Annotated in this window: 51 protein-coding genes and 2 pseudogenes (2 of these 53 cut by a window edge); 24 read left to right on the top strand and 29 right to left on the bottom strand. The window is 69.2% G+C overall.

Going from position 1 to position 56655, the window contains the following annotated elements:
* Nucleotides 1-498, bottom strand: the 5' portion of a protein-coding gene (locus F784_RS26275; protein WP_157465273.1) for a hypothetical protein. The gene continues 189 nt to the left of window position 1, outside the view; the window shows 498 of its 687 coding nt (coding positions 1-498); the start codon lies at nt 496-498; its stop codon lies off the left edge, out of view.
* A gap of 30 nt (nt 499-528) precedes the next feature.
* Here F784_RS26275 and F784_RS0114605 point away from each other — a divergent pair, with 30 nt between their 5' ends.
* From F784_RS0114605 to F784_RS23255, 4 genes are all read left to right on the top strand, one after another.
* On the top strand, nt 529-945 hold the full coding sequence (locus F784_RS0114605) for a hypothetical protein (protein ID WP_019587470.1): 417 nt from the start codon (nt 529-531) through the stop codon (nt 943-945).
* Between the two features lie 306 nt (nt 946-1251).
* Nucleotides 1252-1839, top strand: a complete 588-nt coding sequence (locus F784_RS27850; RefSeq protein ID WP_083939229.1) for a chemotaxis protein CheB — start codon at nt 1252-1254, stop codon at nt 1837-1839.
* Nucleotides 1730-1996, top strand: coding sequence for a hypothetical protein (locus tag F784_RS26640; RefSeq protein WP_169405692.1), 267 nt, complete (start codon nt 1730-1732; stop codon nt 1994-1996). The genes F784_RS27850 and F784_RS26640 overlap by 110 nt, the downstream gene beginning before the upstream one ends.
* Nucleotides 1953-2249 (top strand): recombinase family protein, encoded by a 297-nt coding sequence (locus F784_RS23255; protein ID WP_425387113.1) that lies wholly within the window; start codon nt 1953-1955, stop codon nt 2247-2249. Before F784_RS26640 ends, F784_RS23255 begins: the two co-directional genes overlap by 44 nt.
* A gap of 559 nt (nt 2250-2808) precedes the next feature.
* On the opposite strand, the gene F784_RS0114590 is transcribed toward F784_RS23255, so the two are convergent.
* The 3 genes and pseudogenes from F784_RS0114590 to F784_RS0114575 all read right to left on the bottom strand — a co-directional run bounded on the left by F784_RS0114590 (nt 2809) and on the right by F784_RS0114575 (nt 4690).
* Nucleotides 2809-3300, bottom strand: a complete 492-nt coding sequence (locus F784_RS0114590) for a hypothetical protein (RefSeq protein WP_019587467.1) — start codon at nt 3298-3300, stop codon at nt 2809-2811.
* Between the two features lie 24 nt (nt 3301-3324).
* Nucleotides 3325-4032, bottom strand: a pseudogene (locus F784_RS27180) (IS701 family transposase); the annotation flags it as partial.
* Nucleotides 4033-4483: 451 nt separating this feature from the next.
* A complete protein-coding gene (locus F784_RS0114575) occupies nt 4484-4690 on the bottom strand; it encodes a hypothetical protein (RefSeq protein WP_019587464.1) in 207 nt (68 codons plus the stop codon).
* A gap of 549 nt (nt 4691-5239) precedes the next feature.
* Between F784_RS0114575 and F784_RS27175 the strand changes: the two genes are divergently transcribed.
* The 3 genes and pseudogenes from F784_RS27175 (at nt 5240) to F784_RS26635 (ending at nt 10418) form a co-directional block, all read left to right on the top strand.
* The gene (locus tag F784_RS27175; RefSeq protein ID WP_245557878.1) at nt 5240-5644 is read left to right on the top strand and encodes a hypothetical protein; all 405 of its coding nucleotides are present in this window, start codon (nt 5240-5242) and stop codon (nt 5642-5644) included.
* 2 nt (nt 5645-5646) lie between these two features.
* A pseudogene (locus F784_RS27705) lies at nt 5647-8574 on the top strand (DUF5724 domain-containing protein); the annotation flags it as partial.
* Between the two features lie 50 nt (nt 8575-8624).
* A complete protein-coding gene (locus F784_RS26635; protein WP_083939227.1) occupies nt 8625-10418 on the top strand; it encodes a DUF5724 domain-containing protein in 1794 nt (597 codons plus the stop codon).
* A gap of 6 nt (nt 10419-10424) precedes the next feature.
* On the opposite strand, the gene F784_RS0114555 is transcribed toward F784_RS26635, so the two are convergent.
* Entirely contained in the window at nt 10425-11432 is a 1008-nt protein-coding gene (locus F784_RS0114555) for a phosphotransferase enzyme family protein (RefSeq protein WP_019587462.1), read from the bottom strand.
* A 193-nt stretch (nt 11433-11625) separates the two neighbouring features.
* Between F784_RS0114555 and rpoZ the strand changes: the two genes are divergently transcribed.
* Complete coding sequence (rpoZ, locus tag F784_RS0114550) at nt 11626-11925, top strand: DNA-directed RNA polymerase subunit omega (protein ID WP_026332496.1); 300 nt, start codon at nt 11626-11628, stop codon at nt 11923-11925.
* Between the two features lie 72 nt (nt 11926-11997).
* The gene (locus F784_RS0114545) at nt 11998-13245 is read left to right on the top strand and encodes a cation:proton antiporter (RefSeq protein ID WP_019587460.1); all 1248 of its coding nucleotides are present in this window, start codon (nt 11998-12000) and stop codon (nt 13243-13245) included.
* Between the two features lie 6 nt (nt 13246-13251).
* On the opposite strand, the gene F784_RS0114540 is transcribed toward F784_RS0114545, so the two are convergent.
* Complete coding sequence (locus F784_RS0114540; RefSeq protein WP_026332495.1) at nt 13252-15033, bottom strand: N-acetylmuramoyl-L-alanine amidase family protein; 1782 nt, start codon at nt 15031-15033, stop codon at nt 13252-13254.
* A gap of 204 nt (nt 15034-15237) precedes the next feature.
* Here F784_RS0114540 and dnaE point away from each other — a divergent pair, with 204 nt between their 5' ends.
* The 3 genes from dnaE to F784_RS27840 are packed head-to-tail and all read left to right on the top strand — an operon-like array spanning nt 15238 to nt 19768.
* Nucleotides 15238-19218, top strand: coding sequence for a DNA polymerase III subunit alpha (gene dnaE, locus F784_RS0114535; RefSeq protein WP_019587458.1), 3981 nt, complete (start codon nt 15238-15240; stop codon nt 19216-19218).
* A 50-nt stretch (nt 19219-19268) separates the two neighbouring features.
* Nucleotides 19269-19484, top strand: coding sequence for an AbrB/MazE/SpoVT family DNA-binding domain-containing protein (locus F784_RS27845; RefSeq protein ID WP_019587457.1), 216 nt, complete (start codon nt 19269-19271; stop codon nt 19482-19484).
* 26 nt (nt 19485-19510) lie between these two features.
* Nucleotides 19511-19768: a hypothetical protein gene (locus F784_RS27840; protein ID WP_425387116.1), complete on the top strand. Its 258-nt coding sequence runs from the start codon at nt 19511-19513 to the stop codon at nt 19766-19768.
* A 123-nt stretch (nt 19769-19891) separates the two neighbouring features.
* On the opposite strand, the gene F784_RS26265 is transcribed toward F784_RS27840, so the two are convergent.
* From F784_RS26265 to F784_RS0114490, 7 genes are all read right to left on the bottom strand, one after another.
* On the bottom strand, nt 19892-20077 hold the full coding sequence (locus tag F784_RS26265; RefSeq protein ID WP_157465272.1) for a hypothetical protein: 186 nt from the start codon (nt 20075-20077) through the stop codon (nt 19892-19894).
* 106 nt (nt 20078-20183) lie between these two features.
* The gene (locus F784_RS0114515) at nt 20184-21263 is read right to left on the bottom strand and encodes a PilT/PilU family type 4a pilus ATPase (protein WP_019587455.1); all 1080 of its coding nucleotides are present in this window, start codon (nt 21261-21263) and stop codon (nt 20184-20186) included.
* 103 nt (nt 21264-21366) lie between these two features.
* Nucleotides 21367-21825 carry a DUF488 domain-containing protein gene (locus tag F784_RS0114510; protein WP_019587454.1) on the bottom strand — a complete coding sequence of 153 codons (459 nt, stop codon included), beginning with the start codon at nt 21823-21825 and terminating at the stop codon, nt 21367-21369.
* Nucleotides 21826-21844: 19 nt separating this feature from the next.
* Nucleotides 21845-22429 (bottom strand): DinB family protein, encoded by a 585-nt coding sequence (locus F784_RS0114505; RefSeq protein ID WP_019587453.1) that lies wholly within the window; start codon nt 22427-22429, stop codon nt 21845-21847.
* Between the two features lie 75 nt (nt 22430-22504).
* Complete coding sequence (locus tag F784_RS0114500; RefSeq protein WP_040383266.1) at nt 22505-23389, bottom strand: acyltransferase; 885 nt, start codon at nt 23387-23389, stop codon at nt 22505-22507.
* A 146-nt stretch (nt 23390-23535) separates the two neighbouring features.
* Nucleotides 23536-23967, bottom strand: a complete 432-nt coding sequence (locus F784_RS0114495; protein WP_019587451.1) for an isochorismatase family protein — start codon at nt 23965-23967, stop codon at nt 23536-23538.
* A 23-nt stretch (nt 23968-23990) separates the two neighbouring features.
* The gene (locus tag F784_RS0114490) at nt 23991-24776 is read right to left on the bottom strand and encodes an enoyl-ACP reductase FabI (RefSeq protein WP_019587450.1); all 786 of its coding nucleotides are present in this window, start codon (nt 24774-24776) and stop codon (nt 23991-23993) included.
* Between the two features lie 103 nt (nt 24777-24879).
* On the opposite strand from F784_RS0114490, the gene pgeF reads away from it, so the two are divergent.
* The 4 genes from pgeF (at nt 24880) to F784_RS0114470 (ending at nt 30181) form a co-directional block, all read left to right on the top strand.
* Nucleotides 24880-25632, top strand: coding sequence for a peptidoglycan editing factor PgeF (gene pgeF, locus F784_RS0114485; RefSeq protein ID WP_019587449.1), 753 nt, complete (start codon nt 24880-24882; stop codon nt 25630-25632).
* Nucleotides 25629-26129, top strand: coding sequence for a YqeG family HAD IIIA-type phosphatase (locus F784_RS0114480; RefSeq protein WP_026332494.1), 501 nt, complete (start codon nt 25629-25631; stop codon nt 26127-26129). The genes pgeF and F784_RS0114480 overlap by 4 nt, the downstream gene beginning before the upstream one ends.
* Nucleotides 26130-26213: 84 nt before the next feature.
* Nucleotides 26214-28889, top strand: a complete 2676-nt coding sequence (locus tag F784_RS0114475) for a type II/IV secretion system protein (RefSeq protein ID WP_019587447.1) — start codon at nt 26214-26216, stop codon at nt 28887-28889.
* 68 nt (nt 28890-28957) lie between these two features.
* Nucleotides 28958-30181: a type IV pilus twitching motility protein PilT gene (locus F784_RS0114470; RefSeq protein ID WP_019587446.1), complete on the top strand. Its 1224-nt coding sequence runs from the start codon at nt 28958-28960 to the stop codon at nt 30179-30181.
* Between the two features lie 246 nt (nt 30182-30427).
* Here F784_RS0114470 and F784_RS0114465 read toward each other — a convergent pair whose 3' ends face one another.
* From F784_RS0114465 to F784_RS26630, 5 genes are read right to left on the bottom strand one after another with little or no spacing between them, the layout of a single operon-like run.
* Nucleotides 30428-31783, bottom strand: a complete 1356-nt coding sequence (locus F784_RS0114465; RefSeq protein WP_019587445.1) for a DUF4403 family protein — start codon at nt 31781-31783, stop codon at nt 30428-30430.
* A gap of 55 nt (nt 31784-31838) precedes the next feature.
* Nucleotides 31839-32048: a hypothetical protein gene (locus F784_RS0114460; protein WP_019587444.1), complete on the bottom strand. Its 210-nt coding sequence runs from the start codon at nt 32046-32048 to the stop codon at nt 31839-31841.
* Nucleotides 31988-32491: a hypothetical protein gene (locus F784_RS0114455; protein ID WP_157465271.1), complete on the bottom strand. Its 504-nt coding sequence runs from the start codon at nt 32489-32491 to the stop codon at nt 31988-31990. The genes F784_RS0114460 and F784_RS0114455 overlap by 61 nt, the downstream gene beginning before the upstream one ends.
* Nucleotides 32488-33336 carry an FAD:protein FMN transferase gene (locus F784_RS24655; protein WP_019587442.1) on the bottom strand — a complete coding sequence of 283 codons (849 nt, stop codon included), beginning with the start codon at nt 33334-33336 and terminating at the stop codon, nt 32488-32490. Before F784_RS24655 ends, F784_RS0114455 begins: the two co-directional genes overlap by 4 nt.
* A complete protein-coding gene (locus tag F784_RS26630) occupies nt 33336-33647 on the bottom strand; it encodes a hypothetical protein (RefSeq protein WP_019587441.1) in 312 nt (103 codons plus the stop codon). The genes F784_RS24655 and F784_RS26630 overlap by 1 nt, the downstream gene beginning before the upstream one ends.
* A 56-nt stretch (nt 33648-33703) precedes the next feature.
* Between F784_RS26630 and F784_RS0114440 the strand changes: the two genes are divergently transcribed.
* A complete protein-coding gene (locus F784_RS0114440) occupies nt 33704-34129 on the top strand; it encodes a secondary thiamine-phosphate synthase enzyme YjbQ (protein ID WP_019587440.1) in 426 nt (141 codons plus the stop codon).
* Nucleotides 34130-34559: 430 nt separating this feature from the next.
* On the opposite strand, the gene F784_RS0114435 is transcribed toward F784_RS0114440, so the two are convergent.
* The 4 genes from F784_RS0114435 to F784_RS23230 form a co-directional block, all read right to left on the bottom strand.
* Entirely contained in the window at nt 34560-36920 is a 2361-nt protein-coding gene (locus tag F784_RS0114435; RefSeq protein WP_019587439.1) for a penicillin acylase family protein, read from the bottom strand.
* Between the two features lie 74 nt (nt 36921-36994).
* A complete protein-coding gene (locus F784_RS0114430; protein WP_019587438.1) occupies nt 36995-38341 on the bottom strand; it encodes an MFS transporter in 1347 nt (448 codons plus the stop codon).
* A gap of 62 nt (nt 38342-38403) precedes the next feature.
* Complete coding sequence (locus tag F784_RS0114425) at nt 38404-39279, bottom strand: DMT family transporter (protein WP_019587437.1); 876 nt, start codon at nt 39277-39279, stop codon at nt 38404-38406.
* Nucleotides 39280-39334: 55 nt separating this feature from the next.
* A complete protein-coding gene (locus F784_RS23230) occupies nt 39335-39658 on the bottom strand; it encodes a VOC family protein (RefSeq protein WP_019587436.1) in 324 nt (107 codons plus the stop codon).
* A gap of 104 nt (nt 39659-39762) precedes the next feature.
* Between F784_RS23230 and F784_RS0114415 the strand changes: the two genes are divergently transcribed.
* On the top strand, nt 39763-42276 hold the full coding sequence (locus tag F784_RS0114415) for a primosomal protein N' family DNA-binding protein (protein WP_026332491.1): 2514 nt from the start codon (nt 39763-39765) through the stop codon (nt 42274-42276).
* 4 nt (nt 42277-42280) lie between these two features.
* On the opposite strand, the gene F784_RS0114410 is transcribed toward F784_RS0114415, so the two are convergent.
* On the bottom strand, nt 42281-43309 hold the full coding sequence (locus F784_RS0114410; protein WP_019587434.1) for an aminoglycoside phosphotransferase family protein: 1029 nt from the start codon (nt 43307-43309) through the stop codon (nt 42281-42283).
* Between the two features lie 97 nt (nt 43310-43406).
* Between F784_RS0114410 and F784_RS0114405 the strand changes: the two genes are divergently transcribed.
* Entirely contained in the window at nt 43407-44141 is a 735-nt protein-coding gene (locus tag F784_RS0114405) for a metallophosphoesterase family protein (protein ID WP_019587433.1), read from the top strand.
* Between the two features lie 58 nt (nt 44142-44199).
* Here the strand turns inward: F784_RS0114405 and F784_RS0114400 are convergent, their stop codons facing one another.
* The gene (locus tag F784_RS0114400; RefSeq protein ID WP_019587432.1) at nt 44200-45000 is read right to left on the bottom strand and encodes a VC0807 family protein; all 801 of its coding nucleotides are present in this window, start codon (nt 44998-45000) and stop codon (nt 44200-44202) included.
* Between the two features lie 62 nt (nt 45001-45062).
* A complete protein-coding gene (locus F784_RS0114395; RefSeq protein WP_281166718.1) occupies nt 45063-46577 on the bottom strand; it encodes a DR2241 family protein in 1515 nt (504 codons plus the stop codon).
* Nucleotides 46578-46661: 84 nt separating this feature from the next.
* Here F784_RS0114395 and F784_RS0114390 point away from each other — a divergent pair, with 84 nt between their 5' ends.
* The 3 genes from F784_RS0114390 to F784_RS0114380 all read left to right on the top strand — a co-directional run bounded on the left by F784_RS0114390 (nt 46662) and on the right by F784_RS0114380 (nt 49983).
* Complete coding sequence (locus F784_RS0114390; RefSeq protein ID WP_019587430.1) at nt 46662-47087, top strand: hypothetical protein; 426 nt, start codon at nt 46662-46664, stop codon at nt 47085-47087.
* Between the two features lie 118 nt (nt 47088-47205).
* Nucleotides 47206-48291, top strand: a complete 1086-nt coding sequence (locus tag F784_RS0114385; RefSeq protein ID WP_019587429.1) for a M20/M25/M40 family metallo-hydrolase — start codon at nt 47206-47208, stop codon at nt 48289-48291.
* A 342-nt stretch (nt 48292-48633) separates the two neighbouring features.
* The gene (locus tag F784_RS0114380; protein ID WP_019587428.1) at nt 48634-49983 is read left to right on the top strand and encodes a S41 family peptidase; all 1350 of its coding nucleotides are present in this window, start codon (nt 48634-48636) and stop codon (nt 49981-49983) included.
* Nucleotides 49984-50104: 121 nt separating this feature from the next.
* Here F784_RS0114380 and F784_RS0114375 read toward each other — a convergent pair whose 3' ends face one another.
* Nucleotides 50105-50497 (bottom strand): hypothetical protein, encoded by a 393-nt coding sequence (locus F784_RS0114375; RefSeq protein WP_019587427.1) that lies wholly within the window; start codon nt 50495-50497, stop codon nt 50105-50107.
* A 266-nt stretch (nt 50498-50763) separates the two neighbouring features.
* Between F784_RS0114375 and F784_RS0114370 the strand changes: the two genes are divergently transcribed.
* The gene (locus F784_RS0114370) at nt 50764-51312 is read left to right on the top strand and encodes a DUF4142 domain-containing protein (RefSeq protein ID WP_019587426.1); all 549 of its coding nucleotides are present in this window, start codon (nt 50764-50766) and stop codon (nt 51310-51312) included.
* Between the two features lie 71 nt (nt 51313-51383).
* Here the strand turns inward: F784_RS0114370 and F784_RS23225 are convergent, their stop codons facing one another.
* Nucleotides 51384-52598: an MFS transporter gene (locus F784_RS23225; protein ID WP_040383250.1), complete on the bottom strand. Its 1215-nt coding sequence runs from the start codon at nt 52596-52598 to the stop codon at nt 51384-51386.
* A 466-nt stretch (nt 52599-53064) separates the two neighbouring features.
* On the bottom strand, nt 53065-55263 hold the full coding sequence (locus F784_RS0114360) for an APC family permease (RefSeq protein WP_019587424.1): 2199 nt from the start codon (nt 55261-55263) through the stop codon (nt 53065-53067).
* 84 nt (nt 55264-55347) lie between these two features.
* On the opposite strand from F784_RS0114360, the gene F784_RS0114355 reads away from it, so the two are divergent.
* On the top strand, nt 55348-56250 hold the full coding sequence (locus F784_RS0114355; RefSeq protein ID WP_019587423.1) for an MBL fold metallo-hydrolase: 903 nt from the start codon (nt 55348-55350) through the stop codon (nt 56248-56250).
* Nucleotides 56251-56342: 92 nt separating this feature from the next.
* Here F784_RS0114355 and F784_RS23220 read toward each other — a convergent pair whose 3' ends face one another.
* Nucleotides 56343-56655, bottom strand: partial view of a DUF6328 family protein gene (locus F784_RS23220; protein ID WP_019587422.1) — the 3' portion only. It continues 146 nt past the right edge of the window; 313 of the gene's 459 nt are visible here — the last part of the coding sequence; the start codon falls outside the window, past its right edge; it ends in the stop codon at nt 56343-56345.

The raw sequence follows: 56655 nt of genomic DNA, 5'->3' as shown, positions 1-56655 counted from the left end.
CATCACCGGCGCCGCCTCCCCCAACTCCGCCCACCGCACCCCGTCCTCCCGCATGATCCGGAAGGACACATCCCCATTCGGTGCCCGCTCCGTCACAAACCCCCACCCCTGCTGGTCGAACGGCGCCCGAAGGAACGCCCGCCCGATCGCCGTCTCGAACAGGTCGAGGTGCCGCGCGCGGTTCTGCCGCCCGACCCTCTCGGGCGGCACGAGGGAGAACGGCACGAAGAAGGCGTCAGAGGCCGCGCGGTACAACCGCACGGCCCGGCCGGCACGCGGGCGGGTGTCCTGCACGGTGAGCAGCCCGGCGCGCTGCAGGCGACGCACCCGCTTGTACAGCCATTCGGTCGTCACGCCCAGCACGCGGGCAGCGTCGGCGATGCCGCGGGCCTCCGGGGTGAACACGTCGAGGAGGCGCAGCCACGCGCGGTCCATCAAGAGTTCGGCCTGGAGGCGGTTCTGAACGCGGTAGGGTCTACTTCCCGGTTGATCTTGCACGGCAAGTAGAGGGTACGACAAGGTGCCGCCATGCCCCAAGACGCTGCTGGACGCCTGCTCCTCACCGTGACCGCTGTTGTGCTGTTCGCGCTCGGCCTGCCCTTGCTGTTCGCCGCGGACGTCGTGGCCGCGTGGCTGGGGGTGCCGTCCGCGGGGGGTGAGGTGCTGGCGCAACTCGCCGCGGGCGGGTTGCTCGGGTTGGGCGTGATCAACTGGTGGGGGCGGGGCAACCCGATCGGGGGGATCTACGGGCGGCCAGTCGGGCTGGGCAACCTGCTGTGCTTCCTGTCAGCGGGGGCGTCGCTAGGTCGAGCGATGGTGGCGGGGGAACTTCCCGGGGTGATGTGGGGGGTGGTACTGGCGTTGACGGGGCTGACCCTGGCCTTCGCGTGGCGGTTGTTCCTGTGGAGGCCCAGCGGAGGACCCAGGCAGATTCCTGGCCTCTGAAGCCGTCAAGAAGGAAACCTCGTCAGACTGGGGTATACCCCCACTCCCAGAACGTGGCGACCTCCGTGGGGCACAGCGCGAGCGTGGCAGGCATGGCGCGCCGGTCCATCTTCCGGCGCGCTCACGCTGACAGAGCGAAGCAGCGGGGACAAGACGGATCCGGCGACTCGCCCACTCACGGCGAGGAGGTTGTGGGGTCACGCCAGCCGTCATGCGGCAATCGACGCTCAGCGCCCTCTCCTGGCAGGGGCAGTGGGTGAAGGCCACGCTTACCCCGCCGCCCTGCGCCACGCTTCACCATGAGCCATGCCGCCTCCCCTGATCGTGATCGGTGGCTCCGCTGGCGCCCTCCCCGCCCTGCTCAAGCTCGTCCCCGTCCTCCCGCCCGACTTCCCCGCCCCCCTCCTGCTCGTCGTCCACACCCTCGCTGACCAGCCCAGCTACCTGCCCCAGCTGCTCACCCACGCCGGACCCCTCCCCGCCCGCCACGCCCGGCATGGCGACCGCCTCCAGCCCGGGTCGATTGCCGTCGCTCCCCCCGATCATCACCTGCTGGTCGTGGACGACCACCTCCATCTGTCGCGCGGCCCGAAGGAGAATCTCGCCCGTCCCGCCATCGACGTCCTCTTCCGCTCGGCAGCGGAGGCGTACGGCGTACAGGTGATCGGCGTGCTGCTCTCCGGCATGCTCAACGACGGCACCTCCGGTCTGTGGACTGTTGGGCAACTCGGGGGCCGGACCCTCGTGCAGCACCCGGAACCCGGAGGAGGCCGAGTACTCCGAGATGCCTCTGAGTGCCCTGCGCCATGTGGTGGTGAATCAAATCCTGCGGACCCACGAGATCGGCCCCCGGCTGGTCGGCCTGCTTCAGCAGATGACCGTAGAGGGAGGTAGATCGAACATGAACGAGGAACAGCGGCGACGGTTGACGGCGGAGGTGCAGATCGGCGCGGGGAACAACACCTTCCACAACGGCGTCCTCAGTCAGGGGCCGCCCTCAACAGGGTGTGGCTGTGCAGTTCGTCAAAGAGGGCCTCACCTTCACGGGTGAAGACTCCCCCATGTCCAACCTGATGTTGAACGTGATGGGAGCCTTTGCGGAGTTCGAGCGCACCCTCATCCGGGAACGCCAGCGCGAGGGCATCGAGGTCGCCAAGAAGGCCGGGGTGTACAAGGGCCGCAAGAAGGCCCTCACCGACCCCCAGGTGGAGCAGCTGCGGCAGCGCATGCGGGCCGGGGAAGCGAAGGCCAAGGTGGCCCGCGACTTCGGAATCAGCCGGGAGACGTTGTACACGTACCTCTGATCCCCACCCCCTGCATACTGAAATGCGGACGAGATTCAGGTGAACCGAAAAGCCCGTCCAGGACGACGTGCAGTGGGGTAGCCCGAGCAGGAACAAGGGGGCAGTGTTGCATGGGCAGGGGATGCTCGGCGGGCGCTGGAACGGGGAACGTTTTTCGGCGGGGTTCGGACGGAAGGGAAAATCTCGTTCCGGACGTGCCAAGGTGCCGTTGAGTATGCGGACTTTCGTCCGCATTTCAGTCGCATAATTTGACTTTGCGTGCATAAGACGCTATTGTTTTCAACATCAAGGGCGACCACAGGCCGCCCTTCTTCTTCGCCCGCCCCTGGCGTACGTCGGTCGGCGGTGAACAAGTGAGAAGGACCCGCGCGTCGGTTGAGGCCCTGACCAAGCCGCCTCCCACGCCCGGTGGCTCAGCCACCCAGGTCTTTCCGGTGAAGGGAGGCGTCCACCTTGCTCAAAACGGACGCGCGAGCGGGCCGGTTGCAGGCCCCGGACGGGTTCGAGCCCCGTCACCCGCACCCCTCAGGCGACCCCAGCGGTCGCCTGTTTTTGTTGGCTACCGCTCCGCGAACCGCTCGGCGTACCTGCCGGTGAGGAAGATGGCCTGGTAGGTCGCGTTCTGGGTGTCCAGCGTCTGTCCTACATGCTCAAAGGCCCATTCCCCCGCCCAGTTCTGCCACCAGATGCCCAGCAGCACCGCATGGTCATTGAGTTTCATCGCCGAGGTGGCCTCCACGCCCGGAGCCCTCACCTCCAGCACCATGCCGTCGAGGAGCACCAGGGAGCGCGGGGAGCTGAAGATGGTCACGGCGTACAGGTGGCCGATCTGGTCCCCCTGCCGACGTTTCAGTTCCCCCAGGTCGACCCGGAACTCCCGCGTCTTGGAGAAGACATCCGACGACCCGGGAAGGTGGGTGATCTCGAAGGCGCTGCGGTTCGGGAAGTTGACGATGCCGCTGGGCGAGACATGCACCACTTGCAGCTCGGCCTGCACGGTGGGAAGAGCCGCGGAGTGGACGCTCACGCTGAGAGTCGGACGGTCGGTCATAGCCAGTCCTTTCACTCAGCAGTGGAGCGGAGCGTCCTTGGAATAGACCGTCTGCGAGCGGGTGATGCCCACCGACCACAGCAGTCCTCGCTCGGTCAACGCCTGCCGAAAGTGAGCGTTCACGCCGTACCCAGTATCCGCCAACACCAGGTCGAAGGTGACGTGTTCACGCACTCGGTCCAACTCCCTCAAGGCCAGTTCCCACTTGGTCTGTGGTGGCTGGTGTTCCAGCGGAACACCAGCCGCTCTGAGGCGAGCTGGATCGCTGGTCCATTCCTGTGGCAGGAAGAGCCGTCACGCGAGGGGAACGGGCAACTCGTGCTGAGCGAGGGTCAAGGAGACGAGACATTGGCAGGTGGTGATTTTCCCGACCTGTCCGGAGTACTGGCGGGCGACGCCCACCGACTTGCTGCCGAACTTCGTGAGGCAGGTATCGTCGATGGTCAACACGGCGTGTTGCCCACCCAGCATCTGCTGAGCCCGTTGGGCGAGCAGGGTCTCCAGGGGCCTGGTCAGCCACGGGCTATCGGTGATGAACTGCTGGATAGGGTCTGCTTTCCCAGGCGCCACCACCGCAGCCCGGGGTTGCATGCTTTTCCGGGACGTGGCGCTGCACAGTCCACGCACCTACAAAGGGGCCCAGGTTCGCTGTGCCCGGTGGCGGAACTGCACCAAGAAGGGCGCGAACCAGGTGGGGAAGTGTCGGGTCCAGGGAGGAAGTGGACGGCCCATAGCACAGGGGCCAGCATCACGGATGCTGGCCCCTACGTCATCTCGCCGAATTTCCCCGAAGTACAGCTAACCCTCCCCGACCTCCCTGCTGCGGCGGTGCAGATGGCGCCAGTCGATTACGGCTGGGACATTTGGAAAGACGACCAAGATTGGCCCACTCAGCACCACTGCCCTTCCACCGTTGGATCTAAATGATCTCCTCATCTCAACTGCTCACCATCTCCATAAGCAGCACCAGCACTTCGCTTACCCGTCCCCGATGCCGATGCGCTGGCGTCGCTTGGCCTCTCCTGCGTAAGGCAAGAACTATGCACGCCGCCCTTTCCTCACCTGGGCCCAAAAGTAAAAACTCCCTCACAGTGGAGTTTTCTTGGCGCGCCCGGAGAGATTCGAACTCCTGGCCTTCATATCCAGAGTCCGACGCACTCCTAAAAGCCGCAAACCTGCTACTTCAGCGGCCCGCTTCGTCCTGACTCAAGGTGATCAGGTACAGCGTATGCCCTCGCGCGTCCTCGACCTCCACGTAGCCAGCGGGGTGGATTTCCGTGGCGGTGTAGTCGTGCCCTTCGCTGGCAGCGGTCCGCGCCTCGGCGTAGGTGTCGAAGCGGCCAACCGTTTGCGCGCCCTGAGAGGTGGGTTGCAGGAGGCTGTAGGTCATGACTCACTGTACCCCGGGACTGCTACGCACTTGTCCCATCTGAGCCAGGAGCCAACACAATTCAAACTGAAAATACGCACTCCGTTTTTCTTCGTCCTGAACGAAGCAGAATAGCTCTTAGATTGTCACTACCGTGTCACTACCAGCCTGGGAAATGGTGGGAAAACGTGGGAAGAGTCAGGAAGCGTTGGAACAGTCACACCCCTTCAGAACGCCAAAAAGGGAAAAGCTATGCGGAGCTGGGATATGAGAAAAGAAATTCGTAATCAGTAGGTCGTCGGTTCAAATCCGACCCCTGGCTCCAGAACCCGGAAGACCCGCTCCAGAAGTGGGTCTTTCTTTTTGGCCGTGCGCCCCGACTGCTTCTGATGGTCTCAATGACCTACTGAAGGCTACAGCGTTCGACCGCCGGGTCAGCTGGCGAGGGCCTTTTAATGGAGCAGGAGCAGAAGACTCCCTGCTATTACGCTATTTACATAACCTTTTCCCTCCCGTACACTGAATGGTAAATCTATCCACCATTCCTATCCTAGTCCCCGAGGTTTCCGCATGATCGTCGAAACGAAAGTTGTAGGCCGCCGTACTCCCTTCGAGCGCCGCCCGGTTCCTCTTCCCGATGGGGCACACACCCTGCAGAGCCTGCTCGCGCATTTGGTGCGGCAGGAGGTCGCGGCGTACAACGAGCGGCAGGATCGCGTGGGCCTCCTGCGGGTGCTGACGGAGAAGGAGCTGAGCGACGGGGCGGCGACGGGAGTGATTCGGGTCGCGCCACAGGAGCGGACGGCGCCCGCTGATGCCGACGAAGCTACTCAAACCGCCCTGCGCGCCTTTGGGGACGGGCTCTATTACGTCTTCTTGGACGATGAGCAGATCGAAAGCCTGGATCAGCCCCTCGCCCTGCGCCCCGACAGCACGCTCCTGCTGCTGCGCCTGACGGCCCTGGCGGGAGGTTGAGCGTGGACGTGCAGGAACTGCTCAGAACGTATCAGCAGCCCTGGAAGAAAGCCTTTCTCGAACGGGCGCAGGCCCTTCCGGCCGAGTTGCGGGAGGCGCTGGAAAAGGTGGAGAAGCAGGAGCAGCACACGACGCCCGCTCAAGTCCTCGCCGAGCTGTTCCAGAAGGACGACGAGGCGACCCTCGGGGACATCGCCACCACCTTCTTCCCAGGATTCCCGGAGACGGCCCGCCGGACCATCCGGGCGCTCCTTACCCGCCACCCCTATCCCCAGGGCTATGCGCGCCGCGCCTTCCGGGCTCCGGGCCACCTGCTGCACGCCCGCAGCGCCGCGGACTGGGTCTGGGGCGTCTGGCACGTCACCCGTGACTACCCGCAGGACCTGGAGTGGTTCGCCGTCCACGCCGGGTTGCTGCCGGGCTGGCAGTCCTACCGCCTGGGCCTGCTGTTCGCGCAGGCGCTCGACGACGGGGACAAGGTGGTCTTCCAGATCCTGAAGGACACGGCGGCCACGCAGCACCCGGTCGCCCGCATGGGGAGGCATGTGCCCGGCGCGCTCCTCGCCAGTTCCCGCCCGGAAGCCTGGGCGCTGGCCGAGGGCCTGCTGCTCGCCGCCCAGCGGCAGGAGGGGCTGCGGCAGGTCATTCTGGAGAGCGTGGACGAGGCGCACCCGGACGCCTTCGCCCGCTTCCTGCGCCTGATCCTGCGTGAGGACCTGTTGCGCTTCGCCGCCTGCCTGCGTGCCGCCGACGTGTGGTTCGGCCTGGGCTACGACGTGACGGACGTGAAGACCGTCCGCCGCCTGCTGGAGGAGGCGCTGGAGTATCTCGAAGGCCCCGAACAGGCGCGGGAGGCCGTGCGGTCGGGAAGCGGTGTATCCGCCTACCTCGCCCTGTTCACCCTCGCCATGCGGGACGCGCGGGCGGCGGCGGGATTGGCGCGCACTTTGCTGGCGGATGCGGATCCCGAGCGGCGGATGGCCGGGACCCAGTTCCTGCTGAGTGCCGAGCTGCTGGACAGGGGCGACTTCGACCTCCTGATCGCCGACCCCGACGTTCGCCTCGGCGCCCTCGTGATTGGCCCGGCGAACCGGCAGCGGGGGCAAGAAGGCCTGCTGACCTTCGACGCCCTCGCCGCCTACGCCGCCCGGGTGCCCGAGGCCGCGGGGCACCGTCCCCTGCTCTTCCCCTGGCTGGGGCACACGCCCGCCCGCCCGGACGTGCTCGACACCCTGCCTGCGCTGCTGGGCGACCGGCCCTTCTCGGATCTGAGGCCCTACCTGGGCGGGATGAGCAGTTCGGGGAAGAGCTTCACCCTCCGGCGCCTGGGGCAGCGGCGCGCCGAGCGTCCCGGGGACGAGGTGCTGGACGCGCCCACCCGCGACCTCCTCGTCACCCTGCTCCAGGACCGCAACAGCGGCGTCTCGGAGGAGGCGGTGAGGGTGATGGCGCACCTGACCCCCTCCCCAGAGGAGGTCGGCGTCATCCACACCCTGCTGCGGCGCCGGAGTCCGGGCCTGCGGCGGGGCCTGATCCGCCTGCTCGCCAGCAATCGGGATCAGGCGGGGGCAAGCGCCCTCGACCTCCTCGCCACGCGCAACACCGAGCAGCGGCAGGCCGGGCTGCAACTCCTGCTGGAAATCTCCGGGGAGCCCCCCGCCGACTTCAGGCCCGCCAACACCACCGAGGAGACGCTGTACGCCGGGCTGACCCAGCCGGAAAGCGCGCTGACCCTGGAGAACGGCCTGGGCCTCTTCGACCCGGCGGGGCTGGCACCCGTCCCCACCCTGAGCCCCAGCGACCGCGACTTCCCCCAGGACGTGCGGCGGGGGGCGGAACTCCTGCGCTCCCTGGACGCCCTGATCGCCTCGCACCGCGAGACACCGCTGAGCGGCCCGGGCTGGGGCGGACGCGAGACGGTCCTGCTCGGGAATGCCCACCCCTGGATGCTGCGCGGCGACGATCTTCCCCTGGCCGACCTCTGGGAGCGGTGGTGGCGGGGGCGACCGGAGGCCCAGGCAGGCGACCTGACCCGGATGCACTGGGCCCTCCACCACTTCGCGGCGCGGCGCGAGACCAGCGGCAGCGAGATCATCGAGGAGTTGGAAGCCGCCAGCGGAGAGCAGGCCGCCGAGGGGCAACGTCTCCGGCAACTCACGCTCCACCGCACGCTGGGGCCACTCGTGTCCCTGTGGCTGGAACACGCGGACCTGGCCGGGGCGGTGCTGTGTGCCCTCGGGCGGCAACACGCGGACGAGATGGACACGGCTCTCTCCCTGGACGCGCTGGAGACGGCGCTCGGTTTCCTTCCCTCCGATGTGGGGATGATCCACGACTCGCGCTATTCCTGGCGTAAGACCGACCCCCGCGACCTGCTGGGCTTCCTGCACCCCATCTCGCCCCTGCTGGAGTGGACGGCCCCGCAGCAGCGGCGGTACTGGGACATCGGCGTGTATCTGGACCGGGCCTTTCCCAAGTTGCCGCGCCGCCGACCGGGCGCGGGGCTCCTCCTTACCGCGCAGGAACACGGCTGGGCAACACGGCATGACCTGTTCGACACCCTCATCGGCCCACGTGAGGACCCGACGTACTACGGGCCGCGTTTCCACGAGCTGGGCGAGTACACCCGCCGCAAACTCCGGGAGGGCCTGCCCACCTCGCCCGCCTGGGCGCAGGCCGTGGACGAGGTCCGGGAGCGAGTGCTGGAGGTCGAACTCGCACGGGGCGATCTGGAGACGCCCGCCACTCCCGCCGCCCTGAGCCTCCAGAGCGTGAACGGCGCGAACCTCGCGCTGCGCCTGCTGACGGGGATGGGGAAGAATCCCCTGAAACGCGGGTATACCGGCTCAAATCAGAGCAAGGACGCTACCTTCAGCCACCTGCTGCGCGTCTCATTCCCGGTGCCGGAGGACACGCCCGCGCGCTTTGCCGAGCAGGCCCGGCCTTCAAGATCAGCGAGGGGCGCCTGCTCGACCTCGCCATGTTCGCGCCGCAGTGGGCGGGTCTGGTGTCGGGGGCACTGGGCTGGCCGGGCCTCCAGGACGGCGTGTACTGGCTGCACGCCCACACCAAGGACAGCAACTGGAGTGTGCCGCAGGAGGTCCGCGACGCCTGGGAGGCCGAGATCAGCGAGCGCACGCCCCTAGGCGTCCGCGACCTCACCGAGGGGGCGGTGGATGTCGCCTGGTTCCGCCGGATGTACGGGGCACTGGGACCCGAGCGGTTCGCCACCCTGCTTGACGCCGCGAAGTACGCCTCCTCCAGCGGGGGGCACAAGCGGGCCGAACTCTTCGCCCGGGCCATTCTGGGGGAGTTGGCGGAGGACGAGTTGCGGGGCCGGATCACTGGGAAACGCAATCAGGATGCCGTCCGGGCGCTGGGGCTGCTGCCCCTCGATCAGGTCAGCCAGGAAGCCCAGAGCCGTTACCGCTTGCTCTCCGACTTCCGGCGGGAGGCGAGGCAGTTCGGGGCGCAGCGACAGGCGAGCGAGCGTCTGGCCGCCGACATCGGGATGCAGAACCTTGCCCGCACGGCCGGATACAGCGACCCCCAGCGCCTGATGTGGGCGATGGAGGCGCAGATGGCACCCGAGTGGAATCAGCTCGTCCGGGACGGTGACGTGACCGTCCGCATCGGGATGACCCCGGAGGGCGAGGCCAGCCTGCGCGTGCAGCGCGGCGAGAAGGTCCTGAAGAATCTCCCGCCCGCCCTGAAGAAGAACCCGGAAATCGTCGCCCTGCGCACCACCCTGACCGAACTGGAGGCCACCCGCAAGCGGATGCGGACCGCGTTGGAAGAGGCCATGACCCGTGGGGACCACTTCGCGCCGGGGGAACTGCGCGACCTCGTCCGGCATCCCGTCATCGCCCCCATGCTGCGGTCCCTGATCTGGGTGCTGAACGAGGAACACCTGGGCTGGTGGAACGGGGACACCCTCGTCGCCCGGGGGGCCGAGCGGCCCCTGGGCGAGCCGGCCCTGCGCCTCGCCCACCCACACGACCTCTACGTCAGCAGCCACTGGCAGGAGTACCAGCGCGAGATCATGGAGCGCGGGCTCACCCAGCCCTTCAAGCAGGCGTTCCGCGAGTATTACCCGCTGACTCTGGTCGAAAGCGAGGCCCGGCGCAGCACCCGGTACGCCGGGCACCACGTCCAGCCGACCCAGGCCGCCGCCCTCCTCAAGACCCGGGGCTGGGTGACCGTGCCCGAGGAGGGGGTCCGCAAGACCTACCACGCGGAGGGCATCAACGTGTGGGTGGACTCCTCGCTGGGCTCCTTCACCCCGAACGAGGTCGAGGGCACCCCCCTCCACGCCGTCTACTTCGTCCGCCGAGACGAGGAGGAGGCCCTGCCCCTGAGCGAGGTCCCGCCGCGCCTCTTCAGCGAGACCATGCGCGACCTCGACCTCGTGGTGAGTGTGGCGCACGTCGGCGGCGTGGACCCCGAGGCCACCCAGAGCACCGTCGAGATGCGCGCGAGTCTCCTGCGGGAGACGCTGCGCCTGCTGAGGCTGGGCAACGTCCGGCTGGAGCACGGGCACGCGCTGATCGCCGGGTACCACGCGAACTACACCGTTCACCTCGGCAGCGGCACGGTCCACCGGATGCCCGGCGGCTTCCTGTGCCTGATCCCGGTTCACAACCAGCACGCGGGACGCCTCTTCCTGCCGTTCGCCGACCCCGACCCTAGAACGGCCGAGGTCGTCAGCAAGGTCCTGATGCTCGCCGAGGACCGGAAGATTCAGGACCCGACGATCCTGGAGCAGCTCCGGTAGCGGGGGTCAGCGGCTCGCCGTCACCACGGCCCCCGCCCCCAGAAACTCCAGGTAGGGCACGTCCTCCAGGATGTTGCGGCGGTAGGTCGCCAGCATCTGCTCCTGCGCCTCCGAGAGCCGGGCCAGGTCCCACTTGCGCTGAATCAGCAGGTAGAGGTCCACCTCGCGCAGCTTGAGCAGGGTGGGGACGAGGGCGAGGTCGGTGTCGTCGAGTGGGCGCACCTCCCGGTAACCGGCGAGCAGGTGGGTCCAGAGGTGCGCGCCCAGCGTCTCCCGGTCCCCCGCCCCCCACACGCCGTAGTACAGCGCCATCGCCAGGTCGTTCACGTAGAAGTTGTGCCCGCAGTCGTCGAAGTCGAAGAGGGTGATCCGCTCGCCCTGAAGCAGGAAATTCCCGGGGTGCGCGTCATTGTGGACCAGCCCGAAACGGCCCGGCGTGGTGGGTTGGGCCGCCAGTTCCTCAACAAGGGCATCGAAGCGGGGCAGGATGCCGGGGTCGAGGGGCACGGGCAACTCCGCCGCCACCTCGTGTCGGTCGCGGATGTAAGGGTCGTCCTGCCAGGTGGGGCGGCCCCCCGGGTCCTCCGGTTGATATACCTGCGTCCTCTCGTGGAGTTCGGCGAGCAGGCGGCCCCAGGCTCGGATTTGTCCCGGGGTGAGTTCGGCGGGTTTGGCCCGTTCCCCTTCTGCCCGCACAAAGGCCGTCGAGAAGTACAACCCGCCCTCCCCATCCGGCCAGACACCGAGTAGGTCACCCTCTGTATCCGGGACCGGTGCGGCGACGCTCACGCCTCCCCCGGCCAGAAAGCTCAGCCAGTGCAGCTCGGCCCTGATCTGCCGCTCGCTCCGGTGGCTGCTGTGAACCAGGCGCAGCACCCGCTCTCCCTGCGGGCTGGAAAAGGCGTACACGTGGTTCTCAAAGCTGCCGAGGTCGGTCAAGGCTTCGGGCGTGTGACCGTAGCGGGCGGCCACCTGGGTGAGCACTTTGGGGCTGGGGAGAGGATTGCCGAGCATGGCCGGCAGCCTAGGGGGTGGGCCGGGGCGGGGCATCGGCCAAACGCACTAGGGGGCCGGAGATGTGCCCTGGTCCGTTGGCAGGTCCCGGCCCCACGGGGTAGACTGAACGGCTGAAACGCGCCGGACACTGGCGCGAGGAGACGCCCGGCGTGCCTCCCTGTGGGGGCGCCGGATGGAAAGGGGTTCCACCATGGCCGAAAAGGACATCGACAAGTTGCTCTCCCTGACCGACAGCAAGTACCGCCTGTCGGTCGTTACCGCCAAACGTGCGCTGCAACTGCGCTCGGGGGCGCCCAGCGTCCTGCCCGTCGAGCAGCGCGTCCGCACCCGCAACCTCGTCACCCAGGCGATGCGCGAGCTGGCGACGGGCAAGCTCACCGTGGGCACCGAGCTGATGGACGAGGGCCGCTTCCACCAGGATTATGTGCGCCAGAAGCAGGCGCAGCTCCAGGCCCAGCTCAACGCCGAGCGCGAGCGCGAACGCGACTGAGGGGTGATTCGGAGGAGGCGGGCCAATTCGGTCCGCCTCTTTCGTTCTGTGGGGGCGGCTAGAGTGGGCGGGATGCTGACCGCCTTTGCCGTCCTGCTGTGCGTGACCGCCGTGCTGGCGTACCTCAACGAGCGCTTCCTGCACTTTCCCACTACCGTCGGCGTGACGCTGGCCGGGGCGGTGGCAAGCATCGGCCTGATCACGCTCGACGCCCTGGGGGTGCCCGGTCTGCGCGGATGGGCGTCGGGCGTGCTGGAGACGCTCAACTTCACCGAGTTCGTTCTGAACGGCATCCTGAGCCTGCTGCTCTTCGCGGGGGCGCTCAGCCTGAACGCGGGGCAGATGCTGCGGCAGCGGGTCAGCATCCTCACCCTGGCGCTGCTCAGCACCCTCCTGAGCACGTTCCTGATCGGCTTCGCAGCCTACTTCGTGTTCGCGCTCGTGGGGCTGAACGTGCCGCTGATGTGGGCCTTGCTGTTCGGGGCGCTGATCAGCCCGACCGACCCGGTCGCCGTGCTCGACCTGCTGAAAAGGGCGCAGGTGCCCGCCCGCATTGAGACGCTGATCGCGGGCGAGAGCCTCTTTAACGACGGGGTGGGCGTGGTGATCTTTCTGGTCCTCGCGGGCCTGGCGGGGGTCGGCGAGCACCACGCGGCCCCCGGCCTCATGGGCGCCCTGACCCTCTTCGGGCGGGAGGCGCTGGGTGGCATGCTCTTCGGCGCCCTGCTGGGCGGTCTGGGATACGTCATGCTGCGGACCATCGAGCAGCACGCGGTCGAGGTGCTGCTCACGCTCGCGCTGGTGGTGGGCGGATACGTGGCAGCGGCGGCGCTGGGTCTCAGCGGGCCGCTGGCGATGGTCGTCGCCGGGCTGGTGATCTCCGCGACCAAGGACACTGCCTTTGGGCAGGAAACCCGCGAACACGTGGAGGGCTTCTGGGAAACCATCGACCAGGTCCTCAACATCCTGCTGTTCGCCTTTATCGGGCTGGACGTACTGCTGACCGAAACCTCCGGGCGCCAGGTCCTCGCCAGCGTCCTCCTGATCGGCGTGGCGCTCGCCGCCCGCTGGATCAGCGTCGCGCTGCCCTTCGCGCTCGTGCGGGCACGCGAGGGGTACGGCGCCTATACCGTGCGGCTGCTGACCTGGGGCGGCCTGCGCGGCGGCATCGCCATCAGCCTCGCGCTCGGCCTGCCGGAGAGCCCCTACCGCCCCCACCTCGTCACGGCCACCTACGCCGTCGTGCTGTTCACCATCGCGGTGCAGGGCCTCACGATCATGCCGCTGGTCCACCGGGCGAGCGCGGCAGTCCGCGAGTAGGGAAGGCTACTTCGCCCCCAGGACCGCCCCACTCGCCGTAGTGCCGGTCATCAGCGCCTCGCGGATGCCCTGCGCGATGCCCAGCGCCACCCGGTCGAGGTAGTTGGTGTCCTTGAGGTTCAGGCCGTCGACCGGGTGGCTGGTGTAGCCGATCTCGATTAGGGCGGCCGGAATGCGGCTGTTGCGGAGCACGGCGAGCGAGCGGCCACTCTTCAGGCCCTGCGGGAAGGCGCCCGTCACGGACACGACGTTCTTCTCGATCAGGGCCGCGAAGTTGCTCGACAGCGGGTGGTTGGGGTTCCACCACGTCTCCACCCCGTAGCCGCGCAGGGCGTTTTGCGGGGGCATCGCGTTCACGTGGATGCTCAGGAAGAGCTGGGTGCCCGGGGTCCCCATCGCCGCGCGCATGTTGAGGTCGGAGGCCTTGCTGGGATGCAGCTCCCGGTCGCTGTCGCGCGTGAGCACCACGTCCACGCCCGCCGCCCGCAGCAGGTCGCGCACCCGCAACGCCACGTCGAGCGTGACCTGTTTCTCGACGATGGAGCCGACCGCCCCCGGATCATGCCCGCCATGCCCGGGGTCAATCACCACGCGCGGCTGCGCCATCGTGGCGAAAGAGGCGAGGAGGGCCGTGCCGCGCAGGGTCTGGAGGGGCGGCACCGCGGCCACCACCTGCTCGCGCGGGGCCAGCGGCGTGAGGTCGGCCAGGGCGGGCGAGAAGTCGATGGCGAGCCGCGAGCGGTCACTCCCCTCCAGCGGCGGCACGAGCTGGGCGCGCCACCCGCTGCGGCCCGTGAGCGGCGTGCCGGTCAGCAGCGTCACGTTGACGCCCCCGGCGGTGGGCTCGTAGCGCCAGGCCCGCACCTCCGGGCTGACATTCTGCCCGGCCAGGGCCGCCGCCGACACGCCCGTCAGCTCCACCCGCAGCGCCACCCCCGTGGGCACCAGGCGGTACGAGGCCCCGGGCGGCAGGTCGAGCACCACCCGCGTCATGCCGGGGTTCTTGCCCACACGCGGCGCACCCAGGGGGGCGCCCGTCTGTGCCGCCCCCTGGGCCTGCCCGGCGAGCGCGCTGGGCTTCTCGGTGTCGTGGTTAGGCAGGGCCGGGGCGGGCGGCGGCAGGCTGCCGCGGGGGGGTGGGGGCACCGCGTCGCCGGGGGGCAACTGGTCGGCCAGGACCGTGTTCACGGGGGCGGTCAGCGCCAGGGTCGCGGCGGGGGTACTCGCGGGGACCGAGGTGTGAACCAGCGCCCGCAGGGAGGGACTCGCCCCGCCCGCCAGCGTCGGCCCGAATTCCAGGATCAGCACCCGCGTGCCCGCCGCCACCGTCGCCTCGCTCGCCCGCCAGCCGTCGGTCAGGGACAGCGGAAAGGGGGTGACCAGCGTGACCTGCCCCCCCCCGGCGCGGTACTCGCTGACGCTCGCACCCAGCGGCGCACTCACGGCGGGCAGCACCCGCGCCCCCTGCACGTCCAGCCGCAACCCCCCGAAGGTCGGCGCCAGAGTGTAGTTCACCCCGGGCGGCAGGTCGAACACCACCCGCGTCTGGCTGCCGTCGCTGCTGGTCCGCGGATTGCCGAAGGTCGCCCCCGCCGCACTCGCCGGGTTGCTGACCGCGGGCGCCTTCGCGGTCACCGCTGGGGAAGACGTGGCGGGGGGCGTGTTCCGAAGATTGGGGGCGACCTGAGCCGGGGCGATGCGCTGAAAGGGGTCAGTCTGCGCCCCAGCCCAGGACCCCGTCACACCGCAAAGCAATGAAGATGAGAGCAAGATGGCACGCGGCTTCATGGACTTCCATACTGTACAACTTTAGAGTGAGAAGCGCACGGTTTGACTCATGGATTTGCCGAAGAGCGTTTAAAAAGAGAGAAAGTTAACAAAACAGTTCTTATTCATGTACAGGGTGCCCTTCGTGATTGGTAAGACGGGGTATTTGCTGCCCGTCCACTTCGTCTCACCGTCGGGGTCCGGTCCCCGCCCTATCCTCTGGCTATGACCGCCGCTGACTCGACCGCTCCTCATATCCACCTGCCGGACGGCTCCTGCTGCGGCCCCAGGAAATTCGCGCACCTGCACCAGCACACCCAGTACAGCCTCCTGGACGGCGCGGCCAAGCTCAAGGACCTCCTGAAGTGGGTCAAGGAGGTCACGCCCACCGACCCCGCCTGCGCGATGACGGACCACGGCAACATGCACGGCGCGGTCCACTTCTATAACTACGCGACGGGGATGGGCGTCAAGCCGATCCTGGGGTACGAGGCCTACGTCGTTCCCGGTTTCGGCACCCGGCGCGACAAGAAGCCTGGTGTCAGTGGGGAGAAGGGCATCTTCCACCTCACCCTGCTTGCTCGTGACTTCGAGGGGTACCAGAACCTCTGCCGCCTGAGTTCGCGCGGCTACACCGAGGGGTACTACTACAAGCCCCGCATCGACCACGAGTTGCTTCAGGAGCACCACAAGGGCGTGATCGCCTTCTCCGGCTGTCTGGGCTCGGAGGTGCAGCAACTCCTGCTTCAGGGCCGTGAGGACGAGGCGCGCGAGCGGCTGCTGTGGTACCAGAGGCTCTTCGGCGAGAACTACTTCATCGAGATTCAGGACCATGGCCTGTCCGAGCAGCGGAAGAACAATCCCATCCTGAAGGCATGGGCACAGGAACTCGGCATCGGCCTGGTCGCCACGAACGACGGCCACTACGTCAAGAAGACGGACGCGACCGCCCACGAGACGCTGCTCGCCATCCAGACCAAGGCCACCCTGGCCGACGAGAACCGCTTCAAGTTCCCCTGCGACGAGTTCTATGTAAAGGGCCTGGATGAGATGCAAAGCGCCCTCCCCGTCAGCGAGTGGGGCGAGGAGCCCTTCGACAACACGGCCCACATCGCCTCCATCTGCAACGTCGAGCTGCCGGTGGGCAAGAAGCGCGTCTACCAGATGCCCGCCCTGCCCATCCCGGAAGGCCGCACGATGGCCGAGGAACTGCGGGTGCAGACGTACCGGGGCACGGTGAAGCGGTATCCAGCACACGCGACGGAGGGGTTGCTGCGCGACTATGCCCAACGTTCGCTCGAGGCACTAGGGGCGGAGGACAAGGCCCGCGTCCTCGCCCGCGTGGACGGCTGCGACGCCCGGACCTGCGATCTCGAAACCCTGTTCACCCTCCTCGCTTTCATGGGTTCGGAATGGGAGGCGCGCGGCAAGGCGGCGGGGGAGAAGTACACGAAGTACCCCGCGCTGGAAGTCATGGAGGCGGAGGCCGAGGCGGGCCAGCTTCCCGCCTACGCCCACGAGGACTGCCGCAAGGCCAGGCAGAAGGACAGTGACACGGCCATCGAACTCGATCCCGGGGCCGACGACGGGGAGACGACGAAAGCCCATCACACCCACGCCCTCGTCATCCTGCGCCGCGCCGAGTACGAGCTCTCGGTCATCAACAACATGGGCTTCCCCGACTATTTCCTCATCGTCGCCGACTACATCAACTGGGCGAAGGATCAGGGCATCAGCGTGGGGCCGGGGCGCGGCTCGGGCGCGGGGTCGCTCGTCGCCTACGCCATCCGCATCACCAACCTCGACCCTCTGGAGTTCGAGCTGCTGTTCGAGCGCTTCCTCAACCCCGACCGCATCTCCATGCCTGACTTCGACATCGACTTCAACGACGCGCGGCGCGGTGAGGTCATCCAGTACGTGCAGGGGAAGTACGGCGACGACAGGGTCGCCCAGATCGCCACCTTCGGGACGATGGCCTCCAAGGCGTGCCTCAAGGATGTGGCGCGCGTGATGGGGTTGGAATACGCCAAGGTGGACAAGGTTTCCAAGCTCATCCCCATCAAGTTCGGCAAGTCGTACTCGCTGGAGCAGGCGCGCGAGTCGGTGCCCGACATCCAGCAGATGCTGGAGGAGGACGGGCAGCTCAAGGAGGCCTACGAGTTCGCGCAGAAGCTGGAGGGCCTGACCCGCCACGCCTCCGTCCACGCGGCGGGCGTCGTGATCGGCCGGGACCAGCTCACCGACCTCGTGCCCGTGATGCGCGACACGTCCGGCGAGGGCATGGTCTGCCAGTACGACATGAAGGCCGTGGAGGACATCGGCCTGATCAAGATGGATTTTCTGGGGTTGCGGACCCTGTCCTTCCTCGACGAGGCCAAGCGCATCATGCGCGAGTCGCGCGGTATCGAGATCGACTTCGACGCCATCCCCTTCGACGACGAGAAGACCTTCGAGCTGCTTTCGCGCGGCGACAACAAGGGCGTGTTCCAGCTCGAAGGAGCGGGCATCGCCGACGCCTCCCGCCGCCTCAAGCCCCGGCGCCTCGCGGACATCATCGCCCTCTCGGCGCTCTACCGCCCCGGCCCGATGGAGAACATTCCCACCTACGTCCGCCGTCACCACGGGGTCGAGGAGGTCGATTACGTCAAGGACGGTTTCCCGCAGTCGGCGCAGTGGCTGGAAAAGATTCTGGCCGAGACGTACGGCATTCCCGTCTACCAGGAGCAGATCATGCAGATCGCTTCGGAGGTCGCGGGATTTAGCCTGGGTGGAGCCGATCTGCTGCGCCGTGCAATGGGTAAAAAAGACGCGGAGGAGATGAAGCGTCAGCGGCAGATCTTTGTGGACGGGGCCGAGAAGAATGGGGTGCCGAAGGACGAGGGGAACCGCCTCTTCGACCTGCTGGACGCTTTTGCCAACTACGGCTTCAACAAGAGTCACAGTGCCGCATATGGTGTCATTACCTATCAAACAGCCTGGTTGAAAGCGAATTACCCTGTTGAATTCATGGCGGCTCTTCTGACCGTGGAGCGCCGCGACTCCGACAAAGTTGCCGAGTACGTTTCCGACGCCCGCAAGATGGACGTGCGGGTGCTGTCGCCCGATATCAACCGCTCCGCCGCCGACTTCGCGGTGCAGGGCGAGGAAATCCTCTTCGGGTTGTATGCGATCAAGGGGCTGGGCGAGGCGGCGGTCCAGAAAATTCTGGAAGAGCGCGAGCGTGGGGGGGGCTTCAAGTCCCTCGCGGACTTCTGCTCCCGGCTGGGGAACAAGGTCTGCAACCGCAAGGCGATGGAAAGCCTGATCAAGTCAGGCGCTTTCGACCGCTTCGGCGAGCGCAGGCAACTCACCGAGAGCCTGGAAGAGGCGATGGGCTGGGCACAGGGCGCAGCGGCGATGGCGAACAGCGGCATGGACGCCCTCTTCGGCATGAGCGAGACGGCGCCCGAGCCGAAGCTTCGCAGCGGCATTGAGCCCTACACCGACCTTCAGCGCCTCGCCATCGAGAAGGAATCACTGGGGCTCTACATCTCCGGCCACCCGCTGGAGCAGCACGAGGGCCTGCGCGAGGCGGCCAGTTGCCGCATCTCGGACCTCGACACTTGGTTCACCACCCAGAATGTCGCGCCCGGCAAGCGGGTGAAGGCTGTGCTGGCGGGCATGATCGAGAGCGTCGTCAAGAAACCCACCAAGTCGGGCGGCATGATGGCGCGCTTCATCCTCGCCGACGAGTCGGGGCAGACGGAACTCGTCGCCTTCTCCCGCGCCTACGACCGCATTCAGGAGAAGCTGATCAACGACACGCCCGCTCTGGTGATCGTCGAACTCGAATCGGAGGACGGCGGCCTGCGCGCCATCGCCGAGGAGGTCGTCACCATCGAGCAACTGGGTGAGGTGCCCAAGGTCATGTACGTGACCATCGACCTGGAGACGGCCAGCCCCGACGCGGTGGGCGAGTTCCAGAGCGTGCTGGACGAACACGCCGGGTCCATGCCCACCTACCTGCGGCTGGAGACGCCCGAGCAGTTCGTCCTCTACCAGCTCGACCACAACATGGGCAGCCCTGGCGCCATCCGCGTCCTGAACGAGACCTTTCCCTGGGCCGACGCCTACCTCGCCTACGACCAGGGCACCATCCTCAGCCGCTTCGCGCCCAAGCCGCCCGCGTGGATGAATAAGCAGGGGGGACGGGGGATGCAGGCGTGACAGGTAGTCGCCGTTCCCCAGAAAAGCTCTAATTGAGTTGGAGTCTTGACATGCGTAAGCGGCTAACCACAGTTGGGAAATCCTGTGCCGTCATCCTTCCCAAGGAGCTACTGGAGCTGTACGGCTTCACAGAGGAGGTTGAGATTGAGCCAGCGGAAGGCGGCCTGATGCTGCGGCCTGCTCGGAAGGGACTGGGTTTCGAGCAGGCTGCCGACCAGGTATTTGAGGAGCGGGACGAGCTGTTGAGGCGGCTCAGGCAGGCGTGACCGTTTATCTGTCTCCACAGCAGGTGATGACGCTGCATGATCGGGCGTTGGCGAGGTACGGAGGGTCACCCGGTTTGCGCGATGCGGGCGCCCTCTCGTCGGCTCTCGCTCAACCCGCTATGGAGGCATTTGGGGTGGGACTCTATCCGTCTTTGGTGGAGAAGGCCGCCGCTGTTCTTCCTCGCCCGCAGCTATGCTGTTGTGGACAGCAACAGGCGGACAGCGTTAACCTGCGCCAACACCTTCCTCCTCGTCAACGGCGCAAGGCTCATCGCCCCCGATGACCTGCTCTTCGACCTTATTCTGGAGACGGCGTGGGGCGATCTACCGGATGCGCGTGCGGTAGCGGAACGACTTGCGCCCTTCGTGCAACAGGACTGACAGAAGAGGGCGCCCCCGCCCTTTCCCTACCCCTCCGCCCCGCCCGCCAGCGGGTTTCTTCCTAGCGCCGCCACCACCATCACCACCACCGCGAAACCCCCGATCAGTACTTTCTGAACCGGCTTGCCGTAAGCGAAGGCGAAGAACCCCACCATCAGCCCGACAAAGCCCGCCACCAGCCGCTCCTCGGGTTTCATCTGCGTTGTCTTCATAGTGGCATTGCACTCGTCAGGAAGCGCGACAATGCCGCCCCCGCTCACTCTGTGGAGGCCCGCTCAAGGGAAGGCCAAGGGGAGGCGGGGGCGAAAACTGTTCCCATTACGCGAACTGGCGCTTCATCAGGCTCAGCTTGAGTTCGTGGGGGCTGGTGGCCGACTGGAGGGCGTCCTCCTCGGTCATTAGGCCGTCCTCGACGAGCTGGGCGAGGTGCTGGTCGAAGGTGTGCATGCCGCTCATGCCGCCCTCCTGAAGCGCCTGCTTGATCTCCTCGGTGCGGTTCTGGTCCTTGATGCACTCGCGGACGGTGGGGGTGCCCAGCATGATCTCCATGCCCAGCACGCGGCCCCCGCCCTTGCGCGGCAGGAGGCGCTGGCTGACCACGCCGACGATGCTCTCCGAAAGACCCAGGCGAATCTGGTCGCGCTCGTGCGGGGCGAAGAAGTCGATGATGCGGTTCACGGTGCGGATGGCGTCCTGGGTGTGCAGGGTCGAGAAGACGAGGTGCCCGGTCTGCGCGGCGGAGAGGGCGGCCTCGACCGTCTCCTTGTCCCGCATCTCGCCGATCAGGATCACGTCGGGGTCCTGACGCATGGCGGCGCGCAGCCCGGCTGCGAAACTCAGGGTATCCCCGCCCAGTTCGCGCTGGGAGATCATGGCCGTCTTGTCCGAGTGCAGCACCTCGATGGGGTCTTCCAGCGTCACGATGTTGACCGGGCTGTTGGCATTGATGTGGTCGATCATCGACGCGAGCGTCGTCGTCTTGCCCGAGCCGGTGGGGCCAGTCACGAGGATCAGGCCGCGCTCGTGGGAGGTCAGTGCCTCGAAGGTGTCAGCGGGCAGCCCGAGGTCGGCAAAGCTGGGGATGGCCTTGTCCTCGATCACACGCATGATCAGGCCCACGGTGCCGCGCTGGTAGTAGGCGTTCACCCGGAAGCGGGCGACTCCCGGCACCCCATAGGCGAAGTCGGCGTCGCGGCGGGTTCGAAATTCGTCCCACAGGCCGGGGCGGTTCATCATCTCCCGCGCGAATTCCTCGACGTGCTCGGGGCGCAGCCGGTCGTTGCCGAAACGCACGATGTCCCCGTTCACCCGCGCCGCCGGGGCGCTGCCCGCCCGCAGGTGAATATCGCTCGCTCCCGACTTGACCATGACGCCCAGCAGGGCCTGTAAGACGCTCATCACCGCCTAATCTAAAGAGAGGCCTCTTACAAGTTTGCTGCGCTCGGGAGGATTTTTGTCAGAGGTCGGGTGCATGCTGCGCGGTCTGCTCAAACCCTGAAGATCAGCGCCCGGTCGGCACATGCAGATGCTCGACCTCGCCCACCATTCCAAGGGTCTGGAGGCGCCGGGCGATCAGGGAGCGGTGGCAGGTGCCGGGGTCGGCCTCGTAGCACAGCAGGCAGACCCGCTCCCGCGCCGCCAACTCACCAAGCTGCTCCAGCGCCTCCCCCTGCGTGGCGAGGTGGGCGTTATACCCCCGTTCCAGCAGTCCGAAGTCGTGGCTCAGACGGTACTCCTTGCGGAGGCTGGGCGGTGTGCCGAGTGGGCGCAGATGCAGGTAGCCGATGCCGCGTTCCCCCAGTGCCAGGCCCAATGCCGTCTTGCTGTAGCCCTGGCGGCGGCTCTGGGCACGCTCGCGGGTATCCACCAGCAGGGTGACGCCGTGCTGGGCCAGCGTGTCGAGAAAGGCGACGAGGTCCGCGCCCTCGTAGCCGATAGTGGAAAGGGGAGAGGACGTCATGGGCGGGAGGGCCGGAGCCTTACTCCCCCAGCGCCTTCAGTTCCTTCGCGCCGCGCAGCCGCCGACTTTCCAGGTCCGCGTGCTGGGTCAGGTAGCGCAGCCAGGCCTTGGGGGTGAGCGGCCCCAGCCCGTTGTGCTCCACCGTGCAGTCCTCCTGCGGGGGCGCGGCGTGAAGCTGCCGGGCAAGGTCCACCGTCTGGGCGCGGGTCTGCGAGAGGAGGTCCTGAAGCTCGCGCAGCGAGGCCCCCGCCCCCGGCTTGTAGGGATGGTGCTCGTCGCGCTCGAACTCGCGCTGACCCAGCGCCACCCGCAGCCGGTTTTGCCCCCACCGCTCGATCCCGATGATGTGGGTCAGCGTGGCCCGGTTCGGGTCCGTGTCGGCGGCCCGCTCGGCCCGCTGGGCGAGGAGGACGCCGCCGCGCTCCAGCCCCTGCGCCAGGTCGGTGTAGCTCATGCGGCCCGCAGGCCTTTCCAGCACCTGCGCGACAAAGAAGTCCTTCACGTCGTCCTTGCGGTTGCGCGCCATGTAGGCGGCCCCGGCGGCCACGCCGACGGTGGCGACCGTCACCACGGCGGGCACGAACACCTTGCTGCGCTTGGTCATGAACTCAGTCTAAACATTTTCGCCCGGGTACTGGGCCTGGGTCACCCATCTGGGGTGCCGCTCAGCCGTGCCCGCTCACCCCTCGCCCATCTCCTCTAGCGTCGGCTTGCGCGTCTGGTTGGGAGTGGGGTCGGGGAAGTTGGGGTTCGCCTTGCGGCCCTGGTCGTGGGGGTGGTTGCGCGCGTCCACGTCGTAGTCCTGTGGGGGGCGCAGCTTGTAGCGCGTGACCTTGGCGGGAATGCCCATCGCTATGCCGTGGGGTGGAATGTCGCCGCGCAGCAGGGCGTGGGTGGCGAGCATTCCGTCGTCGCTGATGATGCTTCCGGCCAGCACCGTCGAGTGGTAGGTGATCCGCGCACCCCGCCCGATGACCGTGCGGCGCAGGGTCACGTCGGGGCCGTCGAGCACCGAATGGGTGTGGCTGTAGATGTTCACGTAATCACTGACCGAGGCGTTGTCGCGCAGCTCAATGCCGCCGATGTCGTCGAGCAGCACGTAACGGTGGACAACCACGTCGTTCCCAACCTCCATGTTGTAACCGACTGAGAACTCCACGTTCTGCCAGCACTTGAAGTTGCGCCCCACCCGCTTGAAAATCCGCTCGGCAAGCAGGCGCCGCACCGGAATCCCGGTCACCGGGTTCTGCCCGATCGGCGTCAGGTCGAGGTTCTTCCATAGCCACAGCAGTGGTTTGACCGGGGCGAACTTCTCGGGGTCGGTCGCCATGTAATACTCGGCCTCAAAGGTCACGTTGCGCGCGTCGAGGTTCAGGGCGGCGAGCGGCGCGTCGGCCAGCAGTTGCCCGTATTCGCGTCCGTACATCGTCTGCGCCAGCACCTCACGTGCCAGAACATTGCGGTCGGTCGCGGGGTCCGCCAGGCGGGCCTCCAGATCACGCAGAAACTCGTTGTACGCGGCTTGCGCGTCCCCGTCGATGCTCACCGGCTTCAGCCACGTCACGCCCGCCACTGTAGCGCGCCCGCGCCCCCTGCCATAGAGTTTAAAGCAGTTTCCAAATGGTTCTGGGGCTGCCCACCGTTCGGCAGGGCGAACAACGGCGTGCCAGACGGTGGAGGTGGCCCGCTGTGGTCCCTAGACAGGATGCCTCAATCCGCAGGCAGCGATTCGGGCAGGGCCTCCAGCACTCGTACCTCGTAGCCCAGCGCGCGGGCGGTTCTCGCTGTGGCGGGCAACTCCTCCGTTTCGGGCAGCGCCAGCAGGTGCAGTTCGCGGACAGCGTGACCGTGCAGTTCCGCGTTCAGCCCAGTCCCTGCGAAGGCATCCGGCACCCTGGCCCGGATCAGCAGGTCGTTCGACTCAGGCCGGAAGTCAGGGTGGTGGACCCACCCCCGGGAGTATGTTTCGCCTGGCGTGCCCTCCTCGCCGTCCCACTGCACGTGGACGATGAGGTGCCCCGCCTCCCGTGCCGCCTGGACCCGCGCCTGCCATACCCGTGACAGCGCCTGTTCCGCCGGATGTTCCTCCAGGTGGTGCCTCTGGGCAGTGAGCAGCACGAGTGCGACGGGCGTGAGGGTCATGGGGGAGAGAATACCGGGTCTCGTCACTCCACCTTCATGCTCATGATGCTCGCCCCGGCGTCCACGTACACCGTCTGCCCGGTCACGCCGCTGCCGAGGTCCGAGAGCAGGAAGAGGGCCAGCTTGCCGACCTCCTCAGGGGTGGCGTTGCGGCCCAGGGGGGCACTCGCGGCGGCCTTCTCGTACATCGTGCCGAAGCCGGGAATCGAGCGGGCGGCGATGGTCCGCATCGGCCCGGCGCTGATGGTGTTCACCCGCACGCCCGCCGCGCCGAGTTCGGAGGCGAGGTAGCGGGTGGCGGCCTCCAGCGCCGCCTTTGCCACGCCCATGACGTTGTACTTGGGCACGACCTGCTGCGAAGCGTGGTAGGTCAGGCTGACGATGCTCCCGCCGGGGCGCAGCAGCGGTTCGGCGTGCCGGGCGGTCGAGACGAGGGTATAGGCGCTGACATTCAGGGCCGTATTCCAGTCGGCTTCCGTCGTGTCGAGAAAGCGCCCATCCATTGCCGTGCGCGGGGCGAAGGCGATGGAATGGACGAGGATATCCAGCCCCCCGAACTCCTCCCGCACCCGGCCGAAGAGCGCCGTCAGGTCCTCCTCGCTCGTCGCGTCGGCCTGCTGGGACCACACACCCTCCCGGCCCGCGAGGAGCTTGTCGAGTTCGGGCTTGAGCCGCTCGCCCTGGTAGGAAAAGCCCACCCGGCACCCGGCAGCCAGGAGCTGCTCGGCGATGGCCCAGCCGAGGCTGCGGGCGTTGGCGACGCCCATCACCAGGGCGGTCTTGCCGGAAAGGTCCACGGAAACGGTCATGGGCGTGACTGTAGCAATGCGGCGGGGCCCCATGTTGAAGCGGGTGCAAAAGGAAGGAGGCGCCCCCCCCGCCGGGGGATTGACCGTCAGAATACCGTGAGAGATGCCGAGCGATACTGCTTTCCTGATGCTGCTGCGCTCCCCCGTGCTGCCCGTCCCGCACGCGTTCACCACGCGCGCCGGGGGGGTGTCGGTGGGCGCCTACGAGGGCCTGAACCTCGACGACCGCGAGGACGACCCCCGGGCTGTTCTGGAGAACCGCCGCCGGGTGGCGGAGAGCCTGGGCTTCGATTCAGCGCGGGTAGCCCGTTTGAATCAGGTCCACGGCACCGAGGTGCTTGAAGCGCGCCCGGGCGTGCAGGAGGGGGACGCCCTCGTGACCCGCGAGCCGGGCCTGCTCCTCGCCATCGGGACGGCGGACTGCTACCCGGTCCTCCTCGCCGACTTGAAAGCGGGGGTGGTCGGGGCGGCGCACGCAGGCTGGCGCGGCACGCTGGGCCGAATTGCGGCGCGGACCGTGGAGGCGATGGTGCAGCGGGGGGCGAACCCGGCGAACATCCGCGTGGCAGTAGGGCCCGGCATCTGCGGCGAGCGGTACGCGGTGGGGCCGGATGTGGCGCGGCAGTTTCAGGCGGCGGGGCTGGGCGAATTCGTGCTGGAGGTCGGGAACGCAGTACATCTCGACCTCGCCGGAGCGAACCGGGCGGTGCTGCTGGCGGCGGGCGTGCGGCCCGAGAACCTCTGGGTCAGCGGGCGGTGCTCGACCGAGCCCGACTTCTACTCGTACCGCCGCGACGCGGGGCGAACCGGGCGGATGTGGGCCGTGATCGGGCTGCCGACGGGGGGCCGGGCGTGAGTCTGCTTCGCCCCGACGACGTGATCGGCCACGTCCACGACATCACCCCCGAGTTCCTGGCGGGTCGGAGCCTGCGTGGCCTGCTCCTGGACCTCGACAACACGCTGATCCCCTACGGCAGCTACGAGGAGCGGGCGGACGTGATGCGTTGGGCCGCCGAGCTGCGCCGGGTGGGCATCCGGCTGTACCTGCTCAGCAACGCGCGGGGACGGCGTGCCCGCTTCTGGGTGGACAAACTGGGGTTCGAGGGGGTGGGCATGGCGGGGAAACCCAACCCCCGGGCCTTTCACCGGGCGCTGGGGGTGCTGGGCCTCCCGGCGCGGCAGGTGGGCATGGTGGGCGATCAGGTGTTCACCGACGTGCTGGGCGGCAACCTGGCGGGGATGCACACGATCCTGGTGCGGCCCCTGATGGGCAATGCCCTGCCGCACACCCGGGTCGCCCGCAAACTCGAACGCGCGGTACTCAAACGGTATGGACACGACTGGAAGGTCTGAGGTGAGGGGCAAGCGATGAAGGGCACGAACAGGGAGACGGGCAGATGACGGACAAGCGGAGAACAGCGAAATGGAGGGGCAGCCTTGGCACTCTCTCTCGGTGACCGGCGCCTGGGAGCGATCCTGCTCGAACAGGGGTACGTGAACGACACGGACCTGCAAAAGGCCTTGGTGCGGCACTCGGAGGTCGGCGGGCGGCTGGCCGACATCCTGATCGACTCCGGGCAGGTGGGTGAGAAGCGCATCGCCCGCGCCATTGAGGAGGCGCTGGGGATTCCGCTGGTGAACCTGCTGGTGGTCACGCCCGAGCCGGAGGCGATCGCGGCGGTCCGCCCGCAGACGGCGCAGGCAGTGCAGGCCTTCCCCTTCGCGCTGGAGGGGCAGACGCTGCGGGTGGCGCTGGTGGACCCCCTGAGCAGCCTGGCGCTGGAGGCGCTGGAGGACGACAGCGGGTTGATGATCGAGCCCTGCCAGGCGCTGCGCGACCAGGTGCTGTGGTCCATCGCCACCCACTACCCGGAACTCGGCCTGACTCCCGCGCTGCCCGCCGACGCGGTCGGGGGTCCCAAGGACGGCGGGCGGCTGGGGCGGCTGCTGATCGCCCGGGGGTTGATCTCGGACGCGCAGCTTCAGGTCGCGCTCGACGCGCAGCAGCAGACCGGGGAGCTGCTGGGCAACACCCTCCTCGCCCAGCGGGTGATCAGCGAGGACCAGCTCTACGAGACGCTGGCCGAGCAGGCGAGCGTGCGCTACCTGCCCAGCCCGCGCGACTTTCGCCCCAGCGAGGACGTGCTGGGCAGCCTGCTGCGCGCCGACGCGCTCAAGCTTTCCGCCGTGCCCGTGGACGAGAGCGCGCAGGGGGTCACGGTCGTCGCTTCCGACCCCCGCCGCCGGGAGGAGATCGAGGCGCTGATCGGGCGGCCCGTGAACCTGATCCTCACCAAGCCCAGCGAGGTCGAGGCGCTGATCGAGCGGCATTACCCCCAGCGCGGCCGCCTGGGCGAGCAGATGGTGCAGCAGGGCAGCCTGTCGCGCGCTCAGCTGCGTGAGGCACTTCAGGTCCAGGCCCGCGGCGGCAAGGTCAAGCCGCTCGGCGAGGTCATCCTGGAGCTGGGCTTCGCAGGGGCCGAGGAGATCGACGCCGCCCTGCAAAAGCAGAACGCGGGCGGGGGCCGCCTGGAAGACACCCTGGTGCAGTCGGGCAAGATCAGCCCGGAGATGCTGGCGCGCTCGCTCGCCGCGCAGCTCGGCTACGAGTACCTCGATCCGGCGCAGAACCCGCCCGACCCCCAGGTCGCGCTGATGATCCCCGAGGCCACGGCGCGGCGCTACGCGGTCGTGCCCATGCGGCTCCAGGGGCCGTCCCTGGTCGTCGCCATGAAGGACCCGCGCAACGTGTTCGCGCTCGACGACCTCAAGCTCATCACCGGGCGCGACATCCTACCCGCCGTGATGGCGGAAAAGGACATCGTCCGCCTGATCGAGCGCTACTTCGGCAACCGCGACATGGCGGACCTGAACCAGAAACTGGTCAAGGAAAGCAACGAGCGCAACGCCAAGAAGCAGGACGACCTCGACGTTTCGGCGGGCCTGGACGACAACGCCGTTGTGCGGGTGGTGGACAACCTGATCCGTGAGGCGGCCCTTCAGGAGGCGTCCGACATCCACATCGAGCCCACCGCGACCTCCGTGCGCGTGCGTTACCGGGTGGACGGGCAACTGCGCGAGCAGCCCGAACTCCCCCGGGGGAGTGCCCAGAGCATCCTGGCGCGCATCAAGATCATGGGGAACCTCGACATCGCCGAGCGCCGCCTGCCGCAGGACGGCCGCGTGCGCTTCAAGAAGGGCTCCATCGACATCGACCTGCGCCTCTCGACCCTGCCCACCGTGTACGGCGAGAAGGCGGTGATGCGCCTCCTGCAAAAGGCCGAGAACATCCCCGAGATCGAGCAGCTCGGCTTCTCCCCGCACAACTTCCAGCGTTACCTGGACGTGACCGACCGCCCCAACGGCATCTTCCTGATTACCGGGCCGACGGGGTCGGGCAAGTCCTTCACCTCCTTTTCCACCCTCAAGCGTATCGCCCGGCCTGAGAAGAACACGACGACCATCGAGGACCCCATCGAGTACGAGATTCCGGGCATCGTGCAGTCGCAGGTGAACACGGCGGCGGGGATGACCTTCGCGCGGGCGCTGCGGGCCTTCCTGCGCCAGGACCCCGACATCATCTTCGTGGGCGAGATCCGCGACACCGAGACCGCCAAGATCGCCACCGAGGCCGCGCTGACGGGCCACCTGGTGCTGGCGACCCTGCACACGAACGACGCGCCGGGCGCGATCACCCGCATGGAGGAGATGGGTGTGGAGCACTTCAACATCTCCGCGGCGGTGGCGGGGGTGCTCGCGCAGCGCCTGGTGCGCCGGGTCTGCACCGAGTGTAGGCAGCCCACGAACGCCGACCCCGACGTGCTGCGCCGTCTGGGCCTGGGCGAGGACGAGGTGCGGGGCGCCCAGCTGATGCGCGGAGCGGGCTGCCCCCGCTGCGGCGGAACCGGCTACAAGGGCCGCATGGGCATCCACGAACTCATGGTCATCGACGACCCCCTGCGCCGCGCCATCGGGGCTGGGCAGACGGCCTCCGAGATCCGCGACGTGGCCCTGCGCGAGAGCGGGATGCGAACCCTTCGCCAGGACGGCATCGAGAAGGCCCTTCAGGGGCTCACCACCCTGGAGGAGGTGCTGGCGGTCACGAGCAGCTAGCCGCCAGCGATCAAGCCCTTTTCCGACTGATCACTCACCATCATCCTCTTTCCCCCCGAGGTTATCCCATGCCCCAGCCCGCCCCCGACATCACCGATATCCTGCGCCTGGCCGTCGAGAAGGGTGCGTCCGACATCATCCTGACTGTCGGGCTGCCCCCTCAGATCAAGATTCACGGCACCTACGAGTCGCCGGGCTTTGCCGAACTCGCCGCGACCGACACCCGCAAGCTGATGTACTCGATGATGAACGAGCGCCAGCAGCGCACCTTCGAGGAGAAGCGGGAACTGGACTTCTCCTTCGCGCTGGGAGAAAAGGCCCGCTTCCGCGTGAACGCCTTCATGCAGCGCGGGTTCGTGGGCGGCGTGCTGCGCCTGATCCCCACGACGATCCGCAGCGCGCAGGAGATGGGGTTGCCGCAGCAGGTCATTGACATCGCCACCTCGCCGCGCGGGCTGGTCCTCGTCACCGGTCCCACCGGCTCGGGCAAGAGCACCACGCTCGCCGCGATGATCGACCACATCAACTCGACCCGGAAGCTGCACATCGTGACCATCGAGGACCCCATCGAGTTCATGCACTTCCACAAGCAGAGCGTGGTGAACCAGCGCGAGATCGGGGCCGACACCCTGAGCTTCCAGGACGCCCTGCGTGCCTCCCTGCGTCAGGCCCCCGACGTGATCTTGGTGGGTGAGATGCGCGACTACGAGACCATCCGCGCCGCCGTCACCGCCGCCGAGACCGGGCACCTCGTGATGGGCACCCTGCACACGAACTCGGCCCCCGAGTCCATCGACCGCATCGTGGACGTGTTCCCCGAAGAGCAGCAGGAGCAGATTCGGGTCCAGCTCGCCAACAACCTCGTCGCGGTGATGACCCAGCAGCTCCTGCCCCGCGCCGATGGGCCGGGCCGCGTCCTGGCCTACGAACTGCTGATCGCCAACCCCGCCGTCCGGGCGCTGATCCGCGAGGGCAAGACCTACCAGATCGTGTCTACCATGCAGACGAGCGCGCGGGAGGGCATGGTCACGATGGACGCCTTCCTCGCCAACCTGTACCGCCGCCGCGTGATCTCCTACGACACGGGCGTGGCGCGGGCGGTGGACCCCAAGGAGTTCGCCCGCCTCGCCAACGACGCCAGTGCGGGCACCGGGGGCGCGAGCTATGCGCCGCCTCCTGCCGCCGCGGCCCAGTCGCCCCAGCCCCAGGGCGTTGGACGCGGCGGGGACCTGGGACGTACGTCCACGGGCTCGACGAGTGTGGGTGGAAACACGTCCTTTGGGCGTCGTTGAGGGCGTAGGGGAGAGGGCGGCACACGGCGAGGTTGTGTGCCGCTTTTCCCTGTTGAAGAGTTCGGTACGTTCTGCGGGGTGTCGGGATTCGGCCGCGCCGCAGAGCGTGCCCGTTCATTTGCGGAGCTGTACCAGTCCCAGCCTCCCTCCTCAAGGAGGAGGAGCACAAGATTCCGTCTCAGCGCGGACTCTCGGAACTTGGCTATTCGGAGGTCACCAGGACGCCTCCGACCAGTGCTGTTCCCCTCACCTGATTTTCTCCACCTCCACCTTTGCCCGCAGCTCCCCGCTCACCGCCGCCGTGACGATCAGGGCGTCGGGCGTGACATTGAGAGCGGTCAGCCGGAGCGGGCCGACCGTTCCCGCCAGTTCCACCCCGGGGGCGGGCGTGAAGGGCAGCCGGGACTGCATCTGCCTTTGGGCCTCGGCCAACCGTCCAGCAAGATCGAAGCGGGCGGCCCGGGCGAGGTAGGCCTGCGCGCGGGCGTCGGCCAGCCAGCCGATCACGCGCCCCGTCAGCCCCTCGCGGCGGGTACTCACCGTCACGCCGCTCAGGGTGAGAACTCGGCCCGAGGGGTCGAGCGTTGGCGTGCCCGTCACGTCCGAGGTCGCGCGCACGCTCAGGCCGAGAGGCCCGGAGATGGTGACAGTGATAGCGGCGTTCAGCTTTCCTCCCCGGGGCTTCACGGCCACGTCCGTCACACGCAGGGTGGGGGAGAGGGGCACGGGCAGCGTCAGGGGACGCTCGGTGGCCGCGCGGGTGGCCGCCTTCGAGAGTTCGGGGTACGGCAGGCGCACGGGCACGCTCAGGTCCACACCCGGGGAAGAGGGCGCGGCGACCTTCAGGGCGGGAAGGGGCACCGGAGCCTGTGTGGGTGCGCGGCCCAGGCCCGCCGACAGGTCGAACGCCGCCCCCACCGTCAGCCCCAGCGCCTCTGGAGTGAAGCGGAAGGGGCTGACGGTCAGGCCGCGGGGCGTCACCCGGGCGTAGGCGGGGTCGGGGGTGGGGAGCGTCCAGGGTTGCTGTGCCCGCGCCCACAGGGTTCCGGCCCGTGCCCGCAGGTCGGCCCCCTCGCGCACCGCCCGCGCCACCTCCGCCGCCACCCGGTCGAGCTGGGCGCGCACCTGACTGTCTACCAGGGCCTGCACACTCACTGGGACGCCCGGCTTGAGTTCCAGGCTGAGGGGGTCGGTCCAGGTCGCCTCCCCGGTCACCTGCGCCCCCGCCTCCCACTCGGGGGTGACGAAGGGCCGGACCTTCAGGCTCACGGTCGCGGCGCCACCGAAATCCCGCGTCAGGAACGCCCCCAGCCCCGTCGGAGCGGCCCGGAAGCTCGCGCGGATGGGCACGCTCACGATCAGGGCGTCCCCCTCGGGGGCGGGCTTCACGCTGACGTGCCCGGTGCGGGTGACCGTCCCGGTGAGCTTCACGCTCAGCAGGCCGCCCAGGAAGTCCCGCGTCTCGTCCAGGCGGGCGAACTCGGCAGGCACCCGGGCGTTCGCGGCCTCCTGCACCCCGGTCAGCGGCACCCGGAGTGGCAGCGTGACGGTCGAGAGGGCGGTAGCGGGACCGGTCATGAGGGCAGTCAACAGGGTGGGCATGAGAAGGCGTCGCATGGGGTGGGGAGCAGGCTAAGGTCGGAGGGTGAGGGCTGCCCTACGCGCGCCGCCGGGCACGTTCGTCCAGCAGGCGCAGGCCGAAGGTGAAGAGCACCGCCGCCACGCTCACCCCGTACAGCCCCCCGAGGTGATCGCTGCCCGCCCCCATCCCGTGCAGGGTCAGGAGGACAAATGCGGGGTAGGCCGTCAGGTGCAGCCCCTTCCAGACCTGGGGGGACAGCCGGGGCCGCAGTCGGGTGCTGACCACGACGAGGAGCAGGCCGTACCCCCCCAGCGTGCCCAGCGCGACCGGGAGGGGTGGACGGTGCTCGCCCCGGGGATCAGCACCGCCGTCAGCCGCTGCGGATACTGCGCGTCCACCGTGAGCAGCAACCCGTGCAGCCCACCCAGGGCGAGTGCGAAGCCCGAGGCCACGCCGTGCCACCCGCCCTGCTGCGCCCGGGTGAGCCAGCGGGGGGCCGAGCGGCTGCCCAGCAGGGCACCTGTGGCGGTCGTGAGCGCCAGCAGCAGGTACGCGGCGGTGCCGGTCGCCCGGTTCAGCGTCCAGGCCAGGGTCTGCGGCCCCATACCCAGCCAGCACAGGACGTAGGCCGCGGAGAAGGCGAACAGGAGCGCGGCGGTGATCAGGGTGTTGCGTGGGTCGTCGAGCAGGGCATTCTCCCGGACGGGTCCTCCGGTGCGGGGCGTCACGCGGCCCACCTCCCCCAGGTCTGCCCCTCCCATGTCCACGTCGCGCCGCTCGCCTCGTAGGCCAGCAGCCGCGCTCCCGGCTGGGCCGCCAGGTGTTCCTCCAGCACCTCATCGGCACCGAGCAGGGCCAGCTTGGCGAGCGTCTCGGCGGTTCGCACGTCCCCCGTGACGGCGGTGACCTGGACGAAGCGGGTGTGGGCTGGGGCGCCTGTGTGCGGGTCGATCAGGTGGTGTCCCCCCGGCCAGGCCCGGCGGAGGACACTGCTCGTCGCCACGCCATGCTCGCCCCGGGGCAGCTCCACGAAGGCGGGCGTGCCCGTGGGCGTCTCGATCCCCACGGTCCCGGGACGGTCCAGCCTCAGGTGCAGGTCCCCCCCGGCGTCCACCAGCCCGGGGCCGCGCAGCAGGCGGCCCGCCCGCCCGGCGATCCAGCCCTTGGCCGTGCCGCCGAGGTCAAGGCGCACGCCCGGTGGGAGGCGGATGATCTCGTCACGGACCACGATGCCCGCCGTGTCCGGGACCAGCACCGCGTCCCCGCCCCGCCCGTCTCCCGGCCCCTGCCTGTACCCGGCGACTTCCAGTGCGGGGAGGACGGTCGGCGTGACCCACCCCCGTGTCTCCTGAGCGACCGTCAGGGCGTGCCGCAGGGCCTCCACCAGTTCGGCGGGCGGGTCCCGCAGTTCCCCCGCCCCGTTCAGGCGGGTCAGCGGGGACGGCGTGAAGCGGGTGAGGAGCCGTTCCAGCCGCCGCACCTCGGCCAGCGCCTCGAAGGCCCCGGCTCCCCACGCCCGGACCTGAGTACCCAACGCCCGGATCGTGAGGTCGGGTCTATCGGGGGAGGGCATCACGACCCCCTCGTCCAGCCCTGCGGCGCCTGTGACGGCTGCCCACTGAAAGAAGGCCGGAAGTCCTGCTGATCCCCCGGCGGGTATGGGGAGTCGGGCGCGGTCCACCCGTTCCCACCGAAGTCGCCATTGCCCGCCGCCCACTGGTCCTGCGCGGCGTCTGCCGAAGTGGAAGCCACGCTCTGCGAGGATGCGGCGGCCCTGGGCGTGAGCCAGTACACGGTCAGGCCGCCCACCAGGCTCCCGGTCAGGAGCAGCAGCCGACCTGTGGCCCGCCGGGCGTCGAAGCGTCGGGAAGGAGAGTTCGTCATACGCCATCCTGTTCCCCACCAGTTAAACGGCGGGGTGAGGCCCGTACCCTATCCCCATGTGGGCACAACACGACCTGCGGCTCAGGCCCTTTCCGCGCGGCTTTCACCTCATCACCCGGGAGGTGGTAGGGGCCGTCCCAGAATTCGCGCGGGTGAGAGTGGGCCTGCTCCACGTCTTCATCGCGCACACCTCCGCCAGCCTGGCACTGAACGAGAACGCCTCGCCGGATGTGCGGCGCGACTTCGAGCGGTTTTTCAACCACCTCGTCCCGGATGGGTGGCGGGAGTTCGAACACACGTTGGAGGGGCCGGACGACATGGCGGCGCATGTCAAGGCCAGCCTGCTCGGACCGTCGCTCACGCTGCCAGTGAGGGAAGGGCGGCTGGCGTTGGGGACGTGGCAGGGCATCTATCTGTGCGAGCACCGGGAGGAGGGGGGCGGGCGGCGGCTGGTGCTGACGCTTCAGGGGGAGGGGGGGTAGGGGCAGGGATCCTGCTACGGTTTGCCCCCACCCCCCCAGCCCCCGCCGTGGGCTGGGGGGAGTGGCGCCGCGCTAGGCAAAGGGCCTGCCCGCTGCGCCCGTGGTCGCCTTTCTCTACGCGCAATGTTTGATCTTCTTGTGCTTCAAGCCGCGTGCCCAGCGTCTCGCTGCGCGAGCAAGGCGGGGTGAAGGCCGTGCGAGAGCCAGCCGATGGTGGGAATGGGCCGTCCACAAGAGACGGTTTTGAAAAGCTGGAGCTTTTGCGTCGTTCCTCCCCCTGTGCGGGGGAGGTTGGGAGGGGGGTGGGGCAGATCGGATACGGAGGGGGTGCCCGGTAAAGCCCCTAAGAGTCGTGTTAAGCCAAAAGGGCCGAAATAAATAGAGGCGAGCCCGCAACCTCCCTGCACTCGCCTCTCCCCCCTCCCCCTCCTTACCGCCCCGGATTCAACGTCAGCGTCCGGGTTTTACCCCAGTCCCCCTCGTCAGTGCTCATGGGGAGGTACTGGCCCGCCGACCAGAGGGTCTGCTGGTCGGTCACATGCTCGCCCAGGGGGTTGCCGCCCTGACCCAGGCTGCCCACGTACACGCTGCGGTTCATGTTCGAGAGGTCCACGATCTGGCGGTAGCTGGGACCGTGGGTCTGCCGCATGGTGTCGGGGTCGGGGCGGGCGACGTTGACCGTGTTGGTGCCGCCGTTGGTGGGCGTGGAGTGGTTGAAGAGCCAGGCGAGGGCCTTTACGCCCCCAAAGGCGCGGTGGTTGCTGGCGACCGTGTGGACCTTACCGTACGTCCAATCCGCTGGGTTGGGGCCGAGGCGGGCGGCGAGCTTCTCCACGGCGCGTCCCAGGCTGGAGCGCAACTCGCCCGCGCAGTCCTGCTGCCCGTCCGCCTCGTCGCGGCACAGCTCGCCGCCCTGCCGGAGCTGGTTTCGCACCGCCAGGCTGTTCAGGCGGGTGCCGTCCCCCAGCTCGTCCTGCGCCATCGCCTGAAGTTCGGCAAGCCACGCCTCGAAGATGGTGCTGGGCACGCTGGTGGTGGTCTGGTTGCCGTCCCAGCCGCGCAGCATTTCCAGGGCGCGGCGGCTGAGGTCCCCCTCGGGCCGGGTCGTGAGCAGCAGAGGCTTCAGGTCGCGCCACACCAGGCTGACCGTGTCGAGCTGAACCCGCTTCACGTCGTCCAGCGTCAGGCCGGTGGGCTGGGCGCTTAGCAGGTCAGTGATGCGCTCGGCGCGGTACGGCTCGGCCCAGTTGCGGATGTTGGCGAGATTGTAGGGGTAGCCGCCCGGCACGACCTTGTTGTTCGCGGTGACGACCAGCCCATCGGCAGGGTTGTAGGTGTGGGGCAGCCGGGCGAAGGGGATGTACCCCGTCCACTCGTGCGAGCCGTCGCCGGGCACGGGCAGCGAGCCGTCCCAGCCCCGCCGGATGGGGACGCGGCCGGGGGCGTAGTAACCGGTGTTGCCGTCTACGTCGGCGTACACGAAGTTCTGGCTGGGGGCGACGTACTTCTCAAGCGCCGCCGTGAAGTCCCCCCAGTTCCTGGCGTAGTTCAGGCCGAGGAAGGCGTCAAACGTCGTGTCGCCGGGTTGCAGCGCCGTCCACTTCAACGCCACGCGCGGCCCCAGGTCGCCCGCGCCCACGTCGCTCACGATGGGGCCGTGGGCGCTCTCGCGGACAGCGAGGCGCACGTCTCGGCCGCCCTTCACCTTGATGACCTCGGTGCGCGTGGTCAGCTTGGCCGTTGCAGGCTCGATGTAGAGGTCCTGCACGTCGGGGTTCATGTTCGTCACGCCCCAGGCCAGACGGTCGTTGCGCCCGATCACGATGCCGGGCAGGCCGGGGATGGAGGCGCCGATGGCGCGCAGGGTCGGCCCCCGCACGTCAGCCAGATACCACAGCATCGGGCTGGACAGGGCGAGGTGGGGGTCGTCGGCCAGGATGGGCTTGCCGCTCGCGGTGCGTTTGCCGCCGATCACCCAGTCGTTGCTCCCTTTGCCCGGCACCCGATCCATCCCGAGGGTACGGGCGGCGTCGAGGTGGGCTTGCAGGGCGCTCAGGGTGGCGTCGGGGAGGATGGCCCGGGGCGTGTCCGTCTCCCCGGCCCGCGCGCCCAGCCCCAGCTCGTCCCGGCTGAGGATGGTCGGCCCGTCCTGGGGATAGGGGGGCATGACCTCGTCCAGCCCGCCCTTGCCCAGGCGTTTCAGGACGCGGGTGCCCAGCAGTTCGTCGTCGTAGTTGCCGCCCAGGTCGTAGGCCATCAGCTTGCTCCAGGCGATGGAGTCCACGTCTGTCCATGGTTCGGGGGTGTAGCCCAGGATGCGGAACTCAGGGGCGACCTTGCCCTGGCTCATTCCGGCATTCACGCCCGCCGTGTAGGCCCGCACCATCCGGCGCGACCGTTCCGAGAGGGCGGGGAGGGCCGACTGCGCGGCGCGGTAAAAGCCCCAGGTTCGCAGAAAACGGTCCTGTGGAAGAGCGGCTTCACCCAGCACCTCGGCGAGCCGCCCCTGCGACACGCGGCGCTGAAAGTCCATCTGCCACGCCCGGTCCTGCCAGTGGACGAGGCCCAGGGCGAACATCGCGTCCTCATCTGACGCCTGCGCCCGGATGTGCGGCACGCCCCAGGCATCGCGCGTGATCGTCACTGGCCCCGACAGGCCCGGCAGGGTCATCGTCCCGCTCACCCGGGGATTGGAGGTGGCCTTCAGCCACACCACCCCCCCCAAGGCCGCCATCAGCACCAGCAGCACCACCCACAACAAGCCCCGTCCCAGCCGCCCGAGTCCCCTCATCCCGCCTCCTTATTGAACCGGGTTCAGAATAAGGCCGGACGGGGGAAAGAGGCAGGGGCTCCCCGCTCATCCCCTCAGGTGGCGGCGCGCTGGGTTGCCAGTTCTTCCAGCCACGCCCGGTCCTCGACGCGGCGCAGGTACGGGTTGAAGAGTTGCGCCATGCAGAACGCGATCTGGGCAATGCCAAGGACGAGCAGGATGCTCGCCGGGGGAAAGAGGCCGCCCGCGATGCCCGCCAGGAAGGTGGCGAAGGGGCCGGTACACTGCGCGATCAGGCGGCGCACGCTGAACACGCGCCCCTGCATCTCGGGCGGCACCTGCGTCTGCCAGATCGCCTGGGAGTGCGCGTTCAGGACCGGGATGGTGAAGAAGTTCAGGCCAAGAAGGGCCGCGCTGAGGTAGAGGTTGCGCGAGAAGGCGAAGGCGACCAGGGCGAATCCCCCCAGGATCATCGGCACGAGGACGCCCAGGACACGCCGCTCTTTCAGCCCTCCCCACGACGAGATGAACAGTCCCCCCAGCACGCCACCGACGCCCCCCACCGTGGCGAGGAGGGCGAGGGCCGCCTCGAAGGTGAGGCCCCGCGCCTGCCAGTCCGGCCCGAGGGTGAACTTCACGATCAGGGGCTCGAACACGCCGAGGGGCGCCCCGACAAAGTTGGCGACGCTGAAGGTGCCCAGCAGCCACAGCAGCGGCCTGCGCGCCAGGATGTACCGGAAGCCGAAGCCGACATCCGACAGCAGGCTTTTGGGTACGGCGTCCGTGCGTTTCGGGGTGGGGATATGCAGCCGCCACAGCACGAACCCCGCCACCAGGAACGTCAGCCCGTCGAGCAGGAAGACGAGCGCCGTACCGTTTTGCAGAAAGGGCACCTCAATGCCCCGCTGGCCCAGCAGTGCGGGCAGGGCGATCAGGAAGGCGGCGAGGCCGGGCGCGAGCAGGCCGGAGAGCGTCCACAGCGTCTGCATCATGCCGTTGGCGCGTGGCAGGCGCTCCGGCGGGACGAGAACCGCGTAGCTCGTGTCGAAGGCCGCTCCGTGAAAGGAGCCCAGAAATGAACTCAGCGCGACGAGCGGCACGAGGACCCACAGCGGCAGGGCGCCCAGGATCACGAGCAGGCCGAGCGCGAGGCTCACGAGCGCACTGCCCAGGTCGCAGGTGAACATCACCCGCTTGCGGTCGTGCCGGTCGGCCCACGCGCCCGCGACCGGGGCGCCGAAGATGGCGGGCAGCGCCCCCGCGAGCGCCACCGCCGAGAGCGCGAAGGCGAGGCTCGCTTTCTGCCCCGGGTCCGGGTAGAGCGTCGTCGTGAGGTAGATCGTGATGGCGAAGTACGACAGGGCGCTGCCCACAACGCTGAGGGACTGAGTACCCCACAGGGTGAGGAAGGTCCGCCAGCCGTTCGGTGCCGTCGAGGTCATGGCTCAGTGTACGGACGGCGCCGGGCTCCTTCGTCCGCCATGTGGCGCAGCGGGAGGGGGTTTCACGACCTCCGCTGCGCCAGCACCGCGCCCGCCAGGATCAGCGCCCCGCCCAGCAGCACGCCCATCCGCAGGGGCTCGGCGAGGATCAGCGCCGCGAGCAGCACCGTGAACAGCGGCTCCAGCGTGCCGATCAGGCTGGCGCGGGCTGCCCCCAGCCGCGCGATGGCCCCATACAGGGCGGGAACGGCGACCAGCGTGGCGAGCGCCGCCATGCCGAGGATGACGCCCCACTGCTCGGGTGTGGTGGGGACGTGCAGTGTGCCCCGGCCTGCCGAGAGGGCCGCGAAGGACAGGCCGCCGACCAGCGCCATGTGCCCCGTCGAGGCCAGCGGTGCCACGCCGGACAGCCAGCGCTCCGAGGCGAGCAGATACGCGGCGTAGAGCGCCCCCGCCCCCGCCGCCAGCCCCAGGCCCAGCGGGTCGCGGTCGCCCGCCCCCGGAATCCCGATGACCAGCCCCAGCCCGAGGGCGGCCAAGGCCACAGCGACCAGACGGGGGGCATCCGGTCTCCGCCCCAGCAGCCACCCGAACAGGATCACGAACGCGGGCGCGAGGTAGAGCAGCAGGCTCGTCGTGCCCGCCGTGATGCGGTCCAGCGCCGCGAAGTAGCAGGTCGTCGCCACGGTGTAGAGCAGACCCACCGCCAGCAGCGGCCCGCGCTGCCGCCAGCTCAGACCCCGGCCCGTCAGCGGAAGCAGGATCAGGGCGACCAGCCCGAAACGCCAGGCGAGCGCCGCGAAGGGGTCCAGCCCCACCTGCGCTGCGAGCTTGCCCCACACCCCCAGCGTACCGAAGCCCACGGCCGCCAGCAGGGCCAGCCCCAGACCTGCACGAACGGGAGAGGGCGGGGTGGAGGCGGTGGGCGCAACAGTCACGGGGGCCAGGGTAATACGCCCGCGGCCCCAGCACCTCAGCCGTCCAGTCGCCCGTCTACTCAGCCTTCTGCACTACACAGAAACGGTTGCCGTCAGGATCGGCGAGGACGACGTAATCCGCTCCCGGCTCGTAACGCCACTCCACCCGCTCGGCACCGAGCCCCAGCAGCCGCTCAACCTCCGCCGCCTGGTTTCCGGCGTAGAGGTCGAGGTGGTGCCTGCGGTGCGTCTTCGCCTCCGACGTGACGAGTTTAAGGGCAAGCTGCACGCCCGCACCCGCCCGCGGCACGAGCACCGCCCAGTCGGCCTCCGGCTCCTCGCGCGGGCGGTAGTTGAGCGCGGCACACCCACGGCCCGTGGCACGTCCCGCACGCCCCACACGATGGACCCGATTCTCAACATGGGTCAGTATGGCCTGCCGGGGCTGGACTTTGGCACGCGCCCCACCCCCAGCGCCGCCCCGCTTGCGCTAGCTTCGGGCGCGTGACCCCGCCCGGCTCCTCCCCCTTCCCGGTGCCCTGGCGGGTGGTGGTGCCCCTGCCCGTCCCGGCGCTCGACTACGCCGCGCCGCACGGCCGCGGGGGCGCGGTGCCACTGGGTTGCCGGGTCCTGGTCCCCTGGCGGGGCGACCTTACCGTGGGTCTGGTCGTGGGCGAGGGGGACCCCCACGGCGCCCACCGCCTGCGTGAGGTCGTCCACGTCCTCGACGACGAGGAGGGGCCGTGGGTGCCTCCCGCTACCGTGGAGGCCGTCACCGCCTGGGCGCGGGACGCCCGCCTGCCCGCCGGACTCGTCTGGGGGGACCTCCTGGGCGTGGGTTGGAGCGTGCGGTACGAACACCGGGTCCGGGCCGTGGAGGGGGCTGACCTGGGTGCCTTCGCCCGCCGGGTGCCGGGGCCGGGCTGGACGGATGCGGCGGGGTTTTCCCCCGCTCTGCTGGACGCCATCCGTGAGCAGGGTCTGCTGGAGGAGGCGTTCCGGCCAGTGCCCCGAACGCGCGGTGTGGTGCGGGCGCGCCCGCTCGCCGCTGTTCCCGCCGCCGCCCGCCAGGTGACCATGCTGCGTGCCGCCCCGGAAGCCCCCGCCACCCTCACGCCCAAGGGCCGGGTCGCCTGGACGTGGCTCGCCGAGCATGGCCCGCAGGACAGCCTGAGCGCCTGGGCACGCGGGGTGGGCGTGAGCGCCGGGGTGGTCTCGGGCGTGCTGAACGTGGGCGGCGCTGGCTACGTGGCCGAGGACGCCCCCCCACCCCCCGCCTGGGAGTGGCTGCGGGCGAACGGCCCGGTCGAGTCGCTCAGTGCCTGGGCGAACGGCGCGACGGCGGACGGGGTGCCCCTCTCGCCCACGCAGGCGGGGACGCTGGCGGCACGGGGCTGGGCGGCCACGGTGCAGGAACCTGCACCCCCGCCCCCGATGCCCGAGTCGGGGACGCCCTGGACCACCTCCGAACCCGACCGCCTGCCGGAAGTCCCCGCGTGGCGGTTGCACGGCGGGCGGCCCGCCTCGCGCTTTCGCACCCTGGCGCCGCGCCTCCTCCGGCTGCTCGCGCAGGGACGGGGCGTCCTGGTCCTCGCGCCCGACCACGCGACGCTGCGCCGTGCCTGGGAGGGGCTGAGCGGTCTCGCCGCCACAGCGGGCACCCGCGCCGTCCAGATCAGCGGTGGGCTGAACGAGGTGCAGCGGGAGTACGCCTGGGGGCTCGTCCGTTCGGACCGGGCGCGATTGGTGATCGGGAGCTACCTCGCCCTGGCCGCGCCCCTCGCCGACCCCGCCCTGGTCGTCGTGCTCGAGGAGGGCAGCGACGCGTACAAGCTCCCGGCTGGGTCGCAGGCCTTCATCCCGGACGTGGCCGCGCGGGTGGCCTCCAGGCAGGGAGCCACGCTCGCCCTGATTGGCAGTGCCCCCGCCGCCGAGAGTGTCCCGTTGCCCGGCGCCGTGCTGCCCCCACCCCGCGCCCGGGTCCACGTGGTGGACTACGCCAACCCCCCCGAGCAGCCGGAACTCGGCCCGCTGTCGGGCGTCCACCTCACCCCCGGGGACCTGGGGTATCCGGTCAGCCACGACCTCGCGCGGCTGCTGCGGCAGGTGCAGGAGCGCGGAAGGCAAGCGGCCCTCCTCGCGCCCCGGCGGGGGTACTCGGCCCTGCTGCGCTGCCCGAGCTGCGAACACACGCCGGGGTGCCGTAACTGCGACGTGCCGCTGCGGTTTCATCAGGAGACGCGGCAACTCACCTGCCACCAGTGCGGCTACCACGAGAGCATCCCCGACCGCTGCGACCGCTGCGGCGAGCGGATGTGGAAGGCGCGCGGCCCCGGCACGGAATGGATCGCCCAGACAGTCGAGAAGCTCGCCCCCGGCCTGCCCGTCTACCGCTGCGACCGCGACCGCCAGGACGACCTGTCCCCCCTGTACGCCGGGGAGAGCGGCGTGGTCGTGGGCACCCAGCTTCTCCTCTCGCAGGAGGCGCCCCCCAACCTCGCCCTGATCGGCGTCACCCTGGCCGACACCTGGCTCAATATCTCCGACTTCCGCGCCTCCGAGCGCTATCACCGTCTGCTGCGTCAGCTCGGCGAGTGGCACCCCGACCGCGCCCCCCTGCTCGTCGTGCAGACCTTCCAGGCCGACCACCCCGCGCTCAAGGTGATGGTCGAGGGCCGCGACGCCCTCGCCTACCCCGCCGCCGAGGAGCGCGCTCGCGCCGCGCTGGGCTACCCGCCGCACGCCCGCCTCGCGCAGGTCGAGGTCGCCGCCCGCGACCCCGTGCGCGCGAAGGTGGCCGCGCAGGAGGTCTTCGAGGCCCTGCACGGGGCGGGGGCGACCACCGGGGAGGTGCTGGGTCCCGCCCCCAGCCCGGTCGCCCGCCTGCGCGGCGTGTACCCCTACCACCTCCTGCTGCGCGCCCGCGACGACAAGCGCCTGGCGCAACTGCTCTCCACCCTCGACCGCTCGTGGAAGGCGCGGGTCCGGGTGGACGTGAATCCCCGGGGGGGGCTGTAGCGGGTCAGCGCCCCTCCAGGGCCGTCAGCAACCGCGCCAGCTCCTCCTCCGTCTGCGCCACGCTGGGGAGGACGTACCGCTCCAGGACCGTGAGGTTGGCCTCGTCCTGCTCGGGCCGGGTGTTCTGGTGCAGGATCATGTTCACGTCCAGGGCGAGGTCCTCCAGCGCACGGCGGCAGAAGTAAAAGCCCAGCACGTCGGGGTCGAGGTCCGCACTTCGGCCTGCCGCCGCTTCGTAGGCAGGCAGGACTTCCGGCAACCGCGCGTGCAGCATCCACAGGTCGTGCTCGGGCGGCGCGAGCCGGGCCGTCTCCCAGTCGATGATCCAGAGGGCGCCAGCCGCATCCCGCATCACGTTCCCGCCGTGCGCGTCCGTGTGGCACACGACGAGGGAGTGGGGACGGGAGCGGGCTGCCGCCTGGAAGGATTGTGCCCGTTCGAGGAGAAGCTGGAGAACGTTTTCATACGGCAGGAGGAGGTCGCGGAGGGCGCGAACGCCAGCCCTCGCATCGGGTAGGCTCCCCCGCAAAAGCTTCAGGTCACGCCGCAGCCCCTCCTGGAAGGGCAGACCGAAGTCCTCCGGGGGCACCGGCAGGCGCTGAACAGCCGCTTTGATCGCCTCCGTCCCGGCGTGCAGGCGGCCGAGAAGGGGCGCGAGTTCGCCCAGCGCCGCCGTCCAATCCGCCCCCAGGTTGCTTGCCTCGATCCACTCGTGGACGACGAGTGAGTAGTCCTCCACACGGGAGAGATCGTTTCCTGACCGGGTCGGCAGGGGAGAGGGCACCAGGGGAAGCACGCCCGACTCCCGCAGCGCCCGCAGGAGCGGCACCTCTGCGGAAATTCGCTCTTTGACCTCGGCCCCGTAGGCCGTCTCCGGCAGCACCTTGACGAAAAAGTGGCCGCTCGGTCCTTCAGCCCGGTAGGCGGGAGCCGTCCCCCCGGGCAGGAACGTCACCATGTCCAGCTCAAGGCCGTAGTCCGACCCGAGGACCCGCAGAAGGGCCGCGTGGCTGAGGGGGGGTTCGGCGCTCATGTCCTCCCAGCGTAAAGGGGGAAGGCCTGAGCCCCGCCCCTAATTCCTTCCTTGACTTTCTCCTGACGGCCCGTCCTGCTGGGCTAGACTGCCCCCCATGATCCGGCTCGCCGTTCTCGCGGACCTGCACGCCAATCTGGAGGCGACGCTGGCCGTACACGCGGACGTGCGGAGACGGGGGATTACGGAATTGTGGGTGCTGGGCGACCTGGTCGGCAAGGGGCCGCGCCCGAAGGAAGTGGTCGAATGGACCCAGGCGTACGCCACGCGCGTGATCCAGGGCAACTGGGACGCCCGGGTCGCGGGGGCCACCAACCGCCCCCAGGACCTCTGGCCGCGCTCCAAGCTCTCGCCGGAGGCGCTGGCCTACCTGGCGGGGCTTCCCTACGGCATCGAGGAGCAGTTCGGCGGGGCGTGGTGGCGATTCGTCCACGCGAGTTCCAAGGGCCTCTTTCACCGCCTGTACCCGCACTCCAGCCTGGCCGAGCAGCTCGACGCCTACACCCCCAATCCGCAGTTCGCCCTGCACCAGTATGCCGACGCCCTCGTCTACGCCGACGTCCACGAGACGCTGATGCTCGACGTGGAGGGCCGTCCCCTCATCAACACGGGGTCGGTGGGCAATCCGCTCGACAGCACGCTCCCCAGCTATCTCGTCCTGGAATTCGACCCGAACAGTCCCGCCCACAGCGCCACCTTCGTGCGCCTGACCTACAACCGCGACGCCGAGATCGCCGCCGCTGAGGCGAGCGGAATGCCCTTCACCCGCGAGTACATCGCGGAGTTATTGACCGGGGCGTACCAGAAGCGGCGGGCGCGGACGGGGGAGTAGAGGAGGAGAAAAGACCCCACGCGCGGTGGGGCCTTTACGCGGTGCTGAGAGTTACAGCCTACGCGCCGACTTCCCCCCGCTCTCGCATCCTGGCGGCCAGCTTCGAGGGCTCCAGCAGGCTCGCCCCGGCCCCGTAGCGGCGCTTCACGGCCGACTGCACGAGCCAGATGGCGAGGGCCACGCCGATTAGGCTGATGACCATGCCGGGCACGCGCATGATGGCGTTCACCTCGGCGACCTGGGCGTTGAAGGCGTCGGTGCCGAACTTGGCCGTCACGCGCCCGTAGTTCACGAAGCTGTTCACCACGCCGCCGATCAGGTCCACGACCGCGAAGACGACCGTGCCCGCAACCAGGCCTCTGTGAACGGTCGCGTCGCGCATCGCCTGCTGGGTGGCCGCCCGGTCCTCCGGCTTCTCGCCGATGCTGGCGGCGTCGAGAAAGACGCGGAAGAGGGGCACGCTCGTCAGGGCGCTGAGCAGGAAGAGGATGCCCGTCAGGTAGGAGCGGGCGCTGTCCTTGATCGCGTACCAGAAGCCGTCCACATACCAGAAGGCGAGCGCGCCGCTGAAGATCGCCCCCGCCCCGCCGATCAGGGCGACCGGGCTGACGTTGCGGTTCACGATCAGGTCGATCAGCACGTAGGCGACGGGAATCAGCGCGGCGATCAGGTACGCCCGGACATTGCCCGTCGTCCCCCCGCCCAGCAGCTCCGCCACGCTGATCCCGCTCCCCAGCATGTTCGGGCTCAGGATCAGGATGGGGATGACGAGGGTGAAGACGAGGTCCCAGACGGTTTTCGGAATGCCCGGGCGGGCTTTGGGACGGGCGGCGGGGCGAGGAGCCTGCGGGGCGGTCATGGCAGGCATTCTCTCACCCGGAGGTGAGGGGACAACAGGACGCGGGCGCCCTCCCGTACTCCTCAGTCCTCGTGCCCCTGGGCCGTCTGACCACGCTTGCCGCTGACCTCCTCGCGCACCTCGGCGATGAAGTAGGTGCAGGCCTCGGGGCAGGGGATGGCGCCGGGCACGCCCGCGAAAAAGGTGCGGCCCAGCCGCTCCCCGGCCCACAGGCGGGTCTTGAGGCAGCCGCTGCACACGTCCCTCGCCACGGCCTCAACCTGGTCGGGGGTGGCCCGCTGCACCTTGGCGTAGATGCCGGTTTGGCGGCGGGCGGTCGTCGGCCAGGGGGTGGGCCGCAGCGTATGGCGGTGGTGGGCGTACCCCTCCTCGACCACGGCGGGGTAGAGGTTGTGGACGCCGCGCGGCAGGTCGTCCTCCGACAGCACGGCCCGCCAGCCGCGCGGCAGGTTGCGGAAGGTGTGGACCGGGCGGTGGTGCCCGCCCTCATCCCGGCGGGTGAGGTCGCGCAGCCCCTCCGGCGTGACGACGGTGGTGAGGTCGTCACTCGGGCGGCCCTCGTCGAGCATGTGGCGCAGCTCGAACATGCCCGCGTGGGGCGTGATGAGCGCCTCGCCCACGCGGATCCCCTCCCGGGCCAGGGTCAGGAAGGCGGCCCAGGTCTCCGCGTGCGCCCGGTCCTCGTCGCCACCCCGCTCGGACGCCCCGCGCGCCTCCTCGGCGAGGTGCAGGATCACGTCCGCGACGGCCGGGTGAGTGCCCACCGGCTTGGCGTAGTACACCGTCTGCGGGCCGTGGGGGTTGTCCGGGAAGCACGTCACCTCGCCCGTCAGGCCCATGTCCTCGGGGATGGTCTCCAGGGTGTGCCAGCCCTCGGACGCGAAGAAGGGGACAACGACCACCCGCCGGGCCTTCACCACCTCCGGCCAGGTGCCCACCCTGGGGTCCTCGTCGAGGAAGAGGGCGTGAACGGACGCGAAGTGCCCGGAGTTGCGCAAGAGATCGGCATTGCGGTAGATCACCCGGTTGGAGTTCTCGTTACGGGTGGTGCCGTGGCCCAGCACGATCAGGGCAGTGTCGGCGGCGTTCAGGTCAGGCAGAACTTCACGCGCACGGGCAAGGATCACCTCGCTCATACCCGGGTGGACGCCGTAGGGCAGGGTGTAGCGCACCGTTCGCCCACCGAGCACCCGCGCGATCCCCTCCGGCGGCACCGGCCCCTGGTGGCCCAGGCCGAGTTCGCGGGGAATGACCGTCTCGGTGAAGTAGCCCTCGGAGATGAACATGGGGATGACCGTCACGTCGGTGGAGCGGGTGGTCTTGAGGACCTGGCGCAGCGAGGGCTCCTCCTTCCAGTAGCCCTCCACGACCTCGTCGTACAGGCCGCGCTCCCGCAGCCGCTCGGCGTAGCGGTAGACCGCGCCCGCCGACTCGCCGTTCAGATGTGAGCCGTGACCGATCAGGACGAGAGAACGCATATGCGGGCAATCTAGCAGCGGGATCAGCGCGCGATTGTCCCGCCTCTTGCCCTCTTTCGCGCACCTGCGGCCATGAACTCCTGTGAAGTGTGCGCTCACGCCGACTACCGGGGGGGCGCCTAAGGTGAGGGCGTTTCGCCCCGGTCTGGCGGATGGTCCAGACCCACTCCACAGGAGGTTTCCATGTTCTTCGATCAACGCGACCGCCACGAGCAGATGGCCAACCTCGACCCCCGCGACCTCAACGGCGACGGCCGGGTGTCGCCCCAGGAGGCTGCCGCCTACGTTCAGGAATACCTCCAGAACGCCTCGCCCGAGGAGCGGCGCCAGGTGCTGGGAGAGTACTTCCAGCAGCTTCCCCCGGATCAGCGCCAGCAGATGGGCGACGCGATGGTGCAAAGCCCCTACAGCCCGGTGCAGCAGGTCCGCTACGACGATCCCAACGACCTCGCCGACGCCTACAGCCGCACGGCGCAGGCCCCCACCCAGGACGGCCGCAGCCCGCTGGAGGCCGCCTTCGCTCCCGGCGGCGCGCTCGGCAACCCGATGGTCAAGGCGGGTCTGGTCGGCCTGGCCGCGATGATCGGCTCCCGGCTGATGCGCCGCTGAGGTCAACCCGGATTTCCACCCCCGGCCCAGGTGGTCGGGGGTTTGGCCTTGCTTGATAAAGGCAGTGGGAATCCGGGGGGACTGCCCAGCCCTGCCCGGGCCGCTAGAATCGCCCGCAATGCCCCTGTCGTACCTCGCGCGCATCGCCCAGACGCCCGCCCCCACCTTCGAGGAGGGGGAGCGCGCCGACCTGATGGCGAGCCTGTGGGAGGACCTCGGCTACCAGACGGCCCGCGACGAGGTGGGCAACGTCCTGACCCGCGTGACGCCCCCCGGGACCGAGGGCAAGCCCGCCCTGCTCCTCGCCGCGCACCTGGACACGGTGTTCGCGCGCGGCACCAACGTCACGGTGCGCGAGGAACGCGGGCGGCTGATCGGGCCGGGCGTGGGTGACAACAGCGCCAGCCTGGCGGTCGTCACGGCCCTGCTGCGCGACCTGCGCGGTCACGAGGGGCGGCTGCGCCGCCCGCTGTGGGTCGCCGCCAACGTGGGCGAGGAGGGGCTGGGGGACCTACGCGGCGCCAAGCACCTGCTCGCCCGGCACCGGGAACGGCTGGGCGCCTTTATCGCGGTGGACGGGTATCTGGGGGTGGCGGTGACGCGGGCGGTGGGCGTGCGGCGGTACCGGGCCATCTTTCTGGGGCCAGGCGGGCACTCCTGGGGTGACCAGGCCCCCAGCGCCCTGCATGCCCTCGGCGTGGCGATCCACGACCTGTATGCGCTGCCCCGTCCGGTCTCGCCGCGCACCACGTTGAACGTGGGTCTGGCCTCAGGCGGCACGAGCGTCAACTCCATCGCGGGGAGCGCCGATCTGCTGCTCGACCTGCGCTCGCTCGACCCGGAGGCCCTCGACGAACTCGACACCCGGGCACAGGGCGCCCTGCACGCCGCCGCCCGCGAGGCTGGGGTCAGCCTGCGCCTGGAGCGCGTCGGCGACCGCCCTGGCGGAGACCTGCACTCGCAACCCCTGCTCGACCTTGCCCGGGAAGCGGCCCGTGAGGTCCACACCGACCTGCGTCTGGCGTCGAGCAGCACCGACGCCAACGCCGCCGCGCCCCATGGCCTCCCCGCCATCGCCTTGGGCGTCTACCGCGGCGGCAATGCCCACCGCGAGGACGAATGGGTGCAGGCGAGCAGCCTGGGTCCCGGCCTGCGCTTCCTGCGCCGGATGGTGGACCTGTACCAGCGCCACCCGGTGGCGTAGGAAGGGTTAAAGGGTCGGGGAGTGGGGTGGCAAGCGTCAGCTTGCCTTGCCAGCTCGCCTCCAAGACCAGGGGATTGAACTCCGGCCGATCCCGGACGCCCGGCCCTTCATGCCCACCCGGAGGAGATTTTTGTCCTCCCGCGCAGCTTTTCTCCTCGGTGGGAGACTTCGGTATAGCCCTCAGCTCACGTTGGAAGACGACTGCGAATTCCGCGCAGAAGCCTCCCGAATCCTGAAGCTTTCCCAAATTCCTACCCCCCAGTTCTCACCCCCTTTTTGTGACTCCTGTGGGATTCGCGCCCCACCAAGTTCCCATCTGTTCCCAGCAGAATAGGGGGACCCATGAACGCCACCCCGCGCCGCGTCCCGGCCCTTCGCCCGTCGGCCCAACGTGTGTCCGCCCTGCTCGCCGCCACCGCCCTGCTCACGTCCGGGCTGTTCGGACCCGGTACTCTCGCGCAGACGGAGGCGCCCCCCGCACAGGTGGTCCCCTCGCCCGCGCAGGCGATCTACGACGAGGTGAACCTGCTGCTGCAGGGCGAGTACGGCGGCCTGTCCACGGTGGACCGTCCGGCCCTGACCCGCGAGTACCAGGGGCGGCTGGACACGGCGTGCGCTCCGGAGCCTACGACCTGCCCCGCCGAAAAGGCCTACCCGGTGCTGGAGGCCGAGATCACGGCGCTGGGCGACGAACACAGCTTCTTCCAGACGCCCGAGGACTTCCAGGATTTCGTGGCGAGCGCCACGGGCGGCAACCGGCGGCAGTTCGGGGTGAAGCTGGCGAAGCTCGACGGCGAGAGCCGGGTCGTGCTGGAGGTCGTGCCCCAGAGCGCCGCCGAGGAGGCGGGGTTGAGCCGCGGTGACCTGCTCGTCAGCCTAGACGGCAAGCCCTACACCTACGAGGCGCTGCGGCAGGCCCGGGTGGACGGGCGGACGATCTCGCTGGGGCTGGAACGGGCAGGGCAGCCGGTCACGGTCAACCTGACCTCACGCGACAGCAGCACCCGCGACCTGCCGCGGCTGAGCTTCGCGGGGGCGCAGAACAACGTGGCGGTGCTGCGAATCCCCACCTTCCTGGCGGGGGGCGGGGTGGCGCAGAAGGTCCACGACCTCGTCGCCGAGGCACGGTCCCGCGGGGCGCAGGGCATGATCGTGGATCTGCGCGGCAACACGGGGGGCAGCCTGGCCGAGTGTGACAGCTCGGTGGGCGCCTTTGTCCCCTCCTTCGTGCGGGTGGCCCGCGGCCCGGAGGGCGACTCCCGGACGCTCGTCAGCCGGGGCGCCCGGGTGGAGGACGGGCGCAACGCCGGGGGCGTGCGGAACCCGCAGCTCTGGACCGGACCGCTTTCGGTGCTGGTGGATGAGGGCAGCGCCTCGTGCAGCGAGTTCTTCGCCTACGAGGTGCAGTACGCCGGGCGCGGCCCGATCATCGGGGAGACGACGGCGGGCGTGGGCAACACCGCGACGCGCATCTTCCCGGTCGGCCAGGACGCCGCGCTGCAACTCACCATCCTGCACTACGCCAAGCCTGACGGCACCCCCTACCCGGTGCGCGTGACGCCCAACCAGCTCCGCGACCAGACTGATGAGGACCTGCGGCTCCTCACCCGCGGGCAGGACACCCTGCTCAACCTCGGCGTGCAGGCGCTCGCCGCCGCCCCCACGATCACCCAGGACCGCAGACTGCCCTGAGGTCGGCCGGGGGCTGGGGTCAAATGGAACTCTCCGGTTGAACCGAGCCGGGGAGTTCTTTATGGGTGGGAGCAGGGATGGCCCGTGCCTGTCCTCGTGCGGGCACACGTGGGGAACCCGGTTACAGCCGCCCTGGGCGCCGCCCCGTCAGCCAGCCCAGCAGGAGGCCCAGCGCGGCGGGCAGCGTGAACAGCAGCAGGAAGCCCGCCGCGTCGCTGTCCCCGATCATGTTTCCCAGCGGGCGGCCCAGCAGGGCGTTCACCGGGCTGCCCAGCCAGGCCAGGACGGTCCAGAACCAGCCCCCCAGGCCGCGCGCCTCGGCCACGTTCTCCAGCCAGCGCACGCCCAGCAGGCCCAGCGTCTGCAAGGCCAGCGCGGGGAGCAGCACCAGCACGGCCCGCGGCCCCCGTTCGGCCCGGCCAGCCAGAAAGCCCAGCCCCAGCGGTCCCACCACCGGCACCCAGCCCACCACCAGCGCGACGAGCAGCAGCATGAAGACGTTGATCCAGACCATAAGCAAAGTGTAGCGGGTAGGGATGAGCGGCCCTGATTCATTTTAGTGCAACATTGTGGGAATTCTTCAACTTCTCTGGAGATGAGCTACAAAGCTACGACCTGTTTTATAGAGGCCCACGCTGCTGTGAGGTTAAACTCAGTTCTTCTTAAGGACACTGCCACGATGAAAAGCCGACTCTTGCCCACACTGAATTTCGAGGCGAACGTCTGTTTCTTGTCACGGTCCTCTTGCCGTTCGTCATCCGCCCTGCCCGGAGGCTTTTTATGCTGAGACGACCCGCGGTGTTCCTTGTTCCCCTCGTTCTCGCCTCGTGCGCGCCGTCCATGCTGGCACCGAATGCCAGCACGGTGGACGGCCTGTTCCTGCAAGCGAACACCGGCAGCAACCTGTTCGAAATCCAGACCTCGCAGGTGGTGCTGGGCAAGTCGAGCAATGCGGCGGTGCGCGCCTACGCCGAGCGCATGATCAACGAACACACGACGGCGCAGAATCAGGTCAATGCCCTGGCCGCCGCCCGCCGGGTGCCGCTGCCCAAGGTGCTGCCGCCGGAACTCCAGATCAAGGTGAACACCCTGAGCACCCTGAGCGGCGCGGCCCTCGACAGGGCCTACCTCAACGAGCAGGTGGTGGGCCACCAGGCCACTCTCAGTGTCCTGCTCAACGAGCAGACGGCCGGGCAGGACGCGGCGGTCGTGGCCCTCGCCGCCCAACTCCAGCCCATCGTCGCCGATCACCTGGCGCAGGCGCAGGCGCTGGGCGGGACCGCCCCCTCTCCTTCCGCTCCGGCCATGCCCATGCCCTCCTCGCCCTGATCTGGGCCCCCGGCCCGGTCACCGAGTCGCTCCACACTCCGGAGGTGTGGGGCGTTTTCCCTGGTATCGGGTCAAGCCTGTGCCCGCTCCACCTGCTCGCGGGTGGGCACTTCTTTCAGCGCCCAGCGCAGGCCCAGCGCGGTGAGCACGCCCACCCCCATCAGAGTCAGCCAGGGGAGCAGCGGCACCCCCAGCCGCGCCCCCAGATCGATCAGCACCCCGCCCACCAGGTTGCCCACCGCGCCCCCCAGCCCCAGGCTGATTGCCGAGAAGCCGAAGTAGCTGCCGGTCAGCCCGGGCGGGGCCAGCCGGGCGGTCAGCGTCTGCTGGGTGGGGTACACAAGCATGGTGCCCAGGCTGTACAGGGCCACGCAGGCGAGCAGTTGCCCGAAGGTGACCGCGAGTCCCATCAGGCCCAGGCTCAGGCCGACGGTGAGCACGGCGGCGACCAGCGCCACCCGCGTCCGCACCCGCCGCTCCACGAAGCGCAGCAGGGGGTATTGCAGCACGACCGCGAGCCCCGCCGACAGCCCGTACAGCGGCCCCGTCGCCCCCGGCCCCGCCAGGGCGACCGCCTTGAGGGTGACCGCCACGTTGAGCTGCGTGCTGAGCAGGAAATACCCCACGAGCACCAGGGTGAAGCGCCGGAAGCGGCGGTCCAGGGCAGCCGTCCTCAGCCCGGCGAGGCCGCTCGCCGCCCGCTCGGGGCGGATGTGCGGCAGGGTCAGGGCCAGCACCGCGCAGGCGAGCAGGTACACGCTGCCCGCCGCGACCGCCGCCGTGCGGAAGCCCAGGCCGATGAGCCATGCGCCGATCAGCGGGCCGGTCACCATGCCCAGGTTCCCCGAGATGGAGGTCAGGCTGAACATCCGCGTGCGGTGTTCCGGGGTGGTCACGGTGGTGATCGCCGCGTTCTTGGGGGCGTCGAACAGGCCGCCCCCGATTCCGGCGAGCACGGACGCGGCGAGCAGCACGGGCAGCGTGTCCGCGAAGCCCATCCAGGTAAAGCCCAGCGTGCGGATCAGGCACCCGGCCAGGATCAGCGGCTTGGCGCCGATGCGGTCCGCCCACGCGCCGCCGAATACCGTCAGGCCCTGCTGGGTCAGTTGCCGCACCCCCAGCACCAGCCCCACGCTCGCCGCCGCCCACCCCAGCCCGTCCACGAAATGCACCGTCACCAGCGGGATGACTGCGAAGAAGCCACCCCACATGAGGAAGTTCGCCGCAATCAGGCCGAGCTGGGCTCCTGAAAGACGAAAGGGAGGGGCAGCCGCGGAAGGAGTCACGGGGCAGAGGGTACACCCGGCGGGGGCGGGAGTGAGACCGTGAGAGGAGGCTGACTCTCTATAGTGGACGGGCTCTGCTGGCTGCGCTGGACAACAAATGGGGTAGGTCGGAGGTCACCACTCTAGAGAGGGGCGATCCCCGTGGGCCGCAGACACATGGGGGTCGCCGAAAGGTGGGTGACGCACAAGAAGCACACCAGCGATCGAACAGCGGAGCAAGCCAAGGTTCAACGTCGAATGAACAGTCTGGCGACCTGAACGGCGGTTGTCACCACTCTCGCGGTCCTGTTCACCGCTCCCGCAAAGTTGATTCGTACTCCGGTCAAGCTCATGACCTGAGCCTCTGGGCGCCTGCCCAGCGCGTCACCGTGCCTGACTGGACGTCCCCGCCGCGGGGTGGGGTTTTTGTCTGAAAAGAAGTGGAGGGGCCAGCAAGTCACGCTGGCTCCCCTTCTGCGTCCCAGCCCTACCCGCCGACATGCACGACCGGCCGCCGGGCCTGATCCTGCTCGGCCACACGCAGGATTTCGTGGGTCAGCGGCGGGATGTCGCCCTCGCCCGCGAGCAGGAAGCGCAGGGCGTTCCCGGCGGGGCCCTTCTCGCTCCATTCGAAGTACACGTGGGGGGGCACGCCGGTCAGGTCGCGCACATGCAGCAGCACGGCGGCGATGGTGTTGGGCACGCTGTTCCCGCGGGCGCGCAGGATGGCGTGGCGGCCCACCCGGACGCCGGTCACCGTCACGGTGTCGCTGAAATTGCTGGGGTCGGTGACCTCCACCTCCAGGAAGAGGGCGGGTTCGCCCTGGGGGAGGTGGGTGTCCAGCCGGACCTCCAGCTCCTTGAGGCGGTACTCGGTGGTATCCCCGGCGTTGAGGCGGTTGGCGATAAAGCGCACGGGGAGGCCACGTTGGCGGGTCTCCTGCATCAGGCGCTCGGCCTCCCCGTCGAAGACGACCTGCTGCACGCGCAACTCGGTCGAGCGGCTCACCCGCGAGGCCACGCTGATCGCCAGGATCGCCGCGACGAACAGCAGGGCGATGTACAGACCCTCCGGGCGCCCCAGGATGGTGACGCTGATGGTGTAGATGAAGATCAGGCTGACCAGGCCGAAGAAGACGGAGGTGCCGCGGTGCCCCCGCCGCACCTCGGTGAGGAACACCGCGATGGCCGCCGAGGTCATCAGGGCCAGCACGCCCGTCGCGTACGCTCCGCCCTGCGCGTCCACGCTCGCCCGGAACAGGATTGTGACCAGGAAACAGATGCCGGTGAAGATCACCACCAGGGGCCGGGTGGCCCGCGCCCATTCGGGGGCCATGCCGTAGCGGGGCAGGTAGCGCGGCACGATGTTCAGCAGGCCCGCCATCGCCGAGGCCCCCGCGAACCACAGGATCAGGATGGTCGAGAGGTCGTACAGGCTGCCGAAGCCCTCGCCGAAGGTGCGGTGCGCGAGGTACGCCAGGGCGCGCCCGTTCGCCTCCCCAGCGGGTTTGGTGACCGTGACGCTGTCCGCCCCGGAGCCGGGCACCGGGGTGACCGTCACCGTGAGCGGCACAGTGGTGCCCCCCGCAGGCACCGAGACGGTGAAGGTGCCGATGCGCCCGGGGGGCAGTTGCAGGGTGTGGACCACCCGCGGGTTGGCGGGATTGTCGAGGGGAACGTTCAGGATGGCGCGGCCCGCCGCGAGGTCGGCGGCATTGACGTTGTGGCTGTACGTGATGCCGGGCCAGAACGCCGCGCTGGGCGTGAGCAGCGTGCTCACCACCGAAGAACTCAGCAGCAGCACGCTCATGATGGTGGCGGCGGTCGTCAGCAGTCGCCGGGCGTTGCGGATGCGGCCCAGGGGCCGTTCGGGCGAGTCACCCGCTTCACCGCGCACCAGCGGCATCACGACCACCCCGGTCTCGAAGCCGCTCATGCCCAGCGCCAGCCGGGGAAACACCAGCAGCGCGGCCCCGATCAGCGCCAGTGGCGAGAGGTAGGTCTGCCGCAGGCCCGTCCACCAGTCCCCGACCAGGCCGGGGTGCGTCACTACCTCCAGCAGCCCACGCCCGATCAGGACCACGTTCAAGCCCAGGTACAACGCGACCAGCGCGACCGCAATCCCGATGGCCTCCTTGAAGCCCTTGAGAAACACCGCGCCCAGCAGCGCGATCAGTCCCAGCGTGATGAGGACCTCCTGGCCGTCCAGGGCCACCTTGAGCAGCGGGTTCTCGGTGACGTGCGCCGCCGCGTCCGCCGCCGACAGGGTGATGGTGATAACAAAGCCCGTGGCGACAAAGCCCAGCAGGGCCAGCACGAGCAGCTTGCTGGGCCAGTAGGCGAGCAGCCGTTCGAGCATGCTCAGCGAGCCGTCCCCGTGGGGGCTCTCGTAGGCGACCCGGCGGTACATGGGCAGGGCGCAGAAGAGGGTCACGAGCACGAGCACCAGCGTCGCCACCGGGGAGAGCGCGCCCGCCGCGAGAAAGGCGATGCCGGGTGCGTATCCCAGGCTGGAGAAGTAGTCCACGCCGGTCAGGCACATGACCTGCCACCACGGGTGCTTGTGCTGCTGCGCCCTGGCCGCCGCCTCGTCCTCGTAAAAGCCCTCGCGCTCCGGGGGGTCGGTCTCCAGAAACCAGCGGGTAAAGGCGCTGCGGGGCCGCGCGGAGTGCGCCGAAGAGGGCATTCGCGTAGGCTACTCCAGTCCCCCAGGCGCGTCCATGTCGGCGGCCTGGCCGGGCTTGCAGGGCTGTTTATTTATCCTGTCCCCATGACCTCCCCGCTTCAGACCCTGGCGCCCAGCGTCCACTTCCTGCCCGGCGCCGTGAATAGCGTGGTGCTGGAGGATGCACAAGGCGGCGCGCTGCTGGTGGACACCGGCCTCGACGACAGCCACGCGCGCAAGCTGCTGCGGGCGCTGGAAGGGATGAGACTGACCCCCACCGCCATCCTGAACACCCACAGCCACGCGGACCACCATGGCGGGAACGCCTTCCTGCTGAAGCGTTTGCCAGGGCTGGAGGTCTATGCCCCACCCCTGGAGGCGGCGATCATTGGAGAGCCGATCCTCGAACCCCTTTCCCTCTTCGGGGCGCGGCCCCCGCGTGACCTCCAGACGAAGTTTCTGCTCGCGCCCGCCAGCCCGGCGCGGCCCCTGCCGGACCTCGGCGTGGTGCGCCTCGGCGGGGTGGAAGTCGAGTTGCTGGACGTGGCGGGACATGCGATGCAGATGGTGGCCGTTCGTGTCGGGGCCGTGCTCTACGCCGCCGACGCCTTCTTCGGCCCGGACGCTCTCAGCAAGCATCCCCTGACCTTCTGCGCGGACTCCCGGCTCCAGAAGGAGGCCGCCGCGCGGCTGGGAACACTGACGGGCGTGCGCCTTGTGCTGCCCGGCCACGGCGGACCCACGGAGGACCTCGCGGGGCTGGTGGCGGCCAACCTCGTCGCCTACGAGCGGACGACCCGGGCCGTGCTGGAGGCGGTGCGGGCGGGGGCGGCCCCGGTGGACGAACTGCTCGCCCGGGTGTGCACCGCCCTGGGCGTGGAGATGACGAACGCGGGGGCGGTGGTCCTCAACCGCGCGGTCGTGAGCGCCCACCTCACCGAGTTGCAGGAGGTGGGGGCGGTGGAGTTGAGGGTGGAGGGGAACCGATTGACCTTCGCAGGCCTCTAGGGCAAGACTCAAAAGGTTGTCACCCTGAGCAAGGCGAAGGGGCTGGAGATGCTTCGCGTTCGCTCAGCACGACAAGGTTTCCGCGCCCCGCCTTAACGTTCGCGCCCCCCGTACTCCCGGTACTCGTGCCAGAGGGGGACGGCCCACCACACCCACAGCAGCAGCAGGGCGATGCCACCCGGCGCGATCCAGCCGAACGCGCCGGGCAGCACGTGGCTCGCCACCAGCCGGGTCGCCAGCACCAGCGTCAGGGACATGAAGACGGCCCCGGCCCGGACCAGCCGGGTGACCGTCGCCTTGAACTGCCGCGGGTGGTGCAGCGGGCGGCGCAGGTAGTGGTGCAGGGCCGGGGCGCTCAGCAGCAGCAGGCTGATCAGCGAGCAGAGGAAGGTGGCCGCGTACACC

Source organism: Deinococcus apachensis DSM 19763 (assembly GCF_000381345.1).
Taxonomy (GTDB): Bacteria; Deinococcota; Deinococci; order Deinococcales; family Deinococcaceae; genus Deinococcus; species Deinococcus apachensis.
This window is presented reverse-complemented; position numbering and strand designations above follow the sequence as displayed.

Bases quoted from the DNA above. Each gene is read 5' to 3' on its own strand.
- F784_RS0114470 (WP_019587446.1), top strand. From the start codon at position 28,958: ATGCCCCAGCCCGCCCCCGACATCACCGATATCCTGCGCCTGGCCGTC.
- F784_RS0114465 (WP_019587445.1), bottom strand. From the start codon at position 31,783: ATGCCCACCCTGTTGACTGCCCTCATGACCGGTCCCGCTACCGCCCTC.
- F784_RS0114605 (WP_019587470.1), top strand. From the start codon at position 529: ATGCCCCAAGACGCTGCTGGACGCCTGCTCCTCACCGTGACCGCTGTT.
- F784_RS26265 (WP_157465272.1), bottom strand. From the start codon at position 20,077: ATGAAGACAACGCAGATGAAACCCGAGGAGCGGCTGGTGGCGGGCTTT.
- F784_RS0114575 (WP_019587464.1), bottom strand. From the start codon at position 4,690: ATGACCTACAGCCTCCTGCAACCCACCTCTCAGGGCGCGCAAACGGTT.
- F784_RS0114490 (WP_019587450.1), bottom strand. From the start codon at position 24,776: ATGACCGTTTCCGTGGACCTTTCCGGCAAGACCGCCCTGGTGATGGGC.
- F784_RS0114515 (WP_019587455.1), bottom strand. From the start codon at position 21,263: ATGAGCGTCTTACAGGCCCTGCTGGGCGTCATGGTCAAGTCGGGAGCG.
- F784_RS26635 (WP_083939227.1), top strand. From the start codon at position 8,625: ATGTTCGCGCCGCAGTGGGCGGGTCTGGTGTCGGGGGCACTGGGCTGG.
- F784_RS0114430 (WP_019587438.1), bottom strand. From the start codon at position 38,341: ATGACCTCGACGGCACCGAACGGCTGGCGGACCTTCCTCACCCTGTGG.
- F784_RS0114385 (WP_019587429.1), top strand. From the start codon at position 47,206: ATGCCCCTGTCGTACCTCGCGCGCATCGCCCAGACGCCCGCCCCCACC.
- rpoZ (WP_026332496.1), top strand. From the start codon at position 11,626: ATGGCCGAAAAGGACATCGACAAGTTGCTCTCCCTGACCGACAGCAAG.
- F784_RS0114410 (WP_019587434.1), bottom strand. From the start codon at position 43,309: ATGAGCGCCGAACCCCCCCTCAGCCACGCGGCCCTTCTGCGGGTCCTC.
- F784_RS0114370 (WP_019587426.1), top strand. From the start codon at position 50,764: ATGCTGAGACGACCCGCGGTGTTCCTTGTTCCCCTCGTTCTCGCCTCG.
- F784_RS0114510 (WP_019587454.1), bottom strand. From the start codon at position 21,825: ATGACGTCCTCTCCCCTTTCCACTATCGGCTACGAGGGCGCGGACCTC.
- F784_RS0114555 (WP_019587462.1), bottom strand. From the start codon at position 11,432: ATGCTCGGCAATCCTCTCCCCAGCCCCAAAGTGCTCACCCAGGTGGCC.
- pgeF (WP_019587449.1), top strand. From the start codon at position 24,880: ATGCCGAGCGATACTGCTTTCCTGATGCTGCTGCGCTCCCCCGTGCTG.
- F784_RS27845 (WP_019587457.1), top strand. From the start codon at position 19,269: ATGCGTAAGCGGCTAACCACAGTTGGGAAATCCTGTGCCGTCATCCTT.
- F784_RS0114400 (WP_019587432.1), bottom strand. From the start codon at position 45,000: ATGACCGCCCCGCAGGCTCCTCGCCCCGCCGCCCGTCCCAAAGCCCGC.
- F784_RS26640 (WP_169405692.1), top strand. From the start codon at position 1,730: ATGCCTCTGAGTGCCCTGCGCCATGTGGTGGTGAATCAAATCCTGCGG.
- F784_RS0114505 (WP_019587453.1), bottom strand. From the start codon at position 22,429: ATGACCAAGCGCAGCAAGGTGTTCGTGCCCGCCGTGGTGACGGTCGCC.
- F784_RS0114390 (WP_019587430.1), top strand. From the start codon at position 46,662: ATGTTCTTCGATCAACGCGACCGCCACGAGCAGATGGCCAACCTCGAC.
- F784_RS26630 (WP_019587441.1), bottom strand. From the start codon at position 33,647: ATGACGAACTCTCCTTCCCGACGCTTCGACGCCCGGCGGGCCACAGGT.
- dnaE (WP_019587458.1), top strand. From the start codon at position 15,238: ATGACCGCCGCTGACTCGACCGCTCCTCATATCCACCTGCCGGACGGC.
- F784_RS0114360 (WP_019587424.1), bottom strand. From the start codon at position 55,263: ATGCCCTCTTCGGCGCACTCCGCGCGGCCCCGCAGCGCCTTTACCCGC.
- F784_RS0114545 (WP_019587460.1), top strand. From the start codon at position 11,998: ATGCTGACCGCCTTTGCCGTCCTGCTGTGCGTGACCGCCGTGCTGGCG.
- F784_RS0114375 (WP_019587427.1), bottom strand. From the start codon at position 50,497: ATGGTCTGGATCAACGTCTTCATGCTGCTGCTCGTCGCGCTGGTGGTG.
- F784_RS0114440 (WP_019587440.1), top strand. From the start codon at position 33,704: ATGTGGGCACAACACGACCTGCGGCTCAGGCCCTTTCCGCGCGGCTTT.
- F784_RS0114495 (WP_019587451.1), bottom strand. From the start codon at position 23,967: ATGACCCTCACGCCCGTCGCACTCGTGCTGCTCACTGCCCAGAGGCAC.
- F784_RS27850 (WP_083939229.1), top strand. From the start codon at position 1,252: ATGCCGCCTCCCCTGATCGTGATCGGTGGCTCCGCTGGCGCCCTCCCC.
- F784_RS0114405 (WP_019587433.1), top strand. From the start codon at position 43,407: ATGATCCGGCTCGCCGTTCTCGCGGACCTGCACGCCAATCTGGAGGCG.
- F784_RS0114380 (WP_019587428.1), top strand. From the start codon at position 48,634: ATGAACGCCACCCCGCGCCGCGTCCCGGCCCTTCGCCCGTCGGCCCAA.
- F784_RS27175 (WP_245557878.1), top strand. From the start codon at position 5,240: ATGATCGTCGAAACGAAAGTTGTAGGCCGCCGTACTCCCTTCGAGCGC.
- F784_RS0114355 (WP_019587423.1), top strand. From the start codon at position 55,348: ATGACCTCCCCGCTTCAGACCCTGGCGCCCAGCGTCCACTTCCTGCCC.
- F784_RS27840 (WP_425387116.1), top strand. From the start codon at position 19,511: ATGACGCTGCATGATCGGGCGTTGGCGAGGTACGGAGGGTCACCCGGT.
- F784_RS0114590 (WP_019587467.1), bottom strand. From the start codon at position 3,300: ATGACCGACCGTCCGACTCTCAGCGTGAGCGTCCACTCCGCGGCTCTT.
- F784_RS24655 (WP_019587442.1), bottom strand. From the start codon at position 33,336: ATGCCCTCCCCCGATAGACCCGACCTCACGATCCGGGCGTTGGGTACT.
- F784_RS0114540 (WP_026332495.1), bottom strand. From the start codon at position 15,033: ATGAAGCCGCGTGCCATCTTGCTCTCATCTTCATTGCTTTGCGGTGTG.
- F784_RS0114435 (WP_019587439.1), bottom strand. From the start codon at position 36,920: ATGAGGGGACTCGGGCGGCTGGGACGGGGCTTGTTGTGGGTGGTGCTG.